This window comes from Leptolyngbya sp. FACHB-711, assembly GCF_014695615.1.
GTDB lineage: Bacteria > Cyanobacteriota > Cyanobacteriia > Elainellales > Elainellaceae > Leptolyngbya_A.
In genome coordinates this window covers 1-49321 of the sequence record NZ_JACJOR010000468.1, presented here as the reverse complement: position 1 = coordinate 49321, position 49321 = coordinate 1, and the positions used below count along the sequence as shown (strand labels likewise).

Annotated in this window: 43 protein-coding genes; 20 read left to right on the top strand and 23 right to left on the bottom strand. The window is 51.4% G+C overall.

Annotated features, from left to right (window positions below; translation table 11 throughout):
• From H6F80_RS21775 to H6F80_RS21755, 5 genes are all read left to right on the top strand, one after another.
• Positions 1–635, top strand: a 635-nt coding sequence (locus H6F80_RS21775; protein WP_190793623.1) for a CapA family protein, incomplete at its 5' end; no start/stop codon positions are given.
• A 111-nt stretch (positions 636–746) separates the two neighbouring features.
• The gene (speE, locus tag H6F80_RS21770; protein ID WP_190793622.1) at positions 747–2024 is read left to right on the top strand and encodes a polyamine aminopropyltransferase; all 1278 of its coding nucleotides are present in this window, start codon (positions 747–749) and stop codon (positions 2022–2024) included.
• 371 nt (positions 2025–2395) lie between these two features.
• The gene (locus H6F80_RS21765; RefSeq protein WP_190793621.1) at positions 2396–3460 is read left to right on the top strand and encodes an agmatinase family protein; all 1065 of its coding nucleotides are present in this window, start codon (positions 2396–2398) and stop codon (positions 3458–3460) included.
• A 19-nt stretch (positions 3461–3479) separates the two neighbouring features.
• Positions 3480–3767 carry a hypothetical protein gene (locus H6F80_RS21760; protein ID WP_190793620.1) on the top strand — a complete coding sequence of 96 codons (288 nt, stop codon included), beginning with the start codon at positions 3480–3482 and terminating at the stop codon, positions 3765–3767.
• A gap of 213 nt (positions 3768–3980) precedes the next feature.
• A complete protein-coding gene (locus H6F80_RS21755) occupies positions 3981–4832 on the top strand; it encodes an Npun_R2479 family HD domain-containing metalloprotein (RefSeq protein WP_190793619.1) in 852 nt (283 codons plus the stop codon).
• A gap of 221 nt (positions 4833–5053) precedes the next feature.
• On the opposite strand, the gene H6F80_RS21750 is transcribed toward H6F80_RS21755, so the two are convergent.
• Both H6F80_RS21750 and H6F80_RS21745 read right to left on the bottom strand, forming a co-directional pair.
• Complete coding sequence (locus tag H6F80_RS21750; RefSeq protein ID WP_518523628.1) at positions 5054–5860, bottom strand: ABC transporter ATP-binding protein; 807 nt, start codon at positions 5858–5860, stop codon at positions 5054–5056.
• Positions 5850–7163, bottom strand: a complete 1314-nt coding sequence (locus tag H6F80_RS21745) for a branched-chain amino acid ABC transporter permease (protein WP_190793618.1) — start codon at positions 7161–7163, stop codon at positions 5850–5852. The genes H6F80_RS21750 and H6F80_RS21745 overlap by 11 nt, the downstream gene beginning before the upstream one ends.
• Positions 7164–7685: 522 nt before the next feature.
• On the opposite strand from H6F80_RS21745, the gene H6F80_RS21740 reads away from it, so the two are divergent.
• The 4 genes from H6F80_RS21740 to H6F80_RS21725 all read left to right on the top strand — a co-directional run bounded on the left by H6F80_RS21740 (position 7686) and on the right by H6F80_RS21725 (position 12515).
• On the top strand, positions 7686–8267 hold the full coding sequence (locus H6F80_RS21740; protein ID WP_190793617.1) for a thioredoxin family protein: 582 nt from the start codon (positions 7686–7688) through the stop codon (positions 8265–8267).
• A gap of 39 nt (positions 8268–8306) precedes the next feature.
• Complete coding sequence (locus tag H6F80_RS21735; protein ID WP_190793616.1) at positions 8307–9389, top strand: TIGR03032 family protein; 1083 nt, start codon at positions 8307–8309, stop codon at positions 9387–9389.
• Positions 9390–9573: 184 nt separating this feature from the next.
• Entirely contained in the window at positions 9574–11703 is a 2130-nt protein-coding gene (locus H6F80_RS21730) for an FG-GAP-like repeat-containing protein (RefSeq protein WP_190793615.1), read from the top strand.
• Positions 11704–11975: 272 nt separating this feature from the next.
• On the top strand, positions 11976–12515 hold the full coding sequence (locus tag H6F80_RS21725; RefSeq protein ID WP_190793614.1) for a photosystem I reaction center subunit XI: 540 nt from the start codon (positions 11976–11978) through the stop codon (positions 12513–12515).
• 287 nt (positions 12516–12802) lie between these two features.
• On the opposite strand, the gene H6F80_RS21720 is transcribed toward H6F80_RS21725, so the two are convergent.
• A complete protein-coding gene (locus tag H6F80_RS21720) occupies positions 12803–13522 on the bottom strand; it encodes a response regulator (RefSeq protein ID WP_190793613.1) in 720 nt (239 codons plus the stop codon).
• A 385-nt stretch (positions 13523–13907) separates the two neighbouring features.
• Between H6F80_RS21720 and H6F80_RS21715 the strand changes: the two genes are divergently transcribed.
• The 3 genes from H6F80_RS21715 to H6F80_RS21705 all read left to right on the top strand — a co-directional run bounded on the left by H6F80_RS21715 (position 13908) and on the right by H6F80_RS21705 (position 17705).
• Complete coding sequence (locus tag H6F80_RS21715) at positions 13908–14339, top strand: response regulator (protein ID WP_190793612.1); 432 nt, start codon at positions 13908–13910, stop codon at positions 14337–14339.
• Between the two features lie 107 nt (positions 14340–14446).
• On the top strand, positions 14447–15862 hold the full coding sequence (locus tag H6F80_RS21710; RefSeq protein ID WP_190793611.1) for an ATP-binding response regulator: 1416 nt from the start codon (positions 14447–14449) through the stop codon (positions 15860–15862).
• Positions 15863–16532: 670 nt separating this feature from the next.
• On the top strand, positions 16533–17705 hold the full coding sequence (locus H6F80_RS21705; protein ID WP_190793610.1) for a hybrid sensor histidine kinase/response regulator: 1173 nt from the start codon (positions 16533–16535) through the stop codon (positions 17703–17705).
• 21 nt (positions 17706–17726) lie between these two features.
• Here the strand turns inward: H6F80_RS21705 and H6F80_RS21700 are convergent, their stop codons facing one another.
• Both H6F80_RS21700 and H6F80_RS21695 read right to left on the bottom strand, forming a co-directional pair.
• Positions 17727–19598, bottom strand: coding sequence for a serine/threonine-protein kinase (locus H6F80_RS21700; protein ID WP_190793609.1), 1872 nt, complete (start codon positions 19596–19598; stop codon positions 17727–17729).
• 115 nt (positions 19599–19713) lie between these two features.
• Positions 19714–19995 (bottom strand): Ycf34 family protein, encoded by a 282-nt coding sequence (locus H6F80_RS21695; protein ID WP_190793608.1) that lies wholly within the window; start codon positions 19993–19995, stop codon positions 19714–19716.
• Positions 19996–20226: 231 nt separating this feature from the next.
• Here H6F80_RS21695 and H6F80_RS21690 point away from each other — a divergent pair, with 231 nt between their 5' ends.
• On the top strand, positions 20227–21561 hold the full coding sequence (locus H6F80_RS21690; protein ID WP_242067504.1) for a tRNA nucleotidyltransferase/poly(A) polymerase-related protein: 1335 nt from the start codon (positions 20227–20229) through the stop codon (positions 21559–21561).
• Between the two features lie 12 nt (positions 21562–21573).
• Here the strand turns inward: H6F80_RS21690 and H6F80_RS21685 are convergent, their stop codons facing one another.
• Complete coding sequence (locus H6F80_RS21685; protein ID WP_190793607.1) at positions 21574–21780, bottom strand: hypothetical protein; 207 nt, start codon at positions 21778–21780, stop codon at positions 21574–21576.
• 41 nt (positions 21781–21821) lie between these two features.
• On the opposite strand from H6F80_RS21685, the gene H6F80_RS21680 reads away from it, so the two are divergent.
• The 3 genes from H6F80_RS21680 to H6F80_RS21670 all read left to right on the top strand — a co-directional run bounded on the left by H6F80_RS21680 (position 21822) and on the right by H6F80_RS21670 (position 24149).
• Positions 21822–22004 (top strand): Asl3888 family RNA-binding protein, encoded by a 183-nt coding sequence (locus tag H6F80_RS21680; protein WP_190793606.1) that lies wholly within the window; start codon positions 21822–21824, stop codon positions 22002–22004.
• A gap of 547 nt (positions 22005–22551) precedes the next feature.
• Positions 22552–23424 (top strand): DMT family transporter, encoded by an 873-nt coding sequence (locus H6F80_RS21675; protein ID WP_190793605.1) that lies wholly within the window; start codon positions 22552–22554, stop codon positions 23422–23424.
• A 170-nt stretch (positions 23425–23594) separates the two neighbouring features.
• On the top strand, positions 23595–24149 hold the full coding sequence (locus H6F80_RS21670) for a universal stress protein (protein ID WP_190793604.1): 555 nt from the start codon (positions 23595–23597) through the stop codon (positions 24147–24149).
• Positions 24150–24253: 104 nt separating this feature from the next.
• Here the strand turns inward: H6F80_RS21670 and H6F80_RS21665 are convergent, their stop codons facing one another.
• Positions 24254–26242 carry an SH3 domain-containing protein gene (locus tag H6F80_RS21665; RefSeq protein WP_190793603.1) on the bottom strand — a complete coding sequence of 663 codons (1989 nt, stop codon included), beginning with the start codon at positions 26240–26242 and terminating at the stop codon, positions 24254–24256.
• Between the two features lie 364 nt (positions 26243–26606).
• On the opposite strand from H6F80_RS21665, the gene H6F80_RS21660 reads away from it, so the two are divergent.
• A complete protein-coding gene (locus H6F80_RS21660; protein WP_190793602.1) occupies positions 26607–27692 on the top strand; it encodes a DUF8738 domain-containing protein in 1086 nt (361 codons plus the stop codon).
• Between the two features lie 385 nt (positions 27693–28077).
• On the opposite strand, the gene H6F80_RS21655 is transcribed toward H6F80_RS21660, so the two are convergent.
• The 5 genes from H6F80_RS21655 to crtH all read right to left on the bottom strand — a co-directional run bounded on the left by H6F80_RS21655 (position 28078) and on the right by crtH (position 33957).
• The gene (locus H6F80_RS21655; protein WP_190793601.1) at positions 28078–29229 is read right to left on the bottom strand and encodes a site-2 protease family protein; all 1152 of its coding nucleotides are present in this window, start codon (positions 29227–29229) and stop codon (positions 28078–28080) included.
• Positions 29230–29389: 160 nt separating this feature from the next.
• Positions 29390–30073, bottom strand: coding sequence for an amino acid ABC transporter ATP-binding protein (locus tag H6F80_RS21650; protein ID WP_199296736.1), 684 nt, complete (start codon positions 30071–30073; stop codon positions 29390–29392).
• A 31-nt stretch (positions 30074–30104) separates the two neighbouring features.
• Positions 30105–30860, bottom strand: a complete 756-nt coding sequence (locus H6F80_RS21645) for an amino acid ABC transporter permease (protein ID WP_190793599.1) — start codon at positions 30858–30860, stop codon at positions 30105–30107.
• 362 nt (positions 30861–31222) lie between these two features.
• Positions 31223–32032 carry a transporter substrate-binding domain-containing protein gene (locus H6F80_RS21640; protein WP_190793598.1) on the bottom strand — a complete coding sequence of 270 codons (810 nt, stop codon included), beginning with the start codon at positions 32030–32032 and terminating at the stop codon, positions 31223–31225.
• A gap of 308 nt (positions 32033–32340) precedes the next feature.
• Entirely contained in the window at positions 32341–33957 is a 1617-nt protein-coding gene (gene crtH / locus H6F80_RS21635) for a carotenoid isomerase (RefSeq protein WP_190793597.1), read from the bottom strand.
• A gap of 509 nt (positions 33958–34466) precedes the next feature.
• Here crtH and H6F80_RS21630 point away from each other — a divergent pair.
• Positions 34467–35849: an MATE family efflux transporter gene (locus H6F80_RS21630; RefSeq protein ID WP_190793596.1), complete on the top strand. Its 1383-nt coding sequence runs from the start codon at positions 34467–34469 to the stop codon at positions 35847–35849.
• Here the strand turns inward: H6F80_RS21630 and H6F80_RS21625 are convergent.
• Positions 35828–36874, bottom strand: a complete 1047-nt coding sequence (locus tag H6F80_RS21625) for a potassium channel family protein (RefSeq protein WP_190793595.1) — start codon at positions 36872–36874, stop codon at positions 35828–35830. The two genes, H6F80_RS21630 and H6F80_RS21625, sit on opposite strands and share 22 nt — an antisense overlap.
• A gap of 128 nt (positions 36875–37002) precedes the next feature.
• On the opposite strand from H6F80_RS21625, the gene rpsO reads away from it, so the two are divergent.
• Complete coding sequence (rpsO, locus tag H6F80_RS21620) at positions 37003–37272, top strand: 30S ribosomal protein S15 (RefSeq protein WP_190793594.1); 270 nt, start codon at positions 37003–37005, stop codon at positions 37270–37272.
• 6 nt (positions 37273–37278) lie between these two features.
• Positions 37279–37830, top strand: coding sequence for a PAM68 family protein (locus tag H6F80_RS21615; protein WP_190793593.1), 552 nt, complete (start codon positions 37279–37281; stop codon positions 37828–37830).
• A gap of 405 nt (positions 37831–38235) precedes the next feature.
• On the opposite strand, the gene H6F80_RS21610 is transcribed toward H6F80_RS21615, so the two are convergent.
• The 10 genes from H6F80_RS21610 to H6F80_RS21565 all read right to left on the bottom strand — a co-directional run bounded on the left by H6F80_RS21610 (position 38236) and on the right by H6F80_RS21565 (position 49055).
• Positions 38236–39630, bottom strand: coding sequence for a GspE/PulE/PilB domain-containing protein (locus H6F80_RS21610; protein WP_190793592.1), 1395 nt, complete (start codon positions 39628–39630; stop codon positions 38236–38238).
• Between the two features lie 211 nt (positions 39631–39841).
• Positions 39842–40972, bottom strand: coding sequence for a HetZ-related protein 2 (locus H6F80_RS21605; RefSeq protein WP_190793591.1), 1131 nt, complete (start codon positions 40970–40972; stop codon positions 39842–39844).
• A gap of 121 nt (positions 40973–41093) precedes the next feature.
• Positions 41094–41357: a hypothetical protein gene (locus tag H6F80_RS21600; RefSeq protein ID WP_199296735.1), complete on the bottom strand. Its 264-nt coding sequence runs from the start codon at positions 41355–41357 to the stop codon at positions 41094–41096.
• Between the two features lie 187 nt (positions 41358–41544).
• Complete coding sequence (locus tag H6F80_RS21595; protein ID WP_190793624.1) at positions 41545–42210, bottom strand: phosphatidate cytidylyltransferase; 666 nt, start codon at positions 42208–42210, stop codon at positions 41545–41547.
• Between the two features lie 112 nt (positions 42211–42322).
• Positions 42323–44815, bottom strand: coding sequence for a putative PEP-binding protein (locus tag H6F80_RS21590; RefSeq protein WP_190793590.1), 2493 nt, complete (start codon positions 44813–44815; stop codon positions 42323–42325).
• Between the two features lie 299 nt (positions 44816–45114).
• Entirely contained in the window at positions 45115–46767 is a 1653-nt protein-coding gene (locus H6F80_RS21585) for a Ppx/GppA phosphatase family protein (RefSeq protein WP_190793589.1), read from the bottom strand.
• 299 nt (positions 46768–47066) lie between these two features.
• Positions 47067–47519 (bottom strand): GNAT family N-acetyltransferase, encoded by a 453-nt coding sequence (locus tag H6F80_RS21580; protein ID WP_190793588.1) that lies wholly within the window; start codon positions 47517–47519, stop codon positions 47067–47069.
• A gap of 20 nt (positions 47520–47539) precedes the next feature.
• Complete coding sequence (locus H6F80_RS21575; protein WP_190793587.1) at positions 47540–47791, bottom strand: DUF8620 family protein; 252 nt, start codon at positions 47789–47791, stop codon at positions 47540–47542.
• 360 nt (positions 47792–48151) lie between these two features.
• Positions 48152–48343 carry a hypothetical protein gene (locus H6F80_RS21570; RefSeq protein ID WP_190793586.1) on the bottom strand — a complete coding sequence of 64 codons (192 nt, stop codon included), beginning with the start codon at positions 48341–48343 and terminating at the stop codon, positions 48152–48154.
• A 289-nt stretch (positions 48344–48632) separates the two neighbouring features.
• On the bottom strand, positions 48633–49055 hold the full coding sequence (locus H6F80_RS21565) for a tetratricopeptide repeat protein (protein WP_190793585.1): 423 nt from the start codon (positions 49053–49055) through the stop codon (positions 48633–48635).
• Between the last annotated feature and the right edge of the window lie 266 nt (positions 49056–49321).

Genomic DNA, 49321 nt, shown 5'->3' with positions numbered 1-49321 from the left:
AAACCGGGATGAAAGCAATCGGACAAAAAGGAAAAATTGTTTATACACCAGTGAAAGGAACAACGATCGCCTGGATTGGTTTTAGCTATTTCAGCGATCATAACTCAATGCACGATTTAGACACGGCTGCAAAACTCGTTCAGGAAGCCTCTCAAAATGCCAATCTAGTGATTATTTCGGTTCATGCGGGCGCAGAAGGCAGCGATCAAACTCGTGTAAGCGATCGAACCGAGTATTTCTTTGGCGAAAATCGTGGCAACATCTTGCAATTTTCCCGCTTCATGATCGATCAGGGCGCGGATGTGATTTTGGGTCATGGTCCCCATGTGCCGAGAGCGGTCGAGCTTTATAACGATCGATTGATTGCTTATTCACTCGGCAATTTTATGGGCTACGGAACGCTATCTACCGTGGGTGCGTTGGGCTATTCGATGGTGCTGCAAATAGAGCTAGATCCGCAAGGGGAGTTTATTTCTGGCAGAGTGCTTCCGGTCGCGCTCGATCGCTACGGTATTCCTTATCTGGACGATTATTTTCAGAGCGTGATTTTGGTGCGAAACTTGACGCGCAGCGATTTTCCAGAAACACCGCTGGTGGTTGACGAGATGGGCTATTTAGTACGAACCGATCGATAGACCCCCTTAGATAGATTTAATAAGAACCTGTTACTCTCTTCGGTCAAGGGGAATTTTCTACGGTAATATTAGAGGTTTGTGACTTTTAGCTTTTCCCAAGGAAGGTGATAAATGGAAGCACTGGGTAGACATCTTGTGATTGAGCTTTACCGCTGTGCCGCCGAAAAACTCAACGATGTAATGCACATTGAGCAGAGTATGATCGACGCAGCGAAAGAATCAGGCGCAACGGTTCTTAACTCTACCTTTCATCATTTTCAGCCGTTTGGTGTGTCGGGAGTGGTAGTGATTCAGGAAAGCCATCTGGCAATTCACACTTGGCCTGAATACGGCTTTGCATCGCTTGACCTCTTTACCTGCGGCGACAGTGTTGATACCTGGACGGCTTATCATTTGCTCAAGGAAGCGTTTGAGGCAGAATACGGCTCTGCAACCGAAATGTGGCGCGGTTCCTACCGTTTGCTTCAGGAACAGCAGAAAGTTCCGACTACTCCACTCACCCCTGCTCCTATTCCGATCGCGCCCCACTACAACCGTAATGTTTGGTTGACAGAGCGCAGTGAAGACTGTGCTTTTTCTTTGCGACATTCTGGCGATTTGCTGTATCGCAAAAAGTCGCCTTATCAAGACATCAAAATCTACCAGACCTACAAGTTTGGCAATACGCTCATCCTGGACGACATGATTATGTGTACCGAAAAGGATGAGTTTGTTTACCACGAAATGATTGCCCATGTGCCGATGCTGACCCACCCCGATCCCAAGCGGGCACTGGTGATTGGCGGCGGCGATGGCGGCACGGTGCGTGAACTGCTGCGGCACGAAAACCTGGAAGAAGTCGTCCTGGTCGAAATCGACGAAGACGTAATTGATTCTTCCCGGCAATATCTGCCGACAATCTCCTCTGCCCTTGACCATCCGAAGCTCAAAATTCACGTTGCAGACGGAATTGAGTATGTCAAGAACTGCGACGATCGCCGCTTTGACCTGATCATCGTTGATTCTACCGACCCGGTTGGGCCTGCGGAAGGCTTATTCAACGCGGAATTCTATCATCAGGTACATCGCTGCCTGACCAACGATGGTATTTTGGTGGCACAAAGCGAATCGCCGATGTTTAACGCTGCGGTGTTTCAGTCCGTGTTTCAGTGTCATCGCGATATTTTTGGCGCGGGTCAGGTGCATTCCTATCTGGCATACATTCCCACTTATCCGACTGGAATGTGGAGCTTTGCCTATGCCTCGAAAGGGAGTGCCCATCCGTTGAAATCGTTTGACACCGAACGAGCGCACCAGTTCTCAGAGCATCATCGGCTGAGATATTACAATGAAATGGTGCATTCTGCTGCCTTTGCCCTGCCGAACTTTGTGCGGGAACTGCTGGTGTAGCGAATTCCAAAGATGAATCAACCGTAGGGTGGGTTGGGTGTAGCCGCGATATCAATGATTGAATCTGGGTTACACCTTGAACGCTGTAGTAGGAGGAGGTTTGAGGAGTCGCAGGTGTCCTGCATTGTCCCTAAATCTCCCACGAATAAGGGACTTTGAGAGTCATAAAGTTAATTCGGTTTCCCAGCATTCGAGAGCTGGAGGCGGGTCGCAGCTACGACGTTTCAAACAATCCTCTCACAACAATTCGTTTACCCATCCTACGAATCACACACAATTCGATGCGATTCAACGCAAATTCAACATTCAACAAAGTTGTCTGCTGCGGTAAAACGATCGGTGGGCAGTAACTATCCTACTCATAACGTCCTATGGTCAACTTTGCTTCTGCGGATTCTGAAACATTGCTTGCTGGCTATGATCCCAACGGAGTGGGCAGCAAAACGGCAAATATTTTTGGCTTGCCCTATACGACCGAAACGGCAAAAGTGGTAGTTGTGCCGGTGCCGTGGGAAGTCACCGTTTCCTATGGAGCGGGAACCGCATGCGGACCTGCGGCAGTGATTGATGCCTCGACCCAGCTTGACCTGCATGACCCGGAAGGAATTCGGATCTGGGAAGTGGGCGTGGCGGCTCAGGAAGTGTCTGCCCAGTGGCTCGATCGCAACGATGCCCTTCGCACCAAAGCCACAGACTATATTGCTGCCCTAGAACAAGGCGAATCGCCGGAAGCCTGGACGGATTTGATCAATGAAATTAATCAAGCTTCGATCGACTTAAACTCCTGGCTGGAAACAGAAGCAACCAAGCTGCTCATGTCCGGCAAAAAAGTGGGAGTGCTGGGTGGCGATCACAGTTCGCCGCTGGGCTTGATGCAAGCGTTGGCAAAAATTTACGACGAGTACAGCATTTTGCACATCGATGCCCATGCGGATTTGCGAGTGGCCTATGAAGGCTTTGAATATTCCCATGCATCGATCATGGACAATGCGCTAAAGCTGCCCCAAATCAGCCGACTGGTGCAGGTGGGCATTCGCGATCTTTCTCCCATGGAAGCCGATCGCATCCAAAATTCAGCCGATCGCATTGTTCCCTTTTACGACTGGACGCTAAAAGAGCGGCTGTTTACGGGACAAACCTGGCATTTGATCTGCGAAGACATTCTCTCGAATTTGTCCGATACAGTCTATGTCAGCTTTGATATCGATGGACTCGACCCGTCGCTCTGTCCCCACACAGGCACTCCGGTTCCGGGCGGACTGCAATTTTCTGAAATTACCTATTTGCTAAAGCAATTAGCGCGATCGGGCAAGCAGGTCATTGGCTTTGATCTGTGCGAAGTTGCTCCTGGCACTAGCGAATGGAATGGAAACGTGGGCGCAAGGGTGCTGTATCGCATTATCAGCGCAATGATTCAGTCGCAGCAGCCGTATTGAGCAGTTCTGAGATAAATTCTTGATGGATTCTGATCAGTCGTTTGGCACAGAGCACAACTCCGAAGGAATCGCTGATCAGCTGATTGCCGATTTACGGTACGAGCGGCAGCTTGTGGAGCAGATCATTCGCGGCTGCATCGAGTATCGCTGGGCAGTGGGACAGGAAGAGCATGAAATCGCAGAGGCAATGATCTACAACGCCTTCGAAACCTACGCGATCGAGCGCGGAATTCCTCTGCCCCAAGCAGAAGCCTTTTGTGAGCAGCATCTCGATCGCCTGATTCAAATGGTGCAGGACATTTTGTGATGGATTCTGTTTAGGAAAAATCAAGGTAAAACTGTTGCATCAGCTCACATCTCTTTGTTTTTAGATGCGATAGGGTAACTATAGCTGCGATCGGCACCCTTCCTTTGGGCATACTAAAGCAACATCCAAAGCAGCCATTTGCTCGGTGGTCAGTGTTCGCTTATCTTGTTCTGCAAATCCTGTTTTCCCTGCTTCCCACGCCAAGAAACTTCCATGTTTAACGCCACAGAACTGCTGATTGATCACTTTGTCTCCCAGTTGAAGGAAGGCTATCGCCGCACCTATGGCGGTTGGAAGCACGACTACGAAGACATCATTGGCTGGGTTGGGGCAATGGCATTAGAGAACATTGCCAACAGCGACGCGCTTTACCACAATGTTGAGCATACGATTCTAGTCACGCTGGTCGGGCAGGAGATTTTGCGGGGGCGGCACATTCGTGAAGGCGGCGTGTCTTGCGAGGACTGGCTGCACTTCGTTATCTCGCTGGTCTGCCACGACATTGGCTATGTGAAAGGCGTGTGTCGGCAGGATCAAGAAGGCTGGTACGCAACCGGAAAAGATGGGGAAATGGTGCATTTACCTCCTGGTTCCTCGGATGCAGGGCTGACTCCCTACCATGTCGATCGCGCCAAACTATTCGTCGATGAGCGGTTTGGTGGACATAGCCTGATCGATGCCGAGCGAGTGAAGCGAAATATTGAACTGACGCGCTTCCCAGTACCCAAAGCCGAAGACCATCAGGACACCCTCAACTATCCAGGATTAATTCGCGCTTCAGACCTGATCGGGCAACTCAGCGACCCGCGCTACCTGAAAAAAATTAGTGCCCTGTTCTATGAATTCGAGGAAACCGGGGTGAATAAATCCCTCGGCTATCGGCATCCGGGTGACCTGCGAAAAAACTATCCCAAGTTTTACTGGAATGGCGTTTATCCCTATGTGAAGGATGGCTTACGCTATCTGGAATTAACCCAGCAGGGTAAGCAGATTATCGCCAATCTCTACTCGAATGTGTTTGTGGTGGAACACGAGCCCGTAGAGCCGGAACTCAGCGAAGCGTAGGCAGATTGCGGAACGGTGAGTAGGGCGATTGCCCCGTTAGGAAACTGCGAAGCGATCGCTACCTACCGATCGAAGCGGATGGCTGAGAAGCTTTTTGGTAGAGGTCTCAAGGGGTTGAGATTCCCCTAAATCTCTCCCGGTAATAAAAAGGGAGACTTTGAGAGCAGAGTTCGCGTTTCCTCGCAAGCGTAATGCTTTAGGACGGGTGGCACTCTCGTCTTCTACTGCCCTAGATAGGCTTCCAGCACCTTGGGGTCGCGCTGAATATCGGCGGGCGTTCCTTCGGCAAGATTGCGTCCTTCGGCAAGCACCCAGACTCGATCGCACAGCGACATAATCATGTCCATATTGTGTTCGATCACTAGAAAAGTCATGCCCTGCTGATTCCAGTAGCGGATGTAGTCGCAGATTTGGTTGATCAGCGTCGGATTGACTCCGGCAGCAGGCTCGTCCAGCAAAATCATTTTGGGGCGCACCATCATTGCACGGGCAATTTCCAGGAGTTTACGCTGTCCGCCTGAAAGTGACCCAGCATAGGACTGCGCCATATGCGATAGACCCACCGAGGCGAGAATTTCGCTGGCATATTCCCGCTGCTGTCGCTCTTCTTTTGCGGTTTGCCCCGGTCGCAGCCAGACGTTCCAGAAATTCTCCCCGGTTTGCTGCTGGGCTGCCAACAGCATATTTTCCATCACCGACAGGCGAGACAGCACACGGGCAACCTGAAAAGTGCGAACCAGCCCTTGCTGAGCAATCTTGTGGGACGGGAGCTGATGAATCGGAGAACCGTCAAAAATGACCTGCCCCTGATCAGGACGAATGAAATTTGACAGCAGGTTAAACAGCGTTGTTTTGCCCGCTCCATTCGGACCAATCAGCCCCGTGATACTGCCGGGAAGCACGTCGATCGACGCATTATCCACCGCATGAATACCGCCAAAGCTTTTCGAGAGCCCGTTTGCAGCTAGTAGGGGCGCAAAAGCCGTTGCCGATCGCCCCATCGATCGCTCCGAAAAATTATCGACCAAGGGTAAGTTCCTCCTTTTTGCCCAAAATGCCTTGCGGTCGCCAAATCATCAGCACCATCAGCAGTAGCCCGATCAGCATCACCCGAAATGCGCCCAGCCGGGCATCGTCCAGCGGCACAATGTCTTCCAAAATAAAGCGCGTCACCGTCTGATATGCCCAGAAGATTGCCGCACCTAGGATTGCGCCTGCATTGCTGCCTGCCCCGCCTAGCACCACCATTGTCCAGGCGTTGAAGGTAACGATCGGCTGAAAGTTATCGGGATACACCGTTGTTAGCTGCCAGGCATACATCGCCCCAGAAATTCCAGCGATCGCTCCCCCAATCATCAGGGATTGCAGCTTATACCAGAACACATTTTTGCCCAGTGCCTTGGCAACTTCCTCGTCTTCCCGAATCGCCTTCAAAATTCTGCCCCAGGGCGATCGCGCTAGCCGCTCCAGTGCCCAGTAAAGCAACGCTACAATCAGCACCGACACAAACATCAGCCCATTCTTCGGGGGATTGCTGCTGTAGTCATAAAGCGATCGAATCGCATAGCTCGATGCCCAGAGGCCCAACCCTGCAAGAATACCCGTCATCACAATCGTCAAACCGCTCGTCCAGGCAGGAAAGCGATCGGACATTTTCTTTGCCAGCCAGACATAAAGAGCGATGATTGCAGCCAGACCGACCAACAGCCCAATTCCCAGGATGATCGGCGGCAAAGCGTTCGAGAATTTGAGCTGACGGGCAATGATGCCGCTTCCATACAGCAGGAGAGCCAGCGACGTCACATAGCCCAGAGCGGCGATCGACGTATTCACCAGCGCAGACTGCGGGATCGACTTAAGCTGCTGCCGTAGCCACTTCCAGCCCTGCCAGTAGCTCAGCGCAATCACGCCGCCAAAAACCGCGACCATCAGCACCCGCACAGGCAAACTCGGATTAACTCCGGCAAGCGGCAGGGCAAACCGCTGAATCCCAAACGTGCCCCGCGTCAGCCAGTCTTCATTCACCGCAACCAGCCGGATTAACTCAGAGACACCGATCGTCACAATTGCCAAATAATCCGTTCGAAGCCTCAGCGTCGAAAAGCCGATTAATAGTCCCAGTAAAGCTGCTATTGCCGCACCCGCTAGCGTTGCCACCCAGAGCGGCACACCCTGAAGCGTCAGCAGCACAGTCGTATAAGCACCGATCGTCATAAAGGCAACGTGACCAAAGTTAATTAGTCCGGTATAGCCCCACTGCAAATTCAGCCCTAAGCTGAAAACGGCAAAAACGGCAGCGAAAATAATCAGGGAAACAATAAATCCTTGCATAGGTAAAAATGGCAGGCTCGCGGTGCGAAGGAATTCCCCCGGAGGGGTTGCTCGAAAAGTATTAGAGGTTCTACACGCCTCCTCAAGGGGTTAACTTTGGGAGACTTTGGAGTCTGAAGGAGGTCTAAGTTCCCCTAGAATTAGGAGACTAGCGGGCGGTTGAAGTTGCAGGGATAGCTCTTTCAACATCTCTTCGATCGATGAAACACTCGAACTAAATTGCAAGTTTTTAAGTTCAGACTAATTCCTTATATTGCCTCTCACTTCCCAATTTTGGAAGAAATCCACCCTCTCAGTTTTGAGATTCAAAGTTCTCCAAAATTGAGGGATTTAGGGGGAAACGTAGAATCTCTGACACTTCTCCAGCGGTTTTCAACAAAGAAATAGCCATCTAAAAATCCTGATTTTAAAGCAAATTATTGGAAGTTGTCTGAACCGTTGCGTATCGTTGTAGTGGACTGTAACAAAGCTGGTTTCCCTTCACAATTCACCCGAAAGCAGGAATTAGCAAAAGGACTCTTTATGGCACTCACTGCATCCACCATGCTTGCCCTTGGCACAGCCGCCCCCGCCTTTGCTTTGCCCAATGTCGTATCAGGCGAAATGACTAGCCTCGATACCGTTCAGGGTAAAGACGCACTGCTGGTTATGTTTATCTGTCGCCACTGCCCGTTTGTGAAGCATATTCAAACCGAGCTGGCAAAACTGGGGCAGGACTACGCCAATTCTCCCTTAGGCATTGTGGCAATCAGCGCAAACGATGCGGCAAGCTATGCTGACGATGCGCCCGATCGCCTCCAGCAAATGGCAGTCGAACTGGGCTTCACTTTTCCATTCTGCTATGACGAAACGCAGGAAGTCGCGCAAGCCTATACCGCCGCCTGTACACCCGACTTCTTTTTGTTTGATGCCAATCGTCAGCTTGTGTATCGCGGACAGCTCGATGACAGCCGCCCCAGCAATGGTTTACCTGTAACCGGGAAAGATTTACGAGGGGCGATCGAGGCAGTGCTGGCAAAACAGCCGATCGCTTCTGAGCAAAAGCCAAGCATTGGCTGCAATATCAAATGGAAGCCGGGAAATGCCCCTGCTTATTTTGGCTAGTATTTTGTTTTTGATCCGTCGATCGCCCCAATCCTTGAAATGCCTGATTCACCGAAGCCGCAAGCTTTACCCGTTCAGATTCTCACTTCGCGCAGCTTTGCCGATTGGCTTAGAGAGCAAAATTTCAGTCTGGCAATTACCACTTACCAGAGTTCTCGACTGCTGCTGATCGGGCAAAATCCGAACGGAGGTGTTTCCGGGTTTGAGCGGTTATTTGAGCGGGCGATGGGGCTATTTGCGGTTGGCTCTGAGCGGCTTTATCTTAGCTCTCGCTATCAGCTCTGGCAGTTTGATAATGTGTTGCAGCCGGGACAGGTTTACAACGGCTACGATCGCCTATTTGTGCCGCGCATTGCCTACACGACGGGCGATCTGGATATTCATGATGTCGTGGTCGATCGCACTGGGCGAATCTTGTTTGTCAGTACCTTACTAAACTGCATCGCCACGGTCAGTTCCCGCCATAGCTGTGTGCCGCTCTGGAAGCCGCCGTTTATCTCTCAGGTGATGAATGAAGATCGCTGTCACTTAAACGGGTTGGCGTTAGCAGAAGACGGAATGCCGGGCTATGCAACTGCTTGCAGCCAGTCGGCTCTTGCAGAAGGATGGCGCAACGATCGCCAGAACGGGGGCTGCGTGATTGATTTGCGGACCAGTGAAATTCTCTGCACTGGGCTATCAATGCCCCATTCGCCGCGCTGCTATCGAGGAAAACTTTGGTTACTTCAGTCAGGCACGGGCGAGTTTGGCTTGGTGGATCTCCAGACCGGGAAGTTTGAGCCGATCGCCTTTTGCCCCGGATATTTACGAGGCTTAACATTTTTCGGGAACTTTGCGCTGGTAGGCTTGTCTAAAGCTAGGGGAGATCGCACATTTTCTGGATTGGCGTTAGATGAACAGCTCACTCGCAACCAGTTACAAGCAAGCTGTGGCGTTCTGGCAATCGATCTACAAAGCGGCGAAATTGCTCATTGGCTGAAGCTCGAAGGCGTCGTAACAGAACTCTATGACGTTCAACTTTTGCCCCAGGTGAGGCGATCGATGGCGTTAGGATTACAAACCGACGAAATTGCTCAAATTTTGACGTTAGAACCTCTTACCCCTCTATTCACTCAACCTTAAATTTTTCTTCCTCATGGTTCTTCAAATTGATATCCGCACTTTAGTCCCCGGATAACTAAGAACCAGTTTCTCTAACTGTCTACGATTCTTCAGGATTCGTTTTTCAAAATGTTAAGACCGAGCTGCGACTTTTGTTAAAGCTCGTCCTTATTTTCACTTCATCACGTTTGAGGAGTAAAGTATTATGGCTATTGGCACAAATCCTTTTCCGCTTCAATTTAACGGTGCCGCAAATTCTCCCGTTGGTACACAGCCGCTCGATGTGGTGACAGGCGACTTTAACGGTGACGGCAGACTAGACCTGGCGGTGACAAATAGCAATTCGAACAGCGTTTCGGTGCTGCTGGGCACAGCGTCAGGCACATTCGGTCCCGCCAGTTCTTTCATAGTTGGATCTGACCCTTACGCCCTGACTGCGACTGACATTGATGGCGATGGGCGTTTAGATCTGGCAGTTGCTAATCGAGGCAGTAACACTGTTTCGCTGCTGCGGGGCACGGGAACCGGAACCTTCACGGCGGCGGGAAGTACCCCAGTTGGCGCAGGACCAATTTCGATCGTCTCAGGAGACTTTAATGGCGATCGTCGTTCTGATTTGGCAACGGTGGGTTCTAGCTCAAACTTAGTGACCGTTCTGCTGAACAACCCGGCAGGCGGCTTTGGCATCCCAAACAACTTTGCGATCGGCGTGAATCCCACCTCAGCGATCACGGCTGACTTCAACGGCGACGGCAAGCTGGATCTGGTCACCACAAACGCTGCAACAGGCGGTTCCACTCCACCCCCCGCAGGCGCAAATGCGATCGCGATCGCGCTGGGGCGAGGCGACGGTACGTTTGGCGAAACTGTTACCTTTGCCACGGGAACCGATCCCTTTTCGCTTACCGCAGGCGACTTTAACGGTGATGGCAAACTGGACGTGGCGACGGCAAACTACGGCTCCAATAACGTCTCGGTGCTGCTGGGCAACGGCGCAGGCGGATTCAACCCTGCCACAACAGTTGTCCTTGGAATCGGGGCACTTCAGCCCTACACGATCGCCAATCAAGATGTCAATGGGGACGGCAAGCTGGATCTGATCACGGCAAACAGCAGCTCTAACGCCCTAGATGTGCTGCTGGGCAGAGGTGACGGTACGTTTAACCCCCCAATCGCCCTGTCGACTGGACCTCGATCAGAACCGAATGGACTGGCGATCGGCGACTTTAATGGCGACGGCAAACCTGACCTGGCAACGGCTACCTTTGGCACAAACAACATTGCCGTTTTCCTGAACCAGACAAGCCTGATTTCGCTAAATGATGCGACGAAGACGATCGACGCTTCGCTGGAGCGGCTGTCTTCGATCACGGTTGACCTGGCTGCTGGAACGCTGGTGCTCAACAGCACTCCCCCTGCCAATACCAATGTCGCGGGCTATCGCAATGTCAACGGCACAGAGGCCAACGACACGATCGGCGGCAGTGCCGAAGCCAATATTCTCGACGGCAAAGGCGGCAATGACACGATCAATGCGCTTAGCGGCAACGATATCTTGATCGGTGGGGCAGGCAACGATGCGCTCAATGGCGGCGAGGGTAATGATAGCTATAGCTTTACGGCAAACACGCCCCTGGGCAGCGATACCCTGACAGACGCCGCCGGAATCGATACGCTCGACTTCTCGACTTCGACTCAGGCAATCGCGATCGAACTAGGCATTACCTCAGCTCAGATAGTGAACCCCAACCTGACGCTAACCCTGAACGCCGCAAACCAGATCGAGAACGGCATCGGCGGCAGCGGTAACGATCGCATCGTCGGCAATTCCCTCAACAATACGCTGGTCGGCGGCGCAGGCGATGACAATCTGAACGGTCAGTCGGGCGATGACAACCTGCTAGGCGAGGCAGGCAACGATACGCTGGTCGGTGCAAGCGGCGAAGATGATTTGGTCGGCGGCAGCGGCAATGACATTCTGCGGGGCGGCAATGGCGAAGATACCTTTATCTTTGACATCGGAAAAGCCTTTAACCAGGCAGAAATGGGTGTGGATAGGGTGCGCGACTTTAAGCGAAATCTGGATCAAATTATTCTCGATCGCACCACCTTTACTGAACTGGGGCGGCGGGTTTCGTTTGAGTCGGTCGAGCGTCTACGGCAGGCAAAACGCAGCGACTCGCTGATTACCTACATTCGGTCAACCGGCAACCTGTACTACAATGCAAACGGTTCTGATGCAGGATTTGGCGGCGGTGGTCTGTTTGCCACGCTGGATAAACCGACGCTAGCAAGCCGCAACCTCAGCACAGGCGATTTTGCCGTACGAGCATAGGTACGAGCATAGGCCTGTAGGGGCATAGCGCAGCAGCGGTTAAAAGTTACTGTTGCAGTCCCCCTTTCCTGGAAAACCATGGTTTTTGGCGAGAGGGGGATTCATCGTTTTTCTGAGCGGAGAAGGAACAAAAGAAAGAGAATCCTTGAGCGAATAGACAATCTCTCTTTTTGCCGATGTTTGTAGATTGCTTCTGTCGCTTAAGAAGGAAGATTTCGTCGTTAAATCTCCTTATGATTAGCCCCAACACTAAATACAAGCAATAGAAAACTATGGTGCAAGCAATTGAATCGATCGATCGCTCTAAAGATCGTCCCCGTGATCCGCGCAATCAGGAAGTCGTTCACCCCGCTGCCAACAATCCGCAGATTGGCAACCTGGAAACGCCAATTAACGCCTCACCGCTCGTTAAAGCCTACATTAACAATCTGCCTGCCTATCGTCAGGGTTTGTCCCCACTTCGCCGGGGCTTAGAAGTTGGTCTGGCACACGGCTACTGGATTGTTGGACCCTTTTATGAGTTCAACCCGCTCCGCGATACTGAAGTGGGCGGAACCGTTGCCCTGCTGTCTACGCTCGGCTTGATCGTCATCTCCACCCTGGCAATTTCCCTCTACGCCTCCAGCATTCCTCCCCGTCCGGTTGCGACGATTACGACCCCCAATCCCCCCGCAGACTATTTCCAACCCGAAGGCTGGAATGAATATGCAGGCGGTTTCTTCCTCGGTGGAGTCGGCGGCGCGCTGTTTGCCTATGGCATCGTCTCTAACATTGATGTATTCTCGAATATCCTGCATCTGCTCGGACAGTAAGCTGGCTTAGCGGGTCACGCCGAACAAGCTTTAGAAAAACAAATCAGCATGAAGGTAGACCTGAAACAGAGCATTGTTAAAGGTCTACTTTTTTGTATGAGCGAATTTGTATGTGCGGATCGCTAAGCTAAGCGTTTCTGCCTGCTTTAATCCTTACTGCAACAGCAGAAATTGAAGCAACGCCCAAAAAAGAACCTGCCCTTTGCAGAACAGGTTTATGGGTCAGCAAGTTTTTGGAGTTTTAGCTTGGAGCCGTTTCGACGCAAGCAGGAAATGGAATGGACAAGCTAGCCGATCAAACCCGATCGCAGCGCAAGCACGGCTGCCTGAGTTCGGTCATCGGCACACAGCTTGTTAAGAATATTCCGAACGTGAGTTTTTACAGTTCCAACAGTGATGTAGAGCTTTTCGGCGATCGCGGCGTTGCTGCATCCGGCAACAATTAGCTCCAGAACTTCCAGTTCTCGCTCCGTCAGTGGATAGCTTTCTAGAATTTGCTCGTATTCTGGCTCGACTGCGCCGATCGAAACTTTCTTTAGTTCCTCATTGATGCCGCCTGCCGGACTTGCCTGCCGGACTTGACGAAGAACGATCGTCGCGATCGCTGGATCGATCCAGGAGTTGCCGCCGTAGGTTGCTTTGAGAGCCTCTGCCAGTCGCTCTGTGCTGATGTCTTTCATGCAGTAAGAATCTGCTCCTGCGGCAAATGCTGCCAGAACGGATTCTTCGCTATCATGCATGGTCAGAATCAAAACTCTTGTACCGTTGTCTTCATGCTCACTTTGAAACTGACGGAACTGCCGGGTTAGCTCAATGCCATCCATGTCGGGCAAGCCAATATCGACAATGGCAACGTCAGGATTCGCGTTTTCCAACAGCTTTAAGCCTTGAGAGGCATTTGCTGCTTCACCAATCACTCGAATGCCTTCATAACGTTGAAGGGCAGTTCTGAGACCCACACGAGTAAGATCGTGATCTTCAACCAGAGCGACAGAAATTTCACTCATTGCTAGTACCCGTTACGATGCGTCAAAAGTTCTATTGAATAATCTGAATAATCACCAGTATGGACGATGGAACTGGAGTTTGCGTCCATCAGGAGAGGTAATATTTTCTGCGATGAGGATAAACCCTATTCTCGGGGAAATATAGCGTTTCTCGCTTTGAGTCAGGCAACTGGTCTGTCTAATGATTCTGTCTAACGCTCTTCAGCGCGCTACTGCCCGCTCGGGTGTAAATATGAGCTGCGACAGTTTGAACTTCCTAAGTTTACTTTCATTAGTGGAAAAACTCACTCCTGTGGTTGAAGCCGGGGATCGCCTGCTGTGGCTATTCTTAAGCCAGTTACAAAAATTTATATTCTCCTTCAAATAATCCTAAAGCAAGCGCAAAATGTACGATCGCCTGCTGAACATCCTGCTTGTAGAAGATGACGAAGTGGACGTAATGAACGTTAAGCGCGCTTTTAAAAAGCACAATATCACTAATCCACTTTATGTCGCTGGGGATGGAATCGAAGCTTTGGCAATGCTGCGTGAAAATGGCGATCAGCCTTTGGCAATTCCGCTAAAACGACGACTGATTCTACTGGATTTAAATATGCCCAAGATGGGAGGTATCGAGTTTCTGCACGAGCTAGGGTCTGATCCAGCACTACGTCCACTGTCCGTTATTGTATTAACGACATCAAATCAAGATCGCGATCGCGTTGAAGCATACAATCTCAATGTTGCAGGATACATTCTCAAGCCTGTAACGTTTGTCAATTTTGCAGAAACAATGATCGCGCTCAGTAAATACTGGGCACTCTGCGAACTGCTCTGAGTTACAGGTTAAAGAGCGGTGATTCAGGAGTTAACGAGCTTTTTTTGAGCAGTTTTGCTACAAAAGATAGCGCTCTGGACAACATAGAGGCTGGCGGAATACAGGCTATGGATGATGCTCTTAAAATTTTAATTGTTGACGACGATGAAGTCGATCGAATGGCTGTGCGACGTGCCCTCAAAAAAGCAGGTTTAGCAGCAGAAATCGTAGAAGTTTTAGACTGTGTTAGCACTCTTACCGCCCTTCAAGCTCAGCCGTTTGACTGCGTCTTTCTAGACTTTCGCCTGCCCGATCGAGATGGACTGACCCTGATTCAAGAAATTCGTCAGGCGGGCATCAAAATTCCTTTAATTGTGCTGACTGGACAGGGCGATGAACAAATTGCAGTCGAGTTGATGAAAGCTGGCGCGTCAGACTATCTCGCAAAATCTCAAATTTCCCCTGAAAGACTATCCCATATTCTTCGCAGTGCAATTCGGATTTATCGTGCCGAAATGGAGGCAGCTTTAGCTTATCAACAGCTTCGAGAAAGCAACGAGATTTTATTGCGTCAAAATTTTAGACTAGAGCGGCAGCAGCAGCAAATTCAACTGCAAAACCTACAGCTTTTAGAAGCGTCACGGCTAAAATCGCAGTTTCTCGCAACCCTGTCTCATGAACTGCGAACGCCTATGAATGCCGTGATTGGCTTTTCGCAAATGCTGCTGCGAGGAAGCAAAGGAACGCTCACTGCTCAGCAAACTGACATGACCAAGCGCATTCTCAGTAATGCAAAGCATCTCCTCTCCCTAATTAACGAAATCCTTGATTTTTCTCGCTTTGAGTCAGGACGACTTGAACTTCATGCAGAAGAATTCGATTTAGCAGAAGTGGTTCATGAAGTGGTTGCCGAGCTACGATCGCTGGCACAAACAAAGCAACTCAATATCACGGTTGAGATTGATCTAGCGAATTGTCGAATTGTGAACGATCGGGTTCGTTTGCGGCAAATTCTCAGCAATCTGCTTTCAAACGCGATCAAATTCACACCCGCGGGGGAGGTGCAGGTGCAGGTGGAGGGCGGCGCGATAATTGAAAGATCTGAAATTAAAAAATCTGGAACTGAAAGGTCTGAAATTAGAAGATCTGGTGTCACACCAAAGGAATTATCCGATGGATTCGCCAGTCAATCTGCAAATTATTCGGCAGCAGAACGAATTTTTATTGCCGTTAGCGATACCGGAATTGGAATTGCACGCGCCGATCTTGAACATATTTTTGAACCATTTCGGCAGGTTGAGCAAACGATTAGCCGCAAACATTCGGGCACGGGATTGGGCTTAGCGATTACCCATTCCCTTGTGCAAATGATGCAGGGAAACATTACGGTTGAAAGCAAAGAAGATAAAGGGTCAATCTTTCAGGTTGATCTTCCCAGAACGATTAGCCCGATCTACTCTACCGAGCGAGCAATGCCCCAGCAAGAAGCGATCGCCCAGTCTGTTGTTCCAATAAAGCCTGAAAAGACGCTTCAAAAGAAATAGTTGATGACAACAGAATCCTGACGGATGGACAATCATACGCTTAGAGCCTGCTGGCGAAGCGAAACACGCTTTAGGATACTCACTGTTCTTACTGTTCTTAAATAGAATTAATCTCAGGGAGAATCAATCTAAAAGTAGATTATGCTTATCATTCCAATTCTCAATCTGCTTCTCACTTCGATTGGAAGATTAATATCATCTCTGATTCATTGAATCCCGTTCCTTCCGAAGATAGAGAAAACTCTAACCATTTTGAATGAAACTATAAGATAGTAATAAGCAAGATTAAGAGCAGAGCGAGTTGCTTTAAAGGAGTAAAACAAGATTCGCAAATAAACTTAACTTCCAAACGCAACCTTCCCGCCCCATCTTGACACCTAACCTCGAGCGATCTAACTAAAAGCCTATGCCAAAAGACAGATTCAAAAGAGATAAGCCTGGTTCTCTATCTTGATGCGGATGAATTTCTAAGGCATTTGTGGGTGAATCTTTACGAGCTTATGCGTTTACTTGAGATGCAGCCCGCTTAACAAATTGCCTTAATAATTGTCTTATAAGGTTAAGTAGCCAATCCAGAATAGGCAACTAGGCACAATTCTGGTCAGTTGTTTAATATTGCTACTGATAAGAAAATTTTGTTGTGTCTTTATCATTTAGTACAAGAGCTACCATGTCACGAACGCAGCCTTCTAGAATCGATCGCATCCTGGCAGTGGACGACTCTCAAGACAACCTGTTTCTGGTTCAGACGATTCTGGAAGATCGAGGATATGAAATTAGTCTGGCGGAAGATGGGCGAACTGCCCTGGAGATGATCGCAAAGTCGCCGCCCGATCTAATTCTGCTGGATGTGATGATGCCGGGAATGGATGGCTACGAAGTTACTCGGCGCGTTCGGCGCAACACACGCTTTATCCCGATCCTGCTGATTACGGCTCACGAACAGTCCAGCGTGGTGGAAGGATTGGACGCTGGAGCCGACGACTTTATTCGTAAGCCTGTGGACGTGGACGAACTGCTAGCACGGGTTCGATCGCTGCTTCGCCTCAAGCACAGTATTGATGAACGCGAACAAATGGTGCGCCAGCGCGAAGATTTTGTCTCTCGTCTGACGCACGATCTCAGAACGCCGTTAGTGGCTGCTGATCGAATGCTGAACCTGATGAAAGATGAAGCCTTTGGAACCGTCTCGAATGACATGGTAGACGCAGTATCGATCATGATCCGCAGCAACAAAAACCTGCTGCAAATGGTCAACACGCTGCTGGAAGTGTATCGCCATGAAGCTGGACAAAAAGCGTTAATTTTCACCTCGATCGACTTAAAACCGCTCATTCAGGAAGTGGCACAAGAGCTAAAACCCTTGGCAGAAGATCGGGGGCTGAAATTCCAGCTCGATATCGATTCGCTGCCGCCTGGCTCCAGTGTGGTTTCTGCCGATCGTCTAGAGCTACAGCGCGTCCTCACTAATCTGGTGGGAAATGCAATCAAATTTACCGACCAGGGCTTTGTCGGCATTCGCCTACTCGATGCGGGAGAACTTGCCCTGCCCGAAGACCCGATCGACCCAGGTGAGTATGAGGTTCAAGACGTTCCCCTGTTACCGAGTGAACCTCAGACGAAACACTATCTGGCAATTGAAGTTTCCGACAGTGGCTCTGGCATTTCTGAAGCGGACCAGGAAACTCTGTTCCAACGCTTCCGTCAGGGCGAACACAAGCGGGCGGGCAGTGGGCTAGGACTGTATCTATCCCGACGCATTATTGAAGCACATAGCGGCAAAATCATGGTTGAGTCCATCCCTAGCAAAGGCAGCACCTTCAGAATCTACCTCCCCACCTAACTCACTTATCCACTCACCTACTTACCCACTCCTTTCCCACACCCTCGCCACCTCATCCGCACTTCCGCTCACCAGCAACGCTCCGTCTGGCGTAAAGCCGATCGCATTCACCGACCACGGATGGGATAACGTTGCCAGTCGATCGCCTGTGCGAATGTCCCAAAGTTTCACGGTGCTATCCTCGCTGCCGCTGGCAAACATGGCTCCGCCGGGATGGACCTGCAAGTCATTGAGCTTGGCGCGATGGGCAGCAATGACCTTCACCTGTTCCGCGGAATGGCGATTCCAAAGCTTGATTGTGCGATCGCTGCTGCCGCTGATCAAAGTGTTTCCCGTGGGAGAGAGGGCAAGGGCAGTAATGCGATCGGCATGACCCCGAATCTTTTTCAGCAGTTCGTCGGTTTCAAAGTCCCAGAAACACAGGGTTTTGTCGTCGCTGCTGCTGATCAAAATTCGCTCGTCGGGCGTTAGGACAAAGCCGCTAATTTGCCCTCGCTGCTGCTGAAACTGACTGATCAATCGCCATCGCTCCAGATCCCAGAGCTGAATCAGCCCATCTCGATCGCCGCTCACCAGCGTTAAACCATCGGGACTCAAGTGCAGTGCTGTAATTCCCCAACCGTGTCCGGGCAGGGTGTCGAGCAGGCGCAGGGTTTCCAGAGCCCAGAAGTGAATCGTGCCGTCATCACTGCTGCTGATCAGGGTCTGCCCATCGGGATGAAACACCAGATCGGTGATGCGATCGCGGTGTCCCACACCAGACCAGAACGATCGCCCCAAAAAGCTGTACAGCCGTTTGCCCGTCGCTAAATTCCACAGATAAATCGCCCGATCGCTGCTGCCTGTTGCGAGCAGAGTCCCAGAGGGATCAATCGCCAAGGCAGTCAGTTCGCCTTCGTGTCCTTCGAGCATCTGCACACAGTTCCATCGCTGGCGATCGGGCTGAAGGGTCCGGGTTGCAGCAGGCTTTGCAGAAGGATTTGCCTCTATTCTTAAGTCCTGTAAAACTTCGCTGGCATGGCGATAACGTTGACGAGTTGCCTTTTGCAGCAGTTTATCCAGCACGCGCCGTAGTTCCAGGCTGATCGGCTTCGGCAAATACGATCGCCACACCCACGCATCTTCGCTCACCGAATACAGATCAAATGGGTGTAGTCCGGTTAACAAATGCACACAAGTCACGCCCAGACTATACAAATCGCTGGAAAACTCGGCTTTACCCATTGCTTGCTCTGGAGCCGCATAACCCGCACTGCCGATCAGCGTACCGGTTTGCTTGCTTCGATCGCCTGCGTTCAGCTTGGAGGCACCAAAATCTACCAGAAATAGCTGCTTCTGAACTGAATTCTTTTCATCATACGGATCATCAGAGGGACGGATAATATTGCTGGGCTTGATGTCGCGGTGAATCACTTGGCGATCGTGAATAAACCGCAGCACGGGCAAAATTTCCGCCAGCAGCGATCGAACCTGCGCTTCTGCAAAAGTCCCTTCGGTTTTCAGGACTTGCTCCAGCGTTTGTCCATCGATCAATTCCTGAACCAGATACAGCGCGTCGGCTTGCTCAAAATGCGCCAGCAGTGCCGGAATTTGGGGATGCTGTCCCAGCGATCGCAGCCGCTCAGCCTCCTGACGAAACAGCTCGATCGACTGCCGGGATTCGGGAAGAAGCTGTTTGATGACGCATTGCGCCAACTGCTCAGGCTGCTCTGAAGCCGACTGAGGTAGGGATTCATCAATTGCTAGCAGGGTTCGCCCAAATCCGCCCTGTCCAATTACCCGCAGTGCACGAAATCGGTCGCCCAGAAGCAGCGGTTTGCCGCAATTTTGGCAAAAGCGATTAGTTCCAGCAGTTTCAGCATTGGGGCAGGCAAAGTTCAGGCAATAGCTCATTCAGCTAAGGATCACGGGAGACGCTTTCTCTATCCTATTCATCTGCCCATTGAAACCAACAGCGTGGAGCCGTAGCGCGTGCAAGCGGAAATCCGATCGGAGAAATAAACTTAAGTCACGTTGGCACAAGCTCACCGGGGCGCAGGCGCGACCATTTGCCCATTTCTCGCTTAAAGCTGGCGCATCCTACCACATCATACTCAAAGCCAAAGTCACCATCCTGAACAATGCGATCGCCTTCTATTCGCACTTCAGGCGGGTTAATGTTAGCGTTAATTTCCGGGTTGATGGGATCAAAATCAGGAGACTCAGTCAGGTGGGGCTGCTGATGCGCCTCTTCTACCGCATGATAGGTAATGCAGCGATCGACATAGTGGCAGTTAACGCAAATACACATCGCCCTTCCCTCCCTTCGGCAGCAGGATACAGGTTGAATCTCCTTTTCTGCTACTCTAGCTCAAGTTGCTAGAAAACCGATGCGATTTAAGACGGATGTTTCAAAATGAAAAGGAGGAGTTTTAGCAGCACGCTGTCTTTTCGAGCAGTTTTTGCTGAGATCGATCGCCCTTCGTTTCCCTATCTGTCTTGCTCCTGTTTTTGATGTCTAGTTGTTTGGATTGACCCATTTTTGAATTACTTAGAACTTTCGCCCAGCCTGCTTCAGCAATCTTTCCCTGTGACGGCATCTGTTTTATCGCCTCAAACCTGGCCCTTTAGCCTCGAATGGCTTCCTGCGTCCACCTATCTCGTTGGCGGCAATGTGCGTGACGCGCTGCTTGGTCGCCAGGTGGAGTATCTAGATCTGGATTTTGTCATGCCCGAAGGAGCAGTCCAAACGGCAAAAGCGATCGCTAAGCACTACCATGCGGGTTTTGTTTTGCTGGATGCCGATCGGCACATTGCGCGGGTCGTGTTCGATCAGGCAACGGTTGATTTCGCGCAGCAGGTGGGAGATCGGCTAGAAGATGACTTGCAACGACGTGACTTTACGGTCAATGCGATCGCCTACAATCCCTACACCGAGCAATTGCTTGATCCCCTGCACGGATTTGCAGATCTTCAGCGTCATCTAATTCGCATGGTGGCTCCCGAAAACCTGAAGGAAGACCCCCTGCGTCTTTTGCGGGCATATCGTCAGGCAGCACAGCTCGACTTCACGCTAGAACCCGAAACCGAACAAACGATCCAGCAGCTTGCCGATTTACTGGGAACGATCGCTGCTGAGCGCGTTCAGGCAGAGCTAAGCTATCTGCTCAGCACCGCAAAAGGCACTGCTCTGCTGGTGCGGGTCTGGCAGGATGGGCTGCTTTCCTCCTGGTTGCCGCACGCGACGGGGCGGGGGTTGGCATGGATCACCCAAATCGACCGTGCCGCGATCGAACTCGATCGGCGCTGGGCAGATCAGGGTCTAGAAGTGCTGGGCTGGTTTCGAGATCAGCAGCGGTTGTCGGGCACGGGGCGAAGCTGGCTCAAGATTGCAAAGTTGGCATGCCTGGTTGCCCCTGACCTAGAACTTGCCGAGCAGGAGCTCTGGCAGCTCAAATACAGCCGAGCCGAGGTGCAGTCGGTGCTGGCAGTCCTCAAGAGTTTTGCCCTGATCCACCCAGACTCGATCCAGCCCGATCGGTTGGCTCACCTGTTAAAGCGCGATCAGTATGTGCTGTTTCGCAGTATTGGCGCAGCGTTTCCGGCTCTGGCAGTTTTAGCAGTTGCCTCTGGAATTCCACAAGAGACGATCGCCCCCCTGATCCAACGGTTTCTAACCCCCGATGACCCGATCGCCCACCCTAGCTCGATCGTTACCGGGCGGGATCTGATGACGACCCTGCACCTTCCTGCCGGACCCCAGATCGGCAAACTGCTCGAGATGCTTCAGATGGCGCGGGCAGAAGGCAAAATTGCGAGTCGTGAAGAGGCTCTTGCCTTTGCAGCACAGTGGGTGTCTGAGGGGGCAGGTGTCTGAGGAGGTGGGTGTCTAAGGAGATTGCTGCAAATGCTGAGGATGAAGCTGGAATGTGAAGCCGTTCTCCTTGGCGAAGTCGCGCCCATGCCGCTTGCCGGAACTGATGGGCAAATCGACTAGCCCTGTCAGCTTATGGTAGAATGGACTCTTTGTGGAGACTTTTAGCAGCAGTTCGATCGGGCAGTTCGAAATCAAACTCAGCCCGTTTTGAGTCTTCACACCCTAGGTCTTCACATCGTTGTTATTCCACGAGGTTGAGAATGGCTAAACGCCGAAATCAAAAAAAAGAAAAAGCACTCCGTAATTTGGCTTACGCCCGTAAGTTTCGCAAGCGCACCAATTCAGGACGGTTTGGTAGACGACGCATGGGTGGCGGTTCGCAGGAGAATGATGAAATGGAGCGGGATAACTCCAATCAGGAAGGGGCTGCCGAGGTCGAATAGGGCAAGCGGCTTGAGCCAGTTGACTCGCCAATCTCCTCAACGATTCGGTTTTTCAAATCCTGGTTTTTCAAACTCAGACAGGGAGCGATCCGGATCGCTCCTTTGTTTTTTATGTGTAGTGGGCAACTCTGCCTAACATTAAGATCTGCGCTTAGCATTAGATCTGCTGTGAAAAAGACCCGTTTTGAAAAGACCCGCTTTGAAAAGATTTGCTTCTCTTTGAAAAGACCCGCTTTGAAAATAGGGCGTTGCTGAATCGAAGGATGAAGACACAACTTGAGACCCTGCATCGCCCCCTAAATCCCCCAAGGTTGGGGGACTTTGAGGATCAGTTTCCTCCAAAATTGGGGGGGCTAATCATACTCCAATTCAGCAATGCCGAAAATAGAAGTCTAGCTGGGTGATTGAGTGGCAGGGCGAAATGATAGGGCAAAGTGACGGAGTGAGGTAACAATTTCCCTTGCATCGATCGATTAAGCCTATCTTCTCCTGGTTTACCTGGGGAGTTTCTTTTTAAGATAAATGAGCTGATATTCGCCAATCGCTCATGAACTTTGGCTTACTGCTGATCTGCCTTGCCGCCCTTTCCTGGGGCACAACGGGCGCAACGATGGTGCTGCTCTCCAGCGTGACTCAGCTTAGCCCTTTAGTGGTAGGGTTTTGGCGATTAGCGATCGCGTCTCCTTTTTTGCTGCTGCTGGCGCGTCAACAGGGAAAGCTGCGGGGCTGGCGATCGAGGTCTGAGTTTTTGACCTATGCCGGACTGGGGCTGACGATGGCAATTTATCAGGTGTGCTATTTTTGGGGCGTTTCGCTGGCGGGAGTAGCGGTGACGGCTCTGGTGGCAATCTGCTCTTCGCCCCTGTTTATCACGATTCTGGCAGTGACGCGGCTGGGAGAGCGGCTGACAAAACAGCTCAGCGTAGCTCTGGTGCTGGGATTGATCGGGACTGCGCTGCTGGTGGCAAACCCTGAAGCATTCACAGTGAACGGCAGCCGCTTTTTGATGGGGGCACTGCTGGCACTGGGCGCCGGGCTTTCCTACGCGATCGGCTCAATTATTGCCAAGGTGGGAGTGGCGACGCTGGAGCCGTTACAGGTTGCTGCGGTGAGCTTTACGATCGCTGCCATTTTGCTGACCCCGGCAATTTTGCTCACGCCGTCGCTGCCTGCTCTGGCGGCGGGAATGCCGTTTTTACTGTATCTGGGACTGGTTCCTACCGGGATTGCCTACGCGATCTATATGATCGGTCTGCGCCGAACTCAGGCAACGGTTGCGGGAATCGCTGTTTTACTGGAACCGTTGACAGCAACGCTTTTGGGAGTCGTGGTGTTTCGGGAAGCCTTTGGCGGGTTGAGCGCATTGGGGGCACTGCTGCTGCTGGGAGCAATCGGGCTTCTTAGCGTCCGGCGTTCTTAGCCCTGTTTCTGATCAGCCCTGCCCTGATAAGCCTTGTAACAATGGCGATCGTCGCGATTTCACTTGCGCTAGGGTTTGAGTAAAGGAAGCCGTTTGTCGTTCAAGTTATTGCTCTATCAGTTATTGCTCTAACAGTTATCGCTCTGAGTTATTGCTAAGGGGGACGCGAAATGAGTTTCAAGCGAATTTTAGTGGCGATCGATCATTCGTTATTGAGCCAGAGTGCCTTTGACCATGCGCTGGAATTAGCTAGACAAAACCAGGCGAAGCTGATGCTGTTTCACTGTGTGACTGCCGATGTGATGACGCTTGTGCCGCCGCTCCCTGGCGAGATGGGCGTTTCCCCCGAAATCATGCACCAGAGCTATCAGGTCGAATCGCTGCGCCTCTCTGAGCAAACTCGTCAGGTGCAAGAGCTGCTATATCACTACTGTCAAATCGCGCGGCAGGCTGACGTTTCCGTCACCTCTGAGTACCGCATTACAGAACCGGGAGAAGGGCTGTGTCAGGCAGCAAAACAGTGGGGCGCAGATTTGATCGTCATGAGGCGGCGCGGCAGATCAGGACTTACTGAAGCAATTTTGGGCAGCGTCAGCAATTATGTAATGCACCGTGCCCCTTGTGCCGTTCTCGTACTTCAGCCCAATACAGGACAATCGCCCATTCAGGAAACGATGAATGGCAAAGCAGCACGGACAGTCAACGAAGCTGCCGTTGAGGTGTAAGGGGTTGCGCGATTGAGGGAAGGAGAGCTGGATCGGGAATCCCTCTACCCGTTTGGGAGAGGGATTTAGGGTAAGGGCGCGAGCCTTTATGCGGGAAGTCTACTCTATACCCATCCCTGAAGCTGGAACCAGCCCGCCCGATCGAGTACATCCTTTCCGTAGTCTCGACCTGTGGTGTAGTAATCCACGTCGAGTCCAGCATTGTAGGCAGCCATCACGTTACCCGGCCCGGCATTGTACGAAGCCAGCGCAGCCCGCAACAGTTCCATGCCCTGAAGGTTGGTATTACGATCGAGGTAGTCGTAGTAGGGGCGCAGCACTTTCTCGATGCCGTAGGTCAGGTTTTCCTTGGGGTCCCGCCATTTGCCTGTGCTAATAAATTCTGGATGGAATTCAGCGTCGATCTGCATAATACCGCGTCCATATCCGCCGTCGCCTGTGCCGCTCGGACCTTTCGGAGCCAGCAGCAAGCCCCAAGCAGACTCACGCGAACCGATCGCTGCAATAACCGAAGGCTGGAGCCAGTCATAGCGAAGTGCCAGCTCTTCGATCATGGGCTTGTAGCTGCCGGAGTAATAGCTGGGGCTATTAATCTCTGCAAGATCCTGCTTAAAGTAGGAATAACTGCTGGGATACGTAGTCGAGAAGTTAAACGTTTTGCGATCGGTTCCGCCAACGCCGCCCGGTAGTGGAGGTTGAGGAATGGGGGACTGAGGAGGCAAGGGCCCACCGGGAATCGTAGGATTGTTGGTTGGGGGCGCACCTGTGCCGATCGTCGCCAGATTGCTATTGCCCACAAGCTCGATCAAGCTGCTGTCGGCTGCCACATAGCCGCGTTTGCCGTCGCTGGTGGTGATTTCATACCAGTTGGGATAGCTGGCATCGGTAGCAGAACGCACCTGCCGCACCACAGAAAAGCTGGTTCCTGTTTCGAGGCTTCCGATCGGCGTATTGCCTACCGTAGAGGGCTGGCTGCGGAGATTGATTGCAGAATTGGCAGTGACGCGGCTGCTGGCTTGAACTTGTTCCAGCGTGATGTTAATTGTGGAAGCTCCGACGCGCTCGTAGTACTGCACATAAAAGTCATAGCTGCCGCCCTCGCCTGCCACCATTGTTTGTGACCAAGGCGCGGATTTCGTAGTGCGGTTGCGCCAGTCGCCGCCAATTTCAGTAACGGTTTGGTCGTTGCCGGGCTTTTTAAACAAGAAGCGAGTGCCGTCATCGGACTGGCTGGTAATTTTGTAGAATTTGCCTTCTTCCAGCTGAACCCTTGTCCAAGCTTGCATCGCAAAATGCCGCGTCCGAATGCTTTTGTTGGGGCTGCCCATGCCGTAATCCTGCCGGAGTCGGGCGATGACCGTGCCATTGTTGCCCTGACTGCCTAAGTCGGTTTTGAAATCCGCCCGATTGAAGTTATAGGTGCGGTAGTTGGCGACGTTGCTGCGCGTGCGGTTAATAAAGCTGGCATTCCAGCGATCGGGAGAAGCCTGTACCGGGCGCAGATTGTTTGCTCTCTCAGCAGTGTTGCGGGATAAGCTGCGGGTGCTGGGGTCGGGTTGCACAAAGACCTGTCCGGCTTCGTTGCTTTGCAGACGATAAGGAACCGGGGTAGATTGCCGCAGGCGGCTCTGGTTGCGGGTGGCTGACCAGGTATTAAACCCTGATTGAGTTCCTGATTGAGCTAAATTGCCCCTCGACTGAACGGGCATCGCCGACAGCATAAAGCGATAACTTTGATCCGCTTCACCGTTTCCCAAAACGCGGATAAAGTATGTCCCCTGGTTTAATTCCTGCTTTAACTTTCCGTTTCTAGAATCGTTCGCCTGCTGCTGCAATTTTTGGGTCTGAACCGATCGCCCTAAAATCTCGTTGCGATCGACTTTGCCATTCCGATTTTTATCCTGCAACAGTTCTACGCCTGCTTCTGCATTGTTTACTCGCAGATTAAGATTGCTGCGTTGGTTTAAACGAAACCGATAAAGTTGATTCGGCATCCCCTCACCAGTCTCGCTGAGATTGGTGGCAATGCGAGTTTGAGTGTCTACTGCAATGGGTCTAGCCTGTTTTAGATTGACTCCAGCAAAGCTTGACATACCTGTTCCCCGTGTTCTGTATACCGAGTAGTTGCGCCATTGCGCGCATGAGCAGCGAAAATAAGCCGTAGAGAAACAGAGGCTCTACAAGCGGCGGTATTGCACCCGGCAGACTGCGGCTTGCCAATTTTGCGAATGGTGAGCGTCTCAGTCCTGTCCTGTACCCCCTTAGACGGAGGGAGCTGGCGGATGTGCCCGATCATCGCAATTTTTTTGGCCAATGCTGGCATGGGTTGATTCAATTTCTGTAACCGCTTTTGCCAAAGCGTGGAACCTGATTTACGGTAGCAAGTGTCAAACTTTGTGATGATCTCACCTTGCTGATTTCACCTTGCTGATTTCACCTTCTAGAGGCTTAACCGTTATGCGTCATTCATCTGCATCACGTCTGGTTTCGATCGCCTGCTTAACCGCCGTACTCCTGACGACTTCATCAGAGCTTGCTTCTGCATTTTCGTTTCCCTCGATCAGAGCGGGACTGCCCACTGGCCAAAACTCCAGCAGCCCCAGTGTTCAGGAACAGGCTCCGCGATCGGTTCGCATTCGGGTACGGCGGACGATCGCCCGTGAGACTGGCATTCCGGCTTCGCGTCTGCGAGTGGTTGCTGCTACCAAAGAAACCTGGCAGGATGGCTGTCTGGGCTTGGGCGGACCTGCGGAAAGTTGCTTATTGGCACTGGTGCAGGGTTGGCGCATCACCGTGACAGACCGATCGCAAACCTGGATCTACCGCACCGACAGCACAGGTCAAGCCATCCGGCAGGAAAGCCACACGGGATCGAGTGCCTTACCTCAGCAGGTCAACGATCGAATCTTATCGGCAGCTTCGCAGGAGTCGGGAATTCCGCTCGATCAACTGCAAATTACTCAGGCTGAGCAAAAAAACTGGGATGGCTGTCTGGGTATTGAAACCGGGACTGCAATATGTTCCCAGATTGCTATCTTCGGCTGGCGTGTTGTTGTGTCTGGAAACGGCAAAAGCTGGGTCTATCACTCTAACAACGATGGCTCGCAGGTTCGCTTAAATCGCTTTGCGACTGCCAGCCTGGAGGGAGTCCGGTTTTTGTCGGAAGTGGCTACTCCCCTCGAAGAGCAGGTTTTGTTTCGCTCGATCGCCAGCGGCGGCATTGCCGGACACACCTATGAAACCATTCTGCTGAAAAGCGGTCAGGTGATGCGATCGCTGCTGCGGGCAGACCAGTCCTCGTTTCCGCCCCACATTCATCAGATATCGCAGGCGCAAGTCCAAGAATTTGAAAAGCTGCTGCAAGGCTTTCACTTATTCGATCGCCTCAGCTATACTCCCAGCCAACCAACCGCAGACACAATTACCATCACGCTCAGCAGCCAAACCAGCACAACGCAATACGTTGATTTTGTCGCCGCTCAGCTTCCTCCCGATCTGCTGACGATCGTGCAGGCTTGGGGAGCGATCGCAGGCAATCCCTGAACTGGGGTTTTCAGGTACGGTGCGCGGACAGGTGGGTGTTTTGAGTGGCATTCCTGCATCAAGGGCGGAAGTTCTTGCAAGACAGCCCTTTCCACCATTTGAACCCCAATTCCCTTCCGCGCAACCACCAAACTCTTGACCCGTCTCGATTTGGGACAGGATTCAAAATGAAATTTCTTGCCATCCACTATAGAAATGCTACAACCCGGTCAATTCGTACAATCGAACCTCGAAAACTCCATAAATCAAAGCTTTCAGCAACCCGTCATTTCAACCAAATCAAAACCCTATCAGGGATTGACTATAAAAAATCCCCCGCCTAAAGAGACAGGGGCGATCGCAATTAGTGCGCGATGTGAGTATTAAGGTTACGGAGCAAGTCCGCTTATGCCTGAGACGGAATCGGTTGAGGGGGAGCTGATTTTGCAGCAGCACGGTCTTGCAGAAGTTGGATGATGGAGGACTTCTCCAGTAAACCTGCAGGCTTCTTATCTTCCTTAAGCACCACTAATTCAGGCAAGTTTTTCTCTTCGATCAGGTTCACTACATCTAGCAGCGGCTGATCAGAGGCGATCGTTTCTAGTTGAGTGATAGGCTGCATAATTTGCCGCACCGAGATATCCCACCAGTCATTCGTCGGGATCATCTTCATAGCATCCACTTCGACCTGACCCACAAGCTGACCGTTTGTATCCGTCACCAGATACCTCCGCCAGTTTGCCGGATTGCCAATGATGTACTGATTTGCAAATTCCCGCAGCGAAATCTCAGACGAGACGATCGGGCTATTAGGAATCACCGCATCTTCGGCAGTTAGACCGCTCAACTGTTCTTGCACCGCAGCAGCCTGGGCATAGCGATCGGCATTTTGCAGTAAGAACCAGCCCACCAGCAGCGTCCAAAAACTACCGAATTGGATAAAGCCCAGCACCGACAAGCCACCGATGCCAATCCCCAACCAGCCCAGAAAGCGACCAATACGGCTGGCAAATGCAATTCCCTTGTAGGGCTTACCCGTCAGTTTCCAAACGAGCGCCTTCACCACGTTTCCGCCATCTAGAGGTAAACCGGGCAGTAGGTTAAAAATGCCTAATGCCAGATTAATCGAGGCAAGGACACCGACCACCACCATTAGTGGAGCGGGGAGAGCAGTGAAGATATTTAGAGCTGTAAAAATGCCAAACAGCGCAAAACTCACCAGCGGCCCTGCAACGGCAACCCAGAACGCCTCTGCCGGAGTCTTCGATTCTTCACCCAAACTTGCCAGTCCACCAAAGATAAACAGCGTAATGGACTTGACCGGAATTCCCTGCCGCATGGCTACCAGGCTATGTCCTAACTCGTGTGCCAGCACCGAAGCAAACAGCAGCAGAGCCGTCACCAGCCCCAGCACCCCAGCAGACACGCCGAGCTGCGGAAAAGCCGCGCCTAACTGACTGCCATAGTCCCAGGTCACAAGCGAGAAGACCAAAAACCAGGATGCGTTGACGAAAAAAGGAATTCCAAACAGGCTACCGATCCGTAGATTACCGTTCATGTGTTCTGACCTCCTGCCAAGCAGGAACCAACAATGCCCTCATCGTAACGGAATATAAAGCAGCGTTTAATCTTTCGATCGCCGTAATCGCCGTCCCTCTCCGGTGTGGGAAACTGTCCTAATCACGAGATAGGGCAAATCGAACCCTACAGCACTTTCTCTACAGCACCTTCTCTAGAAACTGACAGGCGCGTTCGCTCTTAGGATTAGAGAAGAACACATCCGGCGGCGCATCTTCAGCAATATTGCCGTTATCAAGGAAGATAATGCGGTCGGCAACTTCTCGCGCAAAGCCCATTTCATGCGTCACGATCGCCATTGTGATTTGGGTTTGTGCCAGTGCCTTCATCACGTCCAGCACTTCTTTCACCATCTCCGGGTCTAGCGCAGAAGTGGGCTCGTCAAACAGCATCACTTGAGGTTCCATTGCCAGCGATCGGGCGATCGCAACCCGCTGCTTTTGTCCACCCGAAAGACGAGAAGGATACACTTCAGCTTTTTCTGATAGCCCGACTCGATGCAGCAACTCCATTGCTTTTTCCCGTGCCTGAGCTTTGGGCAGTTTTCTGACCTTAGTCGGCGCGTAGGTCAAATTGTCCAGCACAGTCATGTGTGGAAACAGATTAAAGTGCTGAAACACCATGCCGATATTTTGACGCACATCTTTGATATCAACTTTAGGAGAAGTAATATCTTGATTGTCGATATAAATGCGTCCGCGTGTTGGCATTTCGAGCAAATTCAGACAGCGCAAAAAGGTTGACTTACCGCATCCTGAAGGGCCAATAATCGCAACCACCTGACCCTTTTTGATCTCAGTTGAAATATCTTTTAGAACGTTCAACTTGCCGAATGATTTTGATAAAAATTCTGTCCTAATCACTTTTCCGCATCCTCCGTTCTAAGCGGCGCGATAGCACGGTAAAGCCCATCACCATCACGTAGTAAACCAAACCAACCAGAATTAACGGTTCAAAAAAAATAAACTTTTCAGCCGCAACAATTTGTCCGCGCCGCATTAAGTCTAGCGCACCGACCGTAGACACCAGAGACGAGTCTTTCAGCAAGGCAATACTTTCATTTACTAGCGCAGGCAAAATGTTTTTAAATGCCTGAGGCAAGATAATATCCCACATCATAAGCGGGTAGGCAACACCCATCGACATTGCGGCTTCGCGCTGCCCTTTATCAACTGCCATAATGCCACCGCGAATCGTTTCCGAGCTATAGGCAGCAGAATTGAGTGAAAACGTAATTACCCCTGCCTGGAAGGCAGGAATCGAATAGCCAATTAGCTGAGGTGTCGAGAAGTAAATAATCGCAAGCTGCAAAATCAGTGGTGTACCGCGAAAGACAGAAGTATAAAAATCAGCAAACCAGCGCAATGGTTTAAACGTAGAAATTTTAAAAATCGAAAGAATCGTTCCCCAGGTAAACCCAATCACCGCAGAAACCAGCGTAAACCCCAGTGTCACTCCAATCCCTTGAAGAATAAATGGAATGTTAGGAACAATCCTGGAGAAATCAAGGCTAAATTTAGTTGGAGCGGCTTGCCCAAAAATGCTGGCAGCAGTTTCAATTTGAAAAGCGTTGAGGATGCCAGCCGTCCAATCGACTGATGATATTTCCATTGTCAAATAATCGTTATCAAGAAATAACTTCTAAACAATCCAATAAATCGGCTCAAAAAAGCGAGTAATTAGATACTAAAAGCGCAGGAACCGATCGCCAGAATCAAAGAAGGTTTGAACAGGAATGTTTGAACAGTGCTGATTGCGAATTACTCCCTTAACAGGCCAATTCTGGAAGAAATCTAGCTCTCTAAAAGTTTTCTAGAAGTCCTCAAAGTCCTCCAGGATTGGGAAGTCTAAGGGGCAATTTAGAACCGAGAACACTCTTCAAACATTCCTTTAGACTTTCAGAATTACATCGGAGTTGACGATGTTTAATTTCCTCAATCTAATCCTTCGATCGATCTCCTGCTCCAGTTCCACTATTTTGCTGCCGGTACAGAAGTGCTAAACCACTTGCTTACGAGCTCTTCTACTTTGCCGTTCTCAATCATTTCGCCCAGAACGCGATCGAATTCAGCCGTCAGCTCAGACCCTTTCGGGAAAGCAATTGCTGAACCTGCTTCTCCTGCGTTGGGAATTGTGTTGAATTCCAGGTCAGGATTGGACTCAACATAGCCCTTTGCAACGGTGTCTTCAACAATCGCTGCTTCGATTCGCCCTGCCTTTAATTCCTGAATAATTTCATTAATTCGGTTAAGCGGCTTAATGTTGAGGCCCAAGTTTTTCTCTTCGTTGAGATCTTTCGCAACTCCTTCTTGAATCGTACCAAGCTGGACGGCAACGGTCTTGCCTTTCAACGCATCAGTCGTTCTGAAATTGCTGCCCTGTCTGGCGACGATCGTGTTTTTCGCTTCGTAGTAGATGCGAGAAAAATCAACGCTTTGCTTGCGCTCTGGGGTCGGAGTCATGCCTGCCATCACAAAGTCGGCTCGCTTTGTTTGCAGTGCCGAAACTAAACCGTTGAAATCAATATTTTGAATTTGCAGATCGTAGCCCAGCCTGCTGGTAATTTCCTTTGCAATGTCAACATCAAAACCGATAATTTCCTGACTTCCCGAACTCGAATCAACATACTCATAGGGAGGATAGTCCGCAGAAGTTGCCATTGTTACCGTTCTGCTGCCGCTGCCGCTTCCTGCATTTTGGTTAGCATTACAGGCAGTCATCACCGAAATGGTTAACAGTGTGGAGAAGAGGACTGTCAATAGAAACTTAAATCGTTTGAACATAGCTCGAACTAAGGTTGTAGTGGAAATGGGGAGAAAGGGCGTCGCTTTCTGTGAGGGTTCGCCTGAGAAATGCCGTATGGTTAGAAAGCAATTTCTGATACAAACTGATACAAAAGAAAGAGCTATCTCAACCCTCGCAAGAATTAAGCATTTTTTGAATCAATGACATCTTTCCGCAGTCATAAGACAACGGTGTTCATTTCTCATGGGTTGATTGTCTAGCTACAGAGAAACAGAAGCCTCATCCAAACGCAGGAATTCTAGCTGCCAAAGGGGTGATTTCAGCAGCAGTTGTTAAGCATCTCTGATTAGAGCGACAAAAATCCTGGCTCTAATCCCAAATCCACAGCAATGCGATGGGCACAGGCAAAGCCTGAAAAGGCAACGGCATTTAAACCCTGCCCTGGAAATGTGCTGTCTCCAACGCAGTAAAGTCCCGCGATCGCTGTTCGATTCAGGGGCATTCCCAGCAATCCCAGGAGCTTTCGAGCGGGGATCGGTCCATAGGTGCCATCAGTCCGTCCGAGAAAGCGGCGGTGAGTGCGGGGTGTTCCGGCTTCTTGATAAACGATCGCCTTTCGCAAACCCGGAAAAACGGCGTTTAAGCGATCGATGATCTGAGCGGCAACGGCTGCTTTTTGCTTCTGATAATCTGTGGGCGAAAGGTTTTGCCAGTCGTGAATCCAGTCGGGCGTAAAGGCATGAATAATATGATGTCCACTCGGAGCCAGAGCAGGATCAAGCAGCGTCGGGATCGACACAAAAAGCGTTCCCCGTGCGGTTTCCATTTGGGTCCAGTCTTCCAGCACCACATGATGGCAGTCGGTTCCGATTGGCAAAACCTCACCTCGAACTCCCAGATGTAGGCTGAAAAAACTGGGTGATTTCTGATAGCGTTGCTGCCACTTGACCTCTTGCGGAGGCAGAATCGATCGCGGCAGCAGTTTACTAAAGGTGTCCCATCGCGTCGCGTTTGAGACAATTCGCTTTGCCCGCAGCACTTCACCCGATGCCAGCCTCACCCCAACGGCTCTTCCCGCCTCGCACAAAATTTCTGTCACCCGCGATCGATAGCGAATCTGTCCTCCCGTTTTCTCCAAGCCCTCCACGAGCTTTTGGGCGATTTGTCCCACGCCTCCCTTGGGATACCGAACCCCGCCGTAGTGTCGATCGCTAAACACCATTCCCGCATTGATCATGGGTGTACGATCTGCCCGCACAACCGACCAGATGTAGCATTCCAGATCAATCCATCGCAACAGTTGAGGATCACGAATGAAGCGACGCGCAACCCCGCCCACGTTTTGCGGCAGATAACGCGCCAAACCCAGACAGGCAAACGGATGCTGGAAGAACGATCGCATCAAATAACGCGGCTCTTCCAGCGACAGCAGATCCATCTGATTCAGACAGCGAAATACCTGCCAGCACTCGTCATAGAAACGGCGAATTCCTGCTTGCTCCTGGGGAAAGCGATCGATCAGTTCCTGTAAAAACTTCTCATAATCCCGATGAACTCGAATCGTCTCACCACTCGGCAAATGGTAATGCACCTGCACTGGATCGGGAATCGTTTCTAGACTCACATTCACCGCTTGCAGCGCCCGACTGAGCAAATTCGTCGTTCCTTCGCTGCCAAAGCCAAAAATCATCGAGGCTCCCACATCAAACCGATAGCCCCGCTGCTCCGAATTTTCCCCAGAAGGGAACCGCTCAAAATACCCCGCACTGCCCCCCGGAATCAAATACCGCTCCAGCACCAGCACCTTTGCCCCTTTTGCCGCAAGCTGAGTCGCCGCCACTAGACCCCCAATCCCAGAGCCTATTACGATCGCATCCAATTCACCGTTCCCCGATCGAGCAAGCATGAGGCGATCGGACTGAGGCAGGCTGAAATCAGAACTTTGAGCAGAAATATCCGACATCGCACAGTCGCACCGTTAATTCGCACCTTTGTAGCACAGTAGCAGATCATCTTAACCCTAATATTGTCCGCCCTTCGGGTACTGTCTGTCTGCCCTTCGGGTACTGCCCGTCCTTCAGGAATGAGCTGATCCCTCTAGCTTCCGTCTGTCTAACTCCTATCTGTTACACAAGCAGGCACAGCAAGTTACCCCTATCCTTTATGTCCACCCACTTCCATATCCACCCACGTTGCTGGTTGTAGTATGATGTATTACAAATCCTTCACCCCCCGCCTCCCTACCTTTAAATAAAAAATGGGGGGCTAGCCAACCGACCAACCCCACCACCGATCCTTGAGAGGAGAACAATGTAGATTATCTTAGATTTATTGCAAATCTCTGTCAAGATTATTGCAATAGATTCCCAATAACCTCCCTTTTCATTTCACTAGGATGGATGAAGGCAAAGGATCAGAGAGGCTGGTAGGGTAGATGGTCTGTCTGTTTGCAAAATCTATCTTTCGCCACCCATGCTTCAAATGACTCGATCGCAGCTCACCTCCGAAGTGAGAGCCTCTTTAACCCTGGCGGTTCCCCTAGCGGGAGCACAGTTGGCGCAGGCAGCTACAGGCTTTGTCGATACAGTGATGATGGGCTTACTGGGCGGCGAAGTGCTGGCGGCAGGCGGATTGGGCGCGACGACGTTTCAGGCTTGTCTGCTGGTGAGTTCTTCGATTGTCTCTGCGGTCAGTCCTTTAGCGGCATCTGCGTTCGGGGCAGGTCAAACTCGTGAGGTCGGGCGCGTGGTGCAGCAGGGAATGTGGCTGGCAATGCTGATGACGCTGCCGCTCATGCTGCTGCTGGCATTTCCCCGTCCTCTCTTTCTCTGGCTGGGTCAATCCGAATCGGTTACAGTTCAATCGGCGGCCTACCTGCAGGCGATCGTCTGGGGCTTCCCAGCAGGGTTGGGCTTTGCGGTGCTGCGGCATTTTGTCTCTGCACTGTCTCAGCCGCGTCCGGTGATTGTGATTATGGTCTGCGGCACGCTCTTCAACATTGCTGGAAACTACGTACTGATGTTTGGCAAGCTGGGTTTGCCTGCACTCGGTTTAGCGGGAATTGGCTACGCCAGCAGTTTGTCGCTGTGGGCAATGTTTCTAGCACTGCTCTTTTACTGTCAGCAGCCTCGGTATCAGCAGTACGGCATCTTCCAAAACCTGCACGTCCTAGAGGGTCGCCTGTTTCGGGAGCTGCTGCATGTAGGGATTCCGATCGGCATTCTGACGGCGGCTGAAGCCGGACTATTTACCGTGACCACCTTTCTCATGGGTCAACTGGGTACAGTAACGCTGGCAGCGCATCAGATCGCTCTGCAAACTGCTGCCATTACGTTTATGATTCCGCTCGGAGTTTCGTTTGCCACAACCGTGCTGGTGGGCCAACGCCTAGGACAGGGAGACTTTCGGGGAGCAAAGCGGGCAGGCTACACCGGAATGGGATTGGGGGTGCTGTTTATGGCGGCAATGGCAATGTTGTTCTGGACTGTACCAGAAGCGATCGTCTCCCTTTACCTTGATATCAACGACCCGGCAAATCAGGCAGTCGTCCTGCTGGCAGAGCAGCTGTTAGGCGTGGCAGCAATGTTTCAAATTGTGGACGGGCTTCAGGTTACAGCCGTCGGTGCGCTGCGCGGATTGAAAGACACGCGAGTTCCTATGCTGATTGGCTTGATTGCTTACTGGGGCTTGGGTTTGTCCTGCGGCTATCTGCTGGGACTGCGCTTAGGCTACGGCGGAATGGGACTGTGGTGGGGGTTGGCGATCGGCTTGGCGTTTGCTGCAAGCATTCTCACCTGGCGATTTAGCACTACAGTTCTTCGCACCGTTACCCCTCACCAGCGTGCCCCGCGATAGCGCAACTGCTTAATGGCATAGCGTTCGGCAAATCGGGGAATGTCACCGCGATGCCCCAGCACAATCAGCGTATCTCCGGCATGAAGCCCCAGGTTGGGGTCGGGATGATTCGTAATCTGGTCGTGCCGCTTGAGTGCAACCACAATAAAGGTTCCCTGTCCCCGCACTTCCAAATCCGCGATCGTCCGTCCCACCAAGGGCGAATTCACAGAAATTGATAGCTCATCAACCTGAACATCGATTTGCGTTAGCAGTTCGTTCAGCCGAGTCCGTTCTTCGCCTTGCTCCAGAAATTCGATCGTGTTGGGATGGGTGATTAAATTAGACATCCGCTGTCCGCTAATTGCAGCAGGTAGGACAACATGATTAGCTCCGGCAAGGCGCAGCTTTTTTTCGGTAGAGGCAAGCTCTCCCCGCGCCACAATCATTAACTGCGGGTTTAAGCCTCTGGCAGTCAGCGTGATGAACACATTGGCAGCATCGTCTGGCAGGACGGTTGCAAGTGCCTTTGCCCGTTCAATGCCTGCTTGCAGCAACGTGTGTTCATCGGTCGCGTTTCCCTGATAGACGTGATAGCCCATTTCTCCTGCCAGGGTGATGCGATCGTCACTGGTGTCGATAATCAAAAAAGGCTGCTTTTCCTCCGCCAGCTTCAGCGATAACACCTGCCCAATCCGCCCGAAGCCGCAAATAATCGTGTGATTCTTCAGGTTTGCCAGGTCTTGCGTTTTCCGTCGATGCTCTAACACCTGCTTAATCTCGCCTTCTGTCACCATCTGGACAAAGCCTCCTAAGATTAATGACACCGATATCACGCCTGCCAAAATTACCAGCATCGTAAAGATGCGAGTTGAACCAGAAACCGGACAAAACTCGCCATAGCCAATCCCAAAGATGGTGATTACCACCATATAAACCGCATCCAAAAGCGGGCAGCCCGACCACCAGTACCCCCAAACGGCACCCACGATCGTCATCCCCAAAAACACCACGCCTGTCAAAACTCGCCGAAAGGGCGACTGCATGCTTTACGCTCCACTGTTTAGAAAATCCGACCTGAAATTCGCAAAACTGCCGAGGCTTCACCCTAACCCAGGTAAGTGTGATAAGATAGTTGACTGCATTTCTATTACGTTAGGGATTTAATTGGTTCATGTCACTGCTGCAAGAGCGTAAACAGGAAATCATTTCTGAGTATCAAATCCACGAAACGGATACCGGATCGGCTGATGTTCAAGTTGCGATGCTGACCGAGCGTATTAATCGCCTCAGTCTTCACCTGCGCGAAAACAAGAAAGATCATGCTTCCCGTCGGGGACTGCTGAAGATGATCGGTCAGCGGAAGCGGTTGTTGGCTTATATCTTAAAGCAAGACCAGGAACGCTATCGGGCTCTGCTCACACGGTTAGGAATTCGGGGTTAGATCTGTATGTCCTCCAAGTCTCAGCCCGACTCGTCAAAAAGCAAAAAAGGCGGCGAGTCGCGCCAGTCGCTTCCCTTTGAACCAGCCAAAACCCGCAAGCAGGCTGAGAAAACGCCCAAGAGTAGCCCGGTTGCGCCGCCAGCAAAGGCTCCCGCAAAAGCATCCTCTACGGCAAATGCGCCTAAGCGTTCTGTTGCCCAGCAGATGGCTCCGCCAGTAAAGCGATCGACTGCTCAAGAGGCTGCGATCCCCGATGCTGTGAGTCGGCGCATGATCAAACGCATGGCGATTTTGTGCGGGATTCCAACTGCGCTGGGCATGTCTACCTTTGTGGTTAGCTATCTGATCCGGGTCAATGCTTTGTTTGAAGTGCCGACCTATGCAGTGCTGCTGACGAGTCTCGGCTGGTTTGGTTTAGGCGTTCTAGGGCTGAGCTACGGCGTACTCTCTGCCTCCTGGGATGAAGAAAATCCGGGAAGCTTGGCGGGCTGGTCAGAGTTCACAACCAACTGGGGACGCATGACCGAAGCTTGGCGGTCGTCCAAAGATAAATCCTGACGCGATACAAAGCAGTTTCCCCTGAGGTTCGCCGATTGGGCCGATTTGCTGATCGGTTTTAACATCAGTTATTAACAAGGTCAGCAACGCTACCAGACTGCCTGCAGCACGTTTGCGGCCAGTAAAGGCAAGCTTTATCAATTGGAATTTAAGGGGGAATTGGCAGTGCTAGTTCCCTTCTTTTGCATTTTGATGGATTTGGTGCAGGTCACGATCGCTGCCAAACCGCCCCTAGCTCCTAATTCCAGGGAGAGCTACAGCATTCCTTCTGGGTTCAAACTCCCTTATTCATGGATATCTATTGAAGAAACTCATAGAGAATTTAGCCTGGGAATTAGGCGGCATGGGGAGCAGCATGGGAAAATTGAGGGGTCATGCCGAAGATTCACTGCTTTAAATCATCTTTTAGGGCTGATCAGATTCCTTAACCCCCAACTCGTCGAGCTGTTGCTCAATGCCGCGCAGCAAATGACTCAATCCAGGCAGTACATCGAAACAACTGCTTGCAAGCCCTTCTCCGGTCAGCGTTTGATCGCGAATCTCATTTAGCTTAGTCTGGAGCTGTTTGGCAATGCCCATTGCGTCCCGTTCAAGTTTTCTCATCTGCTGCTGTTGGTGAAACTTGAGGGCAGCCCCTCTCAAAATTTGCAGGGTTGCTTCTTCATTGCCCGCATTCAGCATAAAGCGAAAGCGCAGCAGGACACGCGACTTCAGCGAGGCGGTGCCCTCCAGCATAGGGCTATAGAGATATTCAGTTTCAATCTGTTTTGGGTAATTTGCGATCGGGGAAGCAATTTTTGCGGTCTGCTTCAGGGCGGCCAGAAGGTTTTGAAAGAGGGCGCTCGGCACATTTTCTAAAACCGACTGAAGCACCCCGTTCTGGCTCCAGAGAATCCTGCCGTAGTGGGTATGATTCTCAAAATAAAGTCTGCCGATTCCACCCACCAGTACTCGTGCCAGCAATTCCTGCAGAACAACCTCTGGCGACAGGGTAACGAGTTCTTCTGCCGGAGCAGAGAGGTGTTTTGCATCAAGTTGCAGAACCGGAAGCTGAGGCAAGAGCGGCAGGACAGGTTGTCGAAGTGCGGCAGATGCCGTCAGGGGATTATTTGCAGAACGGCTTGAAGGTTTGCTGCTGGTGGACTGCTCCTCGCTCGCGATCGGCAGAGAAGGCTGTTGCCAGGTTGCAAGAGCTTCATCGTGAGCAATAGACGGAGCCGAAGTGATGACTGGCGTTTGCAGGGGAGCAATTGGCGGCTCTTCAACGCGCTCTGGCTCTGCGGAAACCGCTGCCTCTTCTAGCTCATCAGGGCTATCAACGATGAGCGTCAGCCGCTCACTTTGATCCACAGGACGAGCGACTCGATTTCGCCCGGCATGGCGATGATGCCCAAAACTAACTCGATCGAGCTGATTTTTATCGGTCTTTTGCTTATTTTCGGCTGCATTGAGATAAGCCGTGAGCGTAGCCTGGAGTGCTTCGGTGGTGATGCGTCGGGCAACCAGGGAGTAGTTGAGATAGGAGATAATGCGGCGAACGTAGTCGGCAGCCGTGGTATCTTCGGGGTAGACCATGCCGAGATTGAGCCGATTTCCCTCCAGAAACAGCGGCAGAACCTGATAGTAAAGACAGGCTTCAAAAGGCAGCACACCATCAATCAGCACGTACATCTCATCCAGGTTGAGTCGGTCGACCCAATCCCCTTGAAACTGACCAAGGATACGCTGCTGCGATCGATCAGAAAAGTGGGATCGATCACTGTGAGAGGACGGGATGCGATCGTCCGAGAAAGCCGCCATAGGTTCTTGGGTAGGAGTTTGACGATCCAAAAGAGGCGCGGTTGAGAAAAATGCGAACGCTTGTCTCAACATTTCGTCTCAACATTCTGTCTCAACATTTGATTGAATGCCAATCAATGCCAAGATAATCAACTGAAACTAATGCCCTTTATTAAACCCATATTAATGGCATTAGTTGCCCCTGATAGAATCCACTTGACAAAAAGATGGGTTACTCCGCACTCCGCACTGTTTGAGCTGCCAGGTAGATTTTGCTCCACTCGCCTGTAACCTGATTCAGCCTCAGATTTAGCTCTTTGCCGATCGCGTCAAAGGGCTGTCCGGTCTTCAGCTTTTCGACAATCTTCTGCTGCACAGGCGTTAACGACTGCAAAAACTCCTCCCACTGTGGAATCGTCAAGCCCAGATTATGCTCAACTAGCGAAGTTCCCAGCCAGGCTCCCACCAGTTCGGGCTGCTGCTTAAAGGCAAAGACGCGAATCGCGTGATAGCTAATTTTCTCACGCAGTCGGTAAACCTGCTGAATCGGGACGTCGAGCCGCTGGGCGATCACTTCCTGCGACTGTCCCTGGACGTGTAGTTTTAACCAGTCTGCGGCGAGCGGATCAACCTTTTCTTTCAGGTAGTCGGCAAATTCCTGCATCACTTTGCTGCGGAGTGCCTCCTGCTCCTCCCACGCCTGCTGGTCTTGATATTGCGTCAATGCCTGACCGTCCAGCAAGCTGACGGGATTATCAGCATCGTCGGGGGTGATTTCTTCAGAGACCAGCCGAATCAGATCGCCTGTGGGAACCTGGGTCATGCCGCCCCGCTGCGATCGACGGAGATAATTGACAAATCGATACACCAGCAAAGGCTGATTGCGAATTGGGCGCAGGCAATATTCCTCAATGCTTGCCAGCATCAGGGCATTCCGCAGGCGCGGGTTGGGCGTACATTCCCCGATCCAGGTGATTTGCTGCCGCATATAGTTATCGCTTTGCAGCAGCTCTTGAATCACTTCCTGCAACACATCCACCACCGTTCGCCGCCGATCGCGAGACAGGGCAACCCAGGTTTTAATTTTGCTGCGAATCAGGAACAGGCTGCTGAGCCGCTGGATTAGCTGGTTGTAGGCGCGATCGGGCTGAACGCCTAAATATCGCTGCTGCAAAATCCGATAGCGATAGTCCATCGCCTGCTGCGCCACGTTTAACTCTGCGGGTGAGAGGGAGTCAAATCGTGCCGGATCCTGCCCCAACAGCCAGCCGACCACGCTTGCTCGATCGGTTGCCGATAGGTTAGGGCTGCCCGCTTCAATCTGGGATTGCCACGCCTGCCTCAGTTCCTCAGCCAGTGCCATTCGGGTTGCATTCCTTTATTTCGTTTTCTATTTATACCGTTCTATCGGGCTCGGCTCAAACTTTACTCGACCTAAATTTGGGTAAATCTTATCAAGACGACTGGTTTAGGCTAAATCCGCCTCATTTGTCCGTTTCTTCGATCGCCGCAACAAGCTGCTGAAGAGCGGTTGTAAGCTGCTGAATCCGCTCTAACGCCCCATCCTGGTTTTCTGCCAGCGTTTGAACCGCATCGCTCAACGCAAAAATCTGATAGCCCTGCTGCTGCACTTGTTTCGTAAGCGCATCAAGCTGTGCTGCAAGGCGATCGACCGTCTCTGTGCTCGCAATCACTGCCTCGCCCATTTGCAGGAGAATTGCCTCTAGCTGATTTGATTGAACTTCCACACCGCAACCACTCTACGTTTATGCCAGATTGAAACAAGATCATAGCGGATTGAAAGTGGGTCTGTCCTCTGTTTGGCTGTTCCTCTCCAATCAGCAGCATGAAAGCAGAACCCAGCGATAATCCGATGTGCAGGGATTGAGAGTGAGGGCAGGTCAGCAAAGCTGCCTATTGCGTGAACTCAAAAAACTAAAGAAGCTGATTCAGCCAGGCGGCAAGCACAGCACTGCCTAATGGAACCGTCAAATTATCAATGCCCAGCTTAGAGAAAGCTTCCAGCAGGGTTGCGGCAACTGCGACCATAAGGGCGATCGCCCAGGTTTGCCAATGGTTGCCCTGAATCCCCAGCAACACCAGACTACAAATGATGTAGCTCACGCCTGCCATTGTTAGCGAACCTTCCCAACTTTTCTTCATGCCCCAAAGCTCGTAGGGATGCTGCCCCAACCGCTGTCCGACCAGCGCTGCCAGTCCATCGCCCCAAGTCATGATTAAGATGCCGATCACCGTATAGTAAGGATGCTGCTGCCAAAACAGCAAGATGAGCAAGCCAATGCTAACGGCATAAAAGAAAGTTCCCAGGCTTTTTCGCCCGACGCTATTGATCCCCGGCAGGATTGGTAGACGATAGGACAGTAGCATCAAGGCACTAAAGGCGATCGAGGCACTGATGCCGATCCATCCTGGAATTTGCAGCCACCATGCCAGCAGAATCACATTTCCTGCGCCGATATGCACCACTTTTCGCACGACCTCGGAATCTGCCCCTTCCCACCGACTCAGCCCAAACGCCAGTAGTCCAACCAGGCTTAGCCAGAGACCGACGATCGCAAGCTGAAGCCACAGCGGAGGCACATTCAAGATCCAATCTGCAAAAATCCAATCTGCGAAACTCACTAGGAGAGAAAAATGATAAATGAACTCTGTTTATCAATCTAGTGGATTTCCGGCGAATTTGTCGTAATGGTTACGAGTGGACACGCCTCACACCCTCCAGAATTAATCGCCGCTCTGCTCGATCGAGTGCCTGGCTCATCCACGCCACATCACCTGGTTCCACCGAAATTCCGGTCACGCCCCACTCAACAAGCCGATCGATGACATTGAGATTCCTGGGCAGATGACCGCAAACGGTACAGGGCAATTCTGCGGCGCGGCTAGCCTGAACAATCTGCTGAATTGCCTGCATCACGGCGGGATGGGTCATATTGAATTGGGTTGCCATCTGAGGATGATCGCGATCGATCCCCAGAAGAAGCTGAGTTAGATCGTTACAGCCGATCGCCATGCCCTGAACCCCTGCCTCAATGTAGGCGGGCAGCAGCAGCAAAATCGAAGGCACTTCTGCCATCATCCACAGTTCAAAACCGGGCTGCCATAAACCTGCCTCTGTCACTCGATCACGGCAGAAAATAAACTCCTCAACTGTTCTCACAAACGGCAGAATCAGTCGCAGATTATCAAAGCTCGCCTGCTGCACCTGACGCAAGGCTGCCAGTTCGACCCCAAACCAGCCAGGGTAAATCTGATAACGATACGCTCCGCGCAGACCCAACACTGGATTCCGTTCAACCGAGGAGCCAGCCAGCATCGGAAACTCATGGGCGCGCATATCCAGACTGCGGTAAAAAACGGGGCGGGGCATCATGCGATCGGCAAATTGCTGAATCTGCTGTGCTAATCGATCAATCAAGCCTGCTTTATCTTGTGCTAGCCATTCGTCTGGCGATCGATCCTCCAGACTTTTTATCCAGAGCAGTTCTGACCGCAGAAGACCTACCCCATCGATCGGCAGTTCACTGATTTGGGCGATTGACTCAGTTTGGCTGAGGCTGACCATGAGCCGGGTTGCAGTTGCAGGCATAATCTGAGTCGAATTGCCCTGGTAACGGGTTGCCTCGATTCGCAAATCAGCATGGGCTGCACGATGATTGTCATGATCGTCTGGTTCATCGAATGCTGCTGGTTCTAACATCCGTATCACCTCTCCTCGATCGCCGTTGATTAGGACTTGATCCCCAGTTTTCAGCGTTTGCATCGCACCTGCAATTCCCACCACCGCCGGAATTCCTAACTCCCTGGCGAGGATCGCGCCGTGGCTGGTGGTTCCGCCTTGCTCGGTCACAATTCCGCCGACCTGGCGAATCTGACTAACCCACTCTGGCAAAATGATCGGCGCAACCAGAACACAGCCTGGCGGCATCTCCAGTAAAGGCACAGGCGTTAGGGGAATCACCCAGACCGTTGCTGTCACTTTCCCTGGTGCGGCAGCAATCCCTTTTAGACGATCGGAGGCAGTTTCCCGTATCTCCGATGCGTCCATTTCTAAAGGAGCAGGGGCGAGGAATTTTGGTGTGAGCGTGCTGTAGGGAATTACCCGCGTAATATAAAAGCTGGGTTCTGACCCTCGATCGCCAAACTCCGCTTCAGAGACAGCTTCGGATACCACTTCGGATACCGCCTCAGAGACAGCTCCAGAAACAGCACCAGAACAAAGCATCCACTCCAGTTCAACCGCCATGCCAAGCGTCAGCATGAGTTGGCGGGTTAGCTGTGCCAGACGCTCAACCTGCGATCGAGTAAGGACAGGCTGAGTCTGCTGCTCTGGCTTGAGCATTAGCAGTTGGAGGCTGTCGTCTTGCTCACTGCCGCCCACAGGAAAACTGCCTAGCAATGCCTGTTCTGAAGTTTCCGTCACAATGCCATAAGCCACGTTTTTCCGGCTAATTGTCTCAAAGTAGACGATTCCCGCTGCATCAACTCGGTAGCAATCCGGGGTCACGCCGCCTGTCATTCCATGTCCAAGACCCCACACCGTCTGCACTCTCAGTTCATTCCCCTGAACCACGGCTTTTCCTGCGGCGATCGGCGATCGAATCGGTTGAATCAGCACGGCCAGCTGAACCTGCTGCGGCTCAACGCCCAATCGCTGCCAGTACAGCAAACTGCGTGCCCGAAATAGCTCTGCCCAGACCCACTTCAGCGCATGAGCGATCGACTCTGGCTCTGCCCGACAGATCTTTGCTTCGAGGAGGCTTCTCGTGTCATCGCTAATCGACGGATCAAGCCCAGACGCCAGCGAAAAAGAAGGACGCAGAATTACGGCTTCGGTTTGCTGCGAGGATTGCCAATCGCGGATCGCTTCATTAATTGGCAGCAGCCATGATTTAGGAATCGCAGTGGAGGTAACCGCGTGCCGAAGCTGCTGTGCCACCCCCTGAAGCTGACGGGGATTATCAACATCAAGATGACGCAGCAAAGCAGGCAAATCTGCAAAAGTCGGATCAGCCCACTCAAGCTGGCTCAGAAATGCCTGAAACAGCTCGTTGCTCACCACTAAACCCGGAACCACAGGATAGCCGCGCTGCCGAAGAACTGCCAGATAAAACGCCTTGCTGCCCACCCGATCGCGATGATGCGGCTGAATCTGGTCAAGCCAGAAAAAATAATCCACGGACATAAGCAGAGCAAAAAGACGGGTGGATGCTTAACCAGAGTGATGCAGAGGTATTCTATTAAATTGCTAAATACTAAGTTGCTAAATGTTGAATGCTAAGTTGCTGAATATTGAGTTGCTAACTATTGAGTTCTAAATAATTGGTTTGCTAGAGATGGCGAAATAAAAGTTGCTGAGATCGAGAAAACGAACTTTTTACCAGGGCGATCGAGAAAAGATTTGTGCCGTTTTTTAAGCGTCTCCGAATCTGCTCAAAATCGCAAGCCTCTCGTCCTTTCCCGATCCTCTTATCTCCTCCTTCCCTACTTCTCCCCAATTTCATATTCCAATAGCGGAACTAGCCTCAGTCCATAAGCCGCCTCAAAATCGCCCTTCTTCTGCCCCAGGCTCCAGAGTTCCAGCGCACAATCGCCGGTCGGATAAGCCGCTTTCAGATGTAACCGCATTTCCTGAAGGTCTGCTTGATACTCACACCGCACCTGCTCGATCGCCCCAATCTGTCTGCGATCGAGCGCCACTGCTAGCCGTAGAAGCGGACTGAGCTGATCGACCACTCGGCGGTACTTTTTGCTGGTGATATTGCGATAGCACTCGTGTTTTTTCTTGGGGCTACTTTTGCGGTGATAGCGAGCAAGATTGGCGATCGTCTCAATTTCGACTTCGGGGTAGCCCAACAGTTCACCGTGGCGAATTAGATAGTAAGAGTGCTTGTGGTGCGAGGAATGGCTGACGAAGTGACCGCAGTTATGCAGCATGGCGGCTGCCCAGAGTAACTGTCGCTCCGCTTCACCCCACTCATGCAAAATGCCTTGCGTTTGATCAAACAGGCTCGTTGCAAAGTCAGCCACCCGTTTGCTATGGGGCAGATCGACCTGATACTTGTGGGCAATCTTGATCACGCTGCGTTCTCGAATCGAACCCTGGTAGCGCAGGCGATCTTCGATCAAGCCGTGGGACAGCATCCAATCCACTACCACGCCTTCTCGCAGTGCCCGTTCGCAAATGGTAATGTGATCCAGCCCCAGCAGCGTCATTGCTTCCTGCAAAATCACGGCTCCAGCCAGAATGATTTCCGATCGCCGATCGCTCATGCCAGGAATTGCCGCCCGTTCTGCATCGTTGAGCTTTCGCAGCCGATTCACCAGATCGCGCAAATCGCGCAGGCTAAACTGATAGCCATTTAGCGGTGCGGGAACCACGCCCAGCTTTTCTCTGGCATGAATCGTTGCCAGCGTCTCGATCGTGCCTGATGTGCCGACCATGCGCGGCTGTTCGTCCGGTTGCAGATGAGAGCGCAGTTCGTCGATCGATCGCTCCAGCATTCCCCGCACGTATGCCTGCAAGTAGCTAAATTCGCTGCTGCTAATCGGGTCGGTGCTGATCATTTCAGCCGTCAGGCGCACGGCTCCAATTTTGGTGCTGCTGAGGCTGCGCGGTTCGTGTCCGTCTCCCAAAATCAGCTCGGTCGAACCGCCGCCAATGTCGATCATCACATGGGGCTGGTTGTTAAACTCCATCCCCGACAGCACCCCCAGGTAAATGCGGCGGGCTTCCTCCTGTCCCGAAATCAGATTCACCGTCAAGCCCAATTCTTCCTCGATCTGCTGCAAAAATGCCTGACCGTTAGGGGCTTCGCGCACGGCACTGGTGGCAACCGCAATCATTTCATCCGCTTGTAACCCTTTGGCAATTTCCTGACAGCGTTTCAATGCCTGGATCGATCGCTGCATTGCCTCTGGTGTGAGCCGTCCCGTTTTTCGATCGCGATTGCCCAACCGCACTGTTGATTTTTCTCTGGTAATGATTGTGAAGGCAGGCAGACTAGGCTGAATTTTGACCACTGCCATGTGAATCGAGTTTGTGCCGACATCGATCGCGGCAAGGATGTGGTCTTGTTTAAGCGGCATTGAAATCTGGGGCAAATCTACTTTGCCTAACTGAGTCAGATGGATCATCGGGAGTTAAGGCATGAAGGGGAGAACTCAGCCGTTCTCGGAATCGTTCGCTTTCTAAAAGAGCAGACCATTCCGCTTGCGGCACTCAATTCAGTCCAACGGCTTGAAGCTTGCCTTCGGTCATCCGATCGCCGCACGGCTTCAAGTCTGCCTAAATCTTACCGTGATGATTTCCGCTTAACGCAGAAACGGCATAAAGATTAGATTGTGCGAACAGACTTTTTATCAAAACTGTGCATCGGCACAGGCAGCAGGGTCAGCGAGGCAGTTTCCTTGATGCAGTTTTTCCTATGAGGTAATCAGAAGGTAATCGACTGCCGAAACACGATCGATCGCTTAATCTCCCGATAGCCAATGCGCTGATAAAACTGATGCGCCTCGCTGCGCTTCACATTCGATCGAACAACTAATGCATGACAGCCCTGCTGCTGTGCCCATGTTTCCGCCTGCTGCATCAACCGCTTGCCGACCCCTTGCCCACGCAGCTTTTCCGAAACGACCAATCCACCAATTTCTGCTTCGCGTCCCTCCTGCAAAGTCCAGTGCAAATGAACATGAACCCACCCGCCGATCGCCCCCTGCCCCCCTTCGGGATAAACCGTTTCTGCCACAAAAACAGCGTGATCGGGATGGGTCTGGAACTGTTCTAGATGCTGAGCCAGAGCCTTCGCCGAGGTGAAATAACCCAGTTCGTGACACAGCAAAACCAGTTCATCGCAGTCTGTGAGCTGGGCGGGTCGAATCGTGGTCATGGCAGAATTCCCGAATCAGTTTAGGCAGAGGGCTTTGAGAAAAATCGTCGGTTGACCCAGCTAATCATGCCGCTCAGCAGTGCCCCCGCCATCAGTATGCCAATCGCAGGCTGAAAGAAAGGCATCCAGAGCTGATACCACAAATCTAAACCGAGTGAAACGCCCATTGATCGCCCCACCACCGCCGCCGCAAACCAGACAAAGCTTGCCAGCACGAGGAAAATGTCGATCATCAAAATTAAATTGAGCCAGTTTAAAAGTTTTTCTTTCATCAGTCGAAGAATGGGTGAACCATTGGCATGAAAGTTTACTATTCACTATTATTCAATGACGATCGCCTATTCAATGACGATCGCCTTAGGAATGCCGAAAAAGGAATAACGGTAACACAAAGCCAAAAGCTGGGGAATTGAGGGGGCAGTGTTGAATCTCACACACCTCAACCGTCCCCTAACGAGGCGCTGACTCAAAATCTGCTCCAGCTCTCTCTGAATATTCGCAATCAAAGTTAACAATTCAGTTGTCCAAAAACTTGTCTAAAAATTGCCAAAAAAGATGGCTGCACCACAGCAGGACAGCCACAAGATAAAATTCAATTTTGACCGGAAGCGATAGCCGGGATTCGTTGAAGATTAACCTTCGACAAGCTCCGGGACCTTCTTTAGATTGTCTGGATCAACGTAGTGGCACGATGCCTCATCAGCACAAATTAACGCCCAACCGGACTGATCGATGCCCACAAACTTGTACGAACCTTGCTGCACAAAAAATCCTTTGTGATTACGGGTTTCGGGTTTAACGTCAACGCTATTCGGTCCCTGCATAGTTCCACTCCTTGAATTTTCTTGGGCTTGTTCTTTTGGAGCTTTAAAGTGATAACTCAGCGATCGCTCTTTAGAGAAACTTATCCCTGAGTTCACTAAAGCTTATCATTAGAGTTCTAACTTTTTCCTTTAAGTATTTTGAGTATTTATAAAGTGGTATAAACTTCTAAGAAAAAAAGCTGCCTTAGAGCGTTTTACTCCTTGGACAGCAAATTAGATTCTGTAGATTGTTGTTAGATGCGGAGTTGAAGTTTTTGCAGCAACGCTACAGGTCAATTGTTTCTAAAACTTAACCTTCTGCTAACCACTGTTTGACCCGAATTAAACTTTTCCAGTTTGGTTTGCGGCTTAATCCATCTTCAAAATTGCGCTCAACTTCTTCTTTAAGTTCGGGAACTACTGCGATGAGCTGCGAAGCGGTTTCAACGTGCTGCCGAACACCGGGTTGAGCCGTTTCAAGCATGGCGATCGCAATATTCACCCGTGCCTGCGGGTCTTGAGGATTGAGCTTTATCGCTTTTTGCGCGGATTTGTATGCCTGAGAGGGCTTGTTGTCCAGCAAATAAAGCCAGGAGAGGCACGTCCAGGCGGGACTGCTTTTGGGAGCGCGTTCACAAACTTCCTTAAATAAGGGCAGCAAGGTTGCCGGAGATTCTCCAGCGTTATAGCGTTCTAGCCCTTGCTCAAACAGGATTTCTACCGTCTCAGCCATAGCCAAGCCAAACTCACGGGGACAAATACAACCCAAAAACTATAGCATTTCAGGTTTCCCCCTGACCGTCAGGCTCAAGGATTGTGGCGAATCAGGCGAATCTGGGCACGTTAAGCAAGCAGCTTTGCCGTTTCACAGTAGGGGCGCGGCTGCTGGAATGCGTCTAATCTAGTGCTGTTTGATTTCCGGTTGATTGCCTTTCAGTCTGGAGACTTCTCTATGAGAGATATGCGTCCTGCTTACACCCAGCGACGGGTCGGCATCAT

Excerpts from the sequence above, each read along its gene's own strand:
- speE (WP_190793622.1), top strand. The coding sequence starts at position 747 with ATGGAAGCACTGGGTAGACATCTTGTGATTGAGCTTTACCGCTGTGCC.
- H6F80_RS21765 (WP_190793621.1), top strand. The coding sequence starts at position 2,396 with ATGGTCAACTTTGCTTCTGCGGATTCTGAAACATTGCTTGCTGGCTAT.
- H6F80_RS21755 (WP_190793619.1), top strand. The coding sequence starts at position 3,981 with ATGTTTAACGCCACAGAACTGCTGATTGATCACTTTGTCTCCCAGTTG.
- H6F80_RS21745 (WP_190793618.1), bottom strand. The coding sequence starts at position 7,163 with ATGCAAGGATTTATTGTTTCCCTGATTATTTTCGCTGCCGTTTTTGCC.
- H6F80_RS21740 (WP_190793617.1), top strand. The coding sequence starts at position 7,686 with ATGGCACTCACTGCATCCACCATGCTTGCCCTTGGCACAGCCGCCCCC.
- H6F80_RS21735 (WP_190793616.1), top strand. The coding sequence starts at position 8,307 with ATGCCTGATTCACCGAAGCCGCAAGCTTTACCCGTTCAGATTCTCACT.
- H6F80_RS21730 (WP_190793615.1), top strand. The coding sequence starts at position 9,574 with ATGGCTATTGGCACAAATCCTTTTCCGCTTCAATTTAACGGTGCCGCA.
- H6F80_RS21725 (WP_190793614.1), top strand. The coding sequence starts at position 11,976 with ATGGTGCAAGCAATTGAATCGATCGATCGCTCTAAAGATCGTCCCCGT.
- H6F80_RS21720 (WP_190793613.1), bottom strand. The coding sequence starts at position 13,522 with ATGAGTGAAATTTCTGTCGCTCTGGTTGAAGATCACGATCTTACTCGT.
- H6F80_RS21715 (WP_190793612.1), top strand. The coding sequence starts at position 13,908 with ATGTACGATCGCCTGCTGAACATCCTGCTTGTAGAAGATGACGAAGTG.
- H6F80_RS21710 (WP_190793611.1), top strand. The coding sequence starts at position 14,447 with ATGGATGATGCTCTTAAAATTTTAATTGTTGACGACGATGAAGTCGAT.
- H6F80_RS21705 (WP_190793610.1), top strand. The coding sequence starts at position 16,533 with ATGTCACGAACGCAGCCTTCTAGAATCGATCGCATCCTGGCAGTGGAC.
- H6F80_RS21700 (WP_190793609.1), bottom strand. The coding sequence starts at position 19,598 with ATGAGCTATTGCCTGAACTTTGCCTGCCCCAATGCTGAAACTGCTGGA.
- H6F80_RS21695 (WP_190793608.1), bottom strand. The coding sequence starts at position 19,995 with ATGTGTATTTGCGTTAACTGCCACTATGTCGATCGCTGCATTACCTAT.
- H6F80_RS21680 (WP_190793606.1), top strand. The coding sequence starts at position 21,822 with ATGGCTAAACGCCGAAATCAAAAAAAAGAAAAAGCACTCCGTAATTTG.
- H6F80_RS21675 (WP_190793605.1), top strand. The coding sequence starts at position 22,552 with ATGAACTTTGGCTTACTGCTGATCTGCCTTGCCGCCCTTTCCTGGGGC.
- H6F80_RS21670 (WP_190793604.1), top strand. The coding sequence starts at position 23,595 with ATGAGTTTCAAGCGAATTTTAGTGGCGATCGATCATTCGTTATTGAGC.
- H6F80_RS21665 (WP_190793603.1), bottom strand. The coding sequence starts at position 26,242 with ATGTCAAGCTTTGCTGGAGTCAATCTAAAACAGGCTAGACCCATTGCA.
- H6F80_RS21660 (WP_190793602.1), top strand. The coding sequence starts at position 26,607 with ATGCGTCATTCATCTGCATCACGTCTGGTTTCGATCGCCTGCTTAACC.
- H6F80_RS21655 (WP_190793601.1), bottom strand. The coding sequence starts at position 29,229 with ATGAACGGTAATCTACGGATCGGTAGCCTGTTTGGAATTCCTTTTTTC.
- H6F80_RS21645 (WP_190793599.1), bottom strand. The coding sequence starts at position 30,860 with ATGGAAATATCATCAGTCGATTGGACGGCTGGCATCCTCAACGCTTTT.
- H6F80_RS21640 (WP_190793598.1), bottom strand. The coding sequence starts at position 32,032 with ATGTTCAAACGATTTAAGTTTCTATTGACAGTCCTCTTCTCCACACTG.
- crtH (WP_190793597.1), bottom strand. The coding sequence starts at position 33,957 with ATGTCGGATATTTCTGCTCAAAGTTCTGATTTCAGCCTGCCTCAGTCC.
- H6F80_RS21630 (WP_190793596.1), top strand. The coding sequence starts at position 34,467 with ATGCTTCAAATGACTCGATCGCAGCTCACCTCCGAAGTGAGAGCCTCT.
- H6F80_RS21625 (WP_190793595.1), bottom strand. The coding sequence starts at position 36,874 with ATGCAGTCGCCCTTTCGGCGAGTTTTGACAGGCGTGGTGTTTTTGGGG.
- rpsO (WP_190793594.1), top strand. The coding sequence starts at position 37,003 with ATGTCACTGCTGCAAGAGCGTAAACAGGAAATCATTTCTGAGTATCAA.
- H6F80_RS21615 (WP_190793593.1), top strand. The coding sequence starts at position 37,279 with ATGTCCTCCAAGTCTCAGCCCGACTCGTCAAAAAGCAAAAAAGGCGGC.
- H6F80_RS21610 (WP_190793592.1), bottom strand. The coding sequence starts at position 39,630 with ATGGCGGCTTTCTCGGACGATCGCATCCCGTCCTCTCACAGTGATCGA.
- H6F80_RS21605 (WP_190793591.1), bottom strand. The coding sequence starts at position 40,972 with ATGGCACTGGCTGAGGAACTGAGGCAGGCGTGGCAATCCCAGATTGAA.
- H6F80_RS21590 (WP_190793590.1), bottom strand. The coding sequence starts at position 44,815 with ATGTCCGTGGATTATTTTTTCTGGCTTGACCAGATTCAGCCGCATCAT.
- H6F80_RS21585 (WP_190793589.1), bottom strand. The coding sequence starts at position 46,767 with ATGATCCATCTGACTCAGTTAGGCAAAGTAGATTTGCCCCAGATTTCA.
- H6F80_RS21580 (WP_190793588.1), bottom strand. The coding sequence starts at position 47,519 with ATGACCACGATTCGACCCGCCCAGCTCACAGACTGCGATGAACTGGTT.
- H6F80_RS21575 (WP_190793587.1), bottom strand. The coding sequence starts at position 47,791 with ATGAAAGAAAAACTTTTAAACTGGCTCAATTTAATTTTGATGATCGAC.
- H6F80_RS21570 (WP_190793586.1), bottom strand. The coding sequence starts at position 48,343 with ATGCAGGGACCGAATAGCGTTGACGTTAAACCCGAAACCCGTAATCAC.
- H6F80_RS21565 (WP_190793585.1), bottom strand. The coding sequence starts at position 49,055 with ATGGCTGAGACGGTAGAAATCCTGTTTGAGCAAGGGCTAGAACGCTAT.